The organism is uncultured Bradyrhizobium sp. (assembly GCF_964252615.1).
Taxonomy (GTDB): domain Bacteria; phylum Pseudomonadota; class Alphaproteobacteria; order Rhizobiales; family Xanthobacteraceae; genus Bradyrhizobium.
On record NZ_CAXUNQ010000032.1, the window covers coordinates 1 to 54,337 of the forward strand.

General features: G+C 62.3%; 47 protein-coding genes and 1 pseudogene. 21 read left to right on the forward strand and 27 right to left on the reverse strand.

Annotated elements, in window-relative coordinates; genetic code table 11:
• Positions 1 to 287: 287 nt before the first annotated feature.
• The 3 genes from ACFE72_RS15885 to ACFE72_RS15895 all read left to right on the forward strand — a co-directional run bounded on the left by ACFE72_RS15885 (position 288) and on the right by ACFE72_RS15895 (position 2,445).
• A complete protein-coding gene (locus ACFE72_RS15885; RefSeq protein ID WP_375414074.1) occupies positions 288 to 1,523 on the forward strand; it encodes an ABC transporter substrate-binding protein in 1,236 nt (411 codons plus the stop codon).
• Between the two features lie 164 nt (positions 1,524 to 1,687).
• On the forward strand, positions 1,688 to 1,915 hold the full coding sequence (locus ACFE72_RS15890; RefSeq protein ID WP_375414075.1) for a hypothetical protein: 228 nt from the start codon (positions 1,688 to 1,690) through the stop codon (positions 1,913 to 1,915).
• 215 nt (positions 1,916 to 2,130) lie between these two features.
• Positions 2,131 to 2,445, forward strand: coding sequence for a hypothetical protein (locus ACFE72_RS15895; protein ID WP_375414076.1), 315 nt, complete (start codon positions 2,131 to 2,133; stop codon positions 2,443 to 2,445).
• Positions 2,446 to 2,505: 60 nt separating this feature from the next.
• On the opposite strand, the gene ACFE72_RS15900 is transcribed toward ACFE72_RS15895, so the two are convergent.
• Positions 2,506 to 3,147: a DUF2147 domain-containing protein gene (locus ACFE72_RS15900; RefSeq protein WP_375414077.1), complete on the reverse strand. Its 642-nt coding sequence runs from the start codon at positions 3,145 to 3,147 to the stop codon at positions 2,506 to 2,508.
• A 171-nt stretch (positions 3,148 to 3,318) separates the two neighbouring features.
• On the opposite strand from ACFE72_RS15900, the gene ACFE72_RS15905 reads away from it, so the two are divergent.
• Both ACFE72_RS15905 and ACFE72_RS15910 read left to right on the forward strand, forming a co-directional pair.
• On the forward strand, positions 3,319 to 4,317 hold the full coding sequence (locus tag ACFE72_RS15905; protein ID WP_375414078.1) for a Bug family tripartite tricarboxylate transporter substrate binding protein: 999 nt from the start codon (positions 3,319 to 3,321) through the stop codon (positions 4,315 to 4,317).
• A gap of 154 nt (positions 4,318 to 4,471) precedes the next feature.
• Positions 4,472 to 5,557 carry a Gfo/Idh/MocA family protein gene (locus ACFE72_RS15910; protein ID WP_375414079.1) on the forward strand — a complete coding sequence of 362 codons (1,086 nt, stop codon included), beginning with the start codon at positions 4,472 to 4,474 and terminating at the stop codon, positions 5,555 to 5,557.
• A 184-nt stretch (positions 5,558 to 5,741) separates the two neighbouring features.
• On the opposite strand, the gene ACFE72_RS15915 is transcribed toward ACFE72_RS15910, so the two are convergent.
• The 3 genes from ACFE72_RS15915 to ACFE72_RS15925 form a co-directional block, all read right to left on the reverse strand.
• On the reverse strand, positions 5,742 to 5,972 hold the full coding sequence (locus ACFE72_RS15915) for a hypothetical protein (protein ID WP_375414080.1): 231 nt from the start codon (positions 5,970 to 5,972) through the stop codon (positions 5,742 to 5,744).
• Positions 5,973 to 5,974: 2 nt separating this feature from the next.
• The gene (locus ACFE72_RS15920; RefSeq protein WP_375414081.1) at positions 5,975 to 6,199 is read right to left on the reverse strand and encodes a hypothetical protein; all 225 of its coding nucleotides are present in this window, start codon (positions 6,197 to 6,199) and stop codon (positions 5,975 to 5,977) included.
• A gap of 246 nt (positions 6,200 to 6,445) precedes the next feature.
• A complete protein-coding gene (locus ACFE72_RS15925; protein ID WP_375414082.1) occupies positions 6,446 to 6,799 on the reverse strand; it encodes a hypothetical protein in 354 nt (117 codons plus the stop codon).
• Between the two features lie 250 nt (positions 6,800 to 7,049).
• Between ACFE72_RS15925 and ACFE72_RS15930 the strand changes: the two genes are divergently transcribed.
• Positions 7,050 to 7,226, forward strand: a complete 177-nt coding sequence (locus ACFE72_RS15930; RefSeq protein ID WP_375414083.1) for a hypothetical protein — start codon at positions 7,050 to 7,052, stop codon at positions 7,224 to 7,226.
• A 181-nt stretch (positions 7,227 to 7,407) separates the two neighbouring features.
• Here the strand turns inward: ACFE72_RS15930 and ACFE72_RS15935 are convergent, their stop codons facing one another.
• The gene (locus ACFE72_RS15935; protein WP_375414084.1) at positions 7,408 to 8,436 is read right to left on the reverse strand and encodes an NAD(P)/FAD-dependent oxidoreductase; all 1,029 of its coding nucleotides are present in this window, start codon (positions 8,434 to 8,436) and stop codon (positions 7,408 to 7,410) included.
• 202 nt (positions 8,437 to 8,638) lie between these two features.
• Here ACFE72_RS15935 and ACFE72_RS15940 point away from each other — a divergent pair, with 202 nt between their 5' ends.
• Positions 8,639 to 9,094 (forward strand): acyl-CoA thioesterase, encoded by a 456-nt coding sequence (locus tag ACFE72_RS15940; RefSeq protein WP_375414085.1) that lies wholly within the window; start codon positions 8,639 to 8,641, stop codon positions 9,092 to 9,094.
• A gap of 9 nt (positions 9,095 to 9,103) precedes the next feature.
• Here the strand turns inward: ACFE72_RS15940 and ACFE72_RS15945 are convergent, their stop codons facing one another.
• Together ACFE72_RS15945 and ACFE72_RS15950 are read right to left on the reverse strand one after the other, a co-directional pair.
• Positions 9,104 to 9,424 carry a 2Fe-2S iron-sulfur cluster-binding protein gene (locus ACFE72_RS15945; protein ID WP_375414086.1) on the reverse strand — a complete coding sequence of 107 codons (321 nt, stop codon included), beginning with the start codon at positions 9,422 to 9,424 and terminating at the stop codon, positions 9,104 to 9,106.
• A 69-nt stretch (positions 9,425 to 9,493) separates the two neighbouring features.
• Positions 9,494 to 9,871 (reverse strand): Hpt domain-containing protein, encoded by a 378-nt coding sequence (locus ACFE72_RS15950; protein ID WP_375414087.1) that lies wholly within the window; start codon positions 9,869 to 9,871, stop codon positions 9,494 to 9,496.
• 386 nt (positions 9,872 to 10,257) lie between these two features.
• On the opposite strand from ACFE72_RS15950, the gene ACFE72_RS15955 reads away from it, so the two are divergent.
• Complete coding sequence (locus tag ACFE72_RS15955; protein WP_375414088.1) at positions 10,258 to 16,353, forward strand: negative regulator of septation ring formation; 6,096 nt, start codon at positions 10,258 to 10,260, stop codon at positions 16,351 to 16,353.
• Between the two features lie 115 nt (positions 16,354 to 16,468).
• Here the strand turns inward: ACFE72_RS15955 and ACFE72_RS15960 are convergent, their stop codons facing one another.
• Genes ACFE72_RS15960 through ACFE72_RS15970 form a run of 3 tightly spaced genes read right to left on the reverse strand, consistent with a single transcriptional unit; the run spans position 16,469 to position 19,289 of the window.
• Positions 16,469 to 17,368, reverse strand: a complete 900-nt coding sequence (locus tag ACFE72_RS15960) for an MlaD family protein (RefSeq protein ID WP_375414089.1) — start codon at positions 17,366 to 17,368, stop codon at positions 16,469 to 16,471.
• Between the two features lie 14 nt (positions 17,369 to 17,382).
• The gene (locus ACFE72_RS15965; RefSeq protein ID WP_375414090.1) at positions 17,383 to 18,153 is read right to left on the reverse strand and encodes an ABC transporter ATP-binding protein; all 771 of its coding nucleotides are present in this window, start codon (positions 18,151 to 18,153) and stop codon (positions 17,383 to 17,385) included.
• Between the two features lie 2 nt (positions 18,154 to 18,155).
• Positions 18,156 to 19,289, reverse strand: coding sequence for an MlaE family lipid ABC transporter permease subunit (locus tag ACFE72_RS15970; RefSeq protein ID WP_375414119.1), 1,134 nt, complete (start codon positions 19,287 to 19,289; stop codon positions 18,156 to 18,158).
• 132 nt (positions 19,290 to 19,421) lie between these two features.
• Between ACFE72_RS15970 and dgcA the strand changes: the two genes are divergently transcribed.
• The gene (dgcA, locus tag ACFE72_RS15975) at positions 19,422 to 20,417 is read left to right on the forward strand and encodes an N-acetyl-D-Glu racemase DgcA (RefSeq protein ID WP_375414091.1); all 996 of its coding nucleotides are present in this window, start codon (positions 19,422 to 19,424) and stop codon (positions 20,415 to 20,417) included.
• Here the strand turns inward: dgcA and ACFE72_RS15980 are convergent.
• Positions 20,387 to 21,586, reverse strand: a complete 1,200-nt coding sequence (locus ACFE72_RS15980; RefSeq protein WP_375414092.1) for an MFS transporter — start codon at positions 21,584 to 21,586, stop codon at positions 20,387 to 20,389. The genes dgcA and ACFE72_RS15980 overlap by 31 nt on opposite strands.
• A 75-nt stretch (positions 21,587 to 21,661) precedes the next feature.
• Here ACFE72_RS15980 and ACFE72_RS15985 point away from each other — a divergent pair, with 75 nt between their 5' ends.
• Positions 21,662 to 22,669 (forward strand): hypothetical protein, encoded by a 1,008-nt coding sequence (locus ACFE72_RS15985; protein WP_375414093.1) that lies wholly within the window; start codon positions 21,662 to 21,664, stop codon positions 22,667 to 22,669.
• Between the two features lie 8 nt (positions 22,670 to 22,677).
• Here the strand turns inward: ACFE72_RS15985 and ACFE72_RS15990 are convergent, their stop codons facing one another.
• Together ACFE72_RS15990 and thiD are read right to left on the reverse strand one after the other, a co-directional pair.
• Positions 22,678 to 23,667 (reverse strand): threonine/serine dehydratase, encoded by a 990-nt coding sequence (locus tag ACFE72_RS15990; protein WP_375414094.1) that lies wholly within the window; start codon positions 23,665 to 23,667, stop codon positions 22,678 to 22,680.
• A gap of 80 nt (positions 23,668 to 23,747) precedes the next feature.
• Positions 23,748 to 24,548 carry a bifunctional hydroxymethylpyrimidine kinase/phosphomethylpyrimidine kinase gene (thiD, locus tag ACFE72_RS15995; RefSeq protein WP_375414095.1) on the reverse strand — a complete coding sequence of 267 codons (801 nt, stop codon included), beginning with the start codon at positions 24,546 to 24,548 and terminating at the stop codon, positions 23,748 to 23,750.
• 120 nt (positions 24,549 to 24,668) lie between these two features.
• Here thiD and ACFE72_RS16000 point away from each other — a divergent pair, with 120 nt between their 5' ends.
• Positions 24,669 to 24,914 carry an Lrp/AsnC ligand binding domain-containing protein gene (locus tag ACFE72_RS16000; RefSeq protein WP_375414096.1) on the forward strand — a complete coding sequence of 82 codons (246 nt, stop codon included), beginning with the start codon at positions 24,669 to 24,671 and terminating at the stop codon, positions 24,912 to 24,914.
• 19 nt (positions 24,915 to 24,933) lie between these two features.
• Here the strand turns inward: ACFE72_RS16000 and ACFE72_RS16005 are convergent, their stop codons facing one another.
• The gene (locus ACFE72_RS16005) at positions 24,934 to 25,911 is read right to left on the reverse strand and encodes a DMT family transporter (RefSeq protein ID WP_375414097.1); all 978 of its coding nucleotides are present in this window, start codon (positions 25,909 to 25,911) and stop codon (positions 24,934 to 24,936) included.
• A gap of 195 nt (positions 25,912 to 26,106) precedes the next feature.
• Positions 26,107 to 27,027 (reverse strand): c-type cytochrome, encoded by a 921-nt coding sequence (locus ACFE72_RS16010; RefSeq protein WP_375414098.1) that lies wholly within the window; start codon positions 27,025 to 27,027, stop codon positions 26,107 to 26,109.
• Positions 27,028 to 27,180: 153 nt separating this feature from the next.
• On the opposite strand from ACFE72_RS16010, the gene ACFE72_RS16015 reads away from it, so the two are divergent.
• Complete coding sequence (locus ACFE72_RS16015) at positions 27,181 to 27,603, forward strand: CHRD domain-containing protein (RefSeq protein WP_375414099.1); 423 nt, start codon at positions 27,181 to 27,183, stop codon at positions 27,601 to 27,603.
• 207 nt (positions 27,604 to 27,810) lie between these two features.
• Here the strand turns inward: ACFE72_RS16015 and ACFE72_RS16020 are convergent, their stop codons facing one another.
• The 7 genes from ACFE72_RS16020 to ACFE72_RS16050 all read right to left on the reverse strand — a co-directional run bounded on the left by ACFE72_RS16020 (position 27,811) and on the right by ACFE72_RS16050 (position 37,131).
• On the reverse strand, positions 27,811 to 28,260 hold the full coding sequence (locus ACFE72_RS16020; RefSeq protein WP_375414120.1) for a c-type cytochrome: 450 nt from the start codon (positions 28,258 to 28,260) through the stop codon (positions 27,811 to 27,813).
• A gap of 120 nt (positions 28,261 to 28,380) precedes the next feature.
• A complete protein-coding gene (locus ACFE72_RS16025; protein ID WP_375414100.1) occupies positions 28,381 to 30,687 on the reverse strand; it encodes a xanthine dehydrogenase family protein molybdopterin-binding subunit in 2,307 nt (768 codons plus the stop codon).
• A 67-nt stretch (positions 30,688 to 30,754) separates the two neighbouring features.
• Positions 30,755 to 32,281: a murein biosynthesis integral membrane protein MurJ gene (gene murJ, locus ACFE72_RS16030; RefSeq protein WP_375414101.1), complete on the reverse strand. Its 1,527-nt coding sequence runs from the start codon at positions 32,279 to 32,281 to the stop codon at positions 30,755 to 30,757.
• Between the two features lie 49 nt (positions 32,282 to 32,330).
• Positions 32,331 to 33,479 (reverse strand): DegT/DnrJ/EryC1/StrS family aminotransferase, encoded by a 1,149-nt coding sequence (locus ACFE72_RS16035; protein WP_375414102.1) that lies wholly within the window; start codon positions 33,477 to 33,479, stop codon positions 32,331 to 32,333.
• 48 nt (positions 33,480 to 33,527) lie between these two features.
• On the reverse strand, positions 33,528 to 34,529 hold the full coding sequence (locus ACFE72_RS16040) for a Gfo/Idh/MocA family oxidoreductase (RefSeq protein WP_375414103.1): 1,002 nt from the start codon (positions 34,527 to 34,529) through the stop codon (positions 33,528 to 33,530).
• Between the two features lie 174 nt (positions 34,530 to 34,703).
• Positions 34,704 to 36,119 (reverse strand): mannose-1-phosphate guanylyltransferase/mannose-6-phosphate isomerase, encoded by a 1,416-nt coding sequence (locus ACFE72_RS16045; protein WP_375414104.1) that lies wholly within the window; start codon positions 36,117 to 36,119, stop codon positions 34,704 to 34,706.
• A gap of 19 nt (positions 36,120 to 36,138) precedes the next feature.
• The gene (locus ACFE72_RS16050) at positions 36,139 to 37,131 is read right to left on the reverse strand and encodes an NAD-dependent epimerase (RefSeq protein ID WP_375414105.1); all 993 of its coding nucleotides are present in this window, start codon (positions 37,129 to 37,131) and stop codon (positions 36,139 to 36,141) included.
• Between the two features lie 196 nt (positions 37,132 to 37,327).
• Between ACFE72_RS16050 and ACFE72_RS16055 the strand changes: the two genes are divergently transcribed.
• Together ACFE72_RS16055 and ACFE72_RS16060 are read left to right on the forward strand one after the other, a co-directional pair.
• On the forward strand, positions 37,328 to 38,287 hold the full coding sequence (locus tag ACFE72_RS16055; RefSeq protein ID WP_375414106.1) for a lysylphosphatidylglycerol synthase transmembrane domain-containing protein: 960 nt from the start codon (positions 37,328 to 37,330) through the stop codon (positions 38,285 to 38,287).
• Positions 38,288 to 38,512: 225 nt separating this feature from the next.
• Positions 38,513 to 39,265: a glycosyltransferase family 2 protein gene (locus ACFE72_RS16060; protein ID WP_375414107.1), complete on the forward strand. Its 753-nt coding sequence runs from the start codon at positions 38,513 to 38,515 to the stop codon at positions 39,263 to 39,265.
• On the opposite strand, the gene ACFE72_RS16065 is transcribed toward ACFE72_RS16060, so the two are convergent.
• The 4 genes and pseudogenes from ACFE72_RS16065 to rfaD form a co-directional block, all read right to left on the reverse strand.
• Complete coding sequence (locus ACFE72_RS16065) at positions 39,225 to 41,222, reverse strand: SDR family NAD(P)-dependent oxidoreductase (RefSeq protein WP_375414108.1); 1,998 nt, start codon at positions 41,220 to 41,222, stop codon at positions 39,225 to 39,227. The two genes, ACFE72_RS16060 and ACFE72_RS16065, sit on opposite strands and share 41 nt — an antisense overlap.
• A gap of 130 nt (positions 41,223 to 41,352) precedes the next feature.
• Positions 41,353 to 42,588, reverse strand: a pseudogene (locus tag ACFE72_RS16070) (O-antigen ligase family protein); the annotation flags it as partial.
• An 11-nt stretch (positions 42,589 to 42,599) separates the two neighbouring features.
• Positions 42,600 to 44,072: a D-glycero-beta-D-manno-heptose-7-phosphate kinase gene (gene rfaE1, locus ACFE72_RS16075; protein ID WP_375414109.1), complete on the reverse strand. Its 1,473-nt coding sequence runs from the start codon at positions 44,070 to 44,072 to the stop codon at positions 42,600 to 42,602.
• Positions 44,073 to 44,097: 25 nt separating this feature from the next.
• Positions 44,098 to 45,078, reverse strand: coding sequence for an ADP-glyceromanno-heptose 6-epimerase (gene rfaD / locus ACFE72_RS16080; protein ID WP_375414110.1), 981 nt, complete (start codon positions 45,076 to 45,078; stop codon positions 44,098 to 44,100).
• A 176-nt stretch (positions 45,079 to 45,254) separates the two neighbouring features.
• Between rfaD and waaF the strand changes: the two genes are divergently transcribed.
• The 3 genes from waaF (at position 45,255) to ACFE72_RS16095 (ending at position 47,539) form a co-directional block, all read left to right on the forward strand.
• The gene (gene waaF, locus ACFE72_RS16085; protein WP_375414111.1) at positions 45,255 to 46,325 is read left to right on the forward strand and encodes a lipopolysaccharide heptosyltransferase II; all 1,071 of its coding nucleotides are present in this window, start codon (positions 45,255 to 45,257) and stop codon (positions 46,323 to 46,325) included.
• 78 nt (positions 46,326 to 46,403) lie between these two features.
• Positions 46,404 to 47,006: a D-sedoheptulose 7-phosphate isomerase gene (locus ACFE72_RS16090; protein WP_375414112.1), complete on the forward strand. Its 603-nt coding sequence runs from the start codon at positions 46,404 to 46,406 to the stop codon at positions 47,004 to 47,006.
• On the forward strand, positions 47,003 to 47,539 hold the full coding sequence (locus ACFE72_RS16095; protein WP_375414113.1) for an HAD family hydrolase: 537 nt from the start codon (positions 47,003 to 47,005) through the stop codon (positions 47,537 to 47,539). Before ACFE72_RS16090 ends, ACFE72_RS16095 begins: the two co-directional genes overlap by 4 nt.
• Here the strand turns inward: ACFE72_RS16095 and ACFE72_RS16100 are convergent.
• Complete coding sequence (locus tag ACFE72_RS16100; protein ID WP_375414114.1) at positions 47,521 to 48,567, reverse strand: glycosyltransferase family 4 protein; 1,047 nt, start codon at positions 48,565 to 48,567, stop codon at positions 47,521 to 47,523. The two genes, ACFE72_RS16095 and ACFE72_RS16100, sit on opposite strands and share 19 nt — an antisense overlap.
• Before the next feature lie 132 nt (positions 48,568 to 48,699).
• On the opposite strand from ACFE72_RS16100, the gene galE reads away from it, so the two are divergent.
• The 4 genes from galE to ACFE72_RS16120 all read left to right on the forward strand — a co-directional run bounded on the left by galE (position 48,700) and on the right by ACFE72_RS16120 (position 54,098).
• The gene (gene galE, locus ACFE72_RS16105; protein WP_375414115.1) at positions 48,700 to 49,713 is read left to right on the forward strand and encodes a UDP-glucose 4-epimerase GalE; all 1,014 of its coding nucleotides are present in this window, start codon (positions 48,700 to 48,702) and stop codon (positions 49,711 to 49,713) included.
• A gap of 101 nt (positions 49,714 to 49,814) precedes the next feature.
• The gene (locus ACFE72_RS16110; RefSeq protein ID WP_375414116.1) at positions 49,815 to 51,623 is read left to right on the forward strand and encodes an ABC transporter ATP-binding protein; all 1,809 of its coding nucleotides are present in this window, start codon (positions 49,815 to 49,817) and stop codon (positions 51,621 to 51,623) included.
• 141 nt (positions 51,624 to 51,764) lie between these two features.
• Complete coding sequence (locus ACFE72_RS16115) at positions 51,765 to 52,466, forward strand: fumarylacetoacetate hydrolase family protein (protein ID WP_375414117.1); 702 nt, start codon at positions 51,765 to 51,767, stop codon at positions 52,464 to 52,466.
• A gap of 285 nt (positions 52,467 to 52,751) precedes the next feature.
• A complete protein-coding gene (locus tag ACFE72_RS16120; RefSeq protein WP_375414118.1) occupies positions 52,752 to 54,098 on the forward strand; it encodes a methyl-accepting chemotaxis protein in 1,347 nt (448 codons plus the stop codon).
• The last annotated feature ends 239 nt before the right edge of the window (positions 54,099 to 54,337 follow it).

The following is a 54,337-nucleotide window of genomic DNA, read 5'->3' on the forward strand; positions in this document are numbered from 1 at the left end:
GGGTTTCGGTTGTTGCGGCTGCAAGGAACCGGGGTCCCGGTTCTGCGAAGCGGCATGAAGAATGCCGCATCGCGCCCGGGACACGGGGGAGGTCGTCATGGCCGGGCTTGTCCCGGCAATCCATCCTGCTTCGCAAAAGTCTTTCGAAGAGCGATGGATGCGCGGGTCAAGCCCGCGCATGACGAGGATCGGACGGAGCGCATTGACCCGCGCTGCAGCCCGCCTACACTCGTTCCGCCCCGCCGCCAACGCGCCGCGGACAATGAAAAACAACAGGGAGAAAACCAGTGACCAATATCCCCGCAAGACAGCTATGTCTCGCAACCGCGCTCGCGGCGTGCCTCGCCGCCCCCGCATCTGCGCAATCAGGCGATCCCATAAAAATCGGCGTGATCGCCGAAGTACAGTCGATCGCCGGGGCCGCGACGCCGGGCGGCGCGCAGATCGCCGCCGACGAGATCAACGCCAGGGGCGGCGTGATGGGCCGCAAGATCGAGATCGTATCCTACGACAACAGGAGTTCGTCGGCGGATTCGGTCCGCGCCTTCCAGCGTGCCGTCAGCGACGACAAGGTGTCTGCGGTGATCGCGAGCTACATCAGCGAGGTGGTGCTGGCGCTGGAACCGTGGGCGGCGCGGCTGAAGATGCCGCTGATCACCCCGGGCGCGGCCTCGAACGAGATCACGAAAGCCATTCATAACGACTATGACAAGAACAAATACACGTTCCACGGCTACCTCACCTCGGCCGCCCAGGCTCAGCTCGTCTGCGACGCCGCAAAAGAGCTGCTGGTCGACGAACTGAAGTTCAAGACGGTGGCGATCATGAGCGAGGATGCGGCCTGGACCAAGCCGCTCGACATCGGCTACGAGGCCTGCCTGCCCAAGGCCGGGCTGAAGGTGGTCGAACATATCCGCTTCTCGCCCGATACCACCGACTTTACCCCGATCTTCAACAACATCGAGGGCAAGAAGCCCGACGCCATCGTTACCGGCATTTCCCATGTCGGCGTACAGCCGACGGTGCAGTGGAAGAACCAGCAGGTCCCGATCCCGATGTTCGGCATCAGCGCGCAGGCGCTCAGTCCGACCTTCTGGGCCGACACCAATGGCGCCGCCGACGGCATCCCCTCGCTCGCCGTCGCCACTCCCGACGTCGCGGTGACGCCGAAGACAAAACCGTTCGCGCAAGCCTTCAAGGCGAAGTTCGGCATCGCGCCGGCCTATACCGGCTATACCGCCTATGACGAAGTCTATATCATCGCGGACGCGATCCGGCGCGCCGGTTCGACCGATCCGGACAAGATGGTCGCCGAACTGGAGAAAACCGATTACGAAGGCACCATCGGCCGCATCTCGTTCTACGGCCGCGATGACGAGTTCACCCACGGCATCAAATCCGGCCCCGGCGCGGTGACCGGCCTCGTGTTCCAGTGGCAGAACGGCAGGCAGATCGCGGTATGGCCCAAGGCCATCGCCGAGGGCAGGATGAAGTTTCCGGATTTCGTGAAGCTGTCGCAATAGGCTGTGTCCCGGACGCGATGCGGCGCGTCACGTCCGGCCACATCAACGTCGCCGCGCAGCCGGGCTGGCGGAGGATTCGCGCATGGCATCCCCACGCAGACTCGGATTCCTCCCCGCCCTGCCCTATATTAGCTCCGTCGTCAGTTGTTCGGAGTTACGGCATCATGATGCGCCCGCGCGATCTTGCGGACAGGATGGCGCGCCGGCGCGGGCCGGACGATGGTTTCGTACGCGAAACCTTTACGCTGCCGCGGCCCGCCGCGCGCGCCAAGGCGCGGGAATTTCTCGATAGCTATCCGGCCGCGGGCTATATGAGCAAGGTCGAGAGCTGGCGCGAACTGCCGGGCGACCGGATCGAATTCACCATGCGGCGCTTGAGAAGCGCAGACTGACGTTTCGTTTGCGCGCCACTGCGAAGCGACCTTGCGGCGAAACAATCTATCCGTACCCCGCTCTGGATTGCTTCGCTCCGCGCGCGATGACGGCGGCGTCAATGCCCGTTCATCTAAATGAAATTTTCGCAAGACGCACGGTTCCTGCGGGTTTCCTCGCAACCAACGAAAAACAGCCGCGTTGTAGCATTGTGTGAATTCCAGGAGGACGACCTATGAAGAAAACTGCAATCGCTTTGGCAACCGTTGCGGCGCTCGGCGCCGCCGCTGTTGCTGCGCCGACCCAGGCCGAAGCTCGCGGCTGGGGCCGTGGCTGGGGCCCAGGTATCGGTCTTGGCTTAGCCGCCGGCGTCGTCGGCGCCGGCCTCGCGGCCAGCACCTATCCGGCTTACGCCTATGGACCGGGATATGGTTACTACGGACCGGGCTACGGTTACTACGCACCGCGTTATTACCGGCCCGCCTACGCCTATTACGGCGGACCCGGTTACTATCGGCACCGGCATTGGCGGCACCGGCATTACTGGTAAATGAAGAAAGGCCCGGACCCAGCGCCGGGCCTTTTTTTATCCTCGCGGTTCCGTGCGCTGCTAATGGGCCGGCGCCGGCGCCGCAACGGGCATCGCGCTCTTCTTCGCAGCGACCGGTGGCTTCACCGCAACCGGAGGCTTCACCGCCGCCGCCTGGGCCGGAAGGTATTTTGCAATCACGGCCGGATCGAGCGTGGCGAGTTCGGTGTCAGGCAGCCGGTGCCATACCTCGTCCTTGCCGAACAGCGAGATGCCCATATAACCGCGCATCGTGAGCGTCTGCCCGTCGGGGCTGAGTGTCATCTTCGCCTTGTAGATTTTTCCGTCGCGTGGATCGAGCACATTGCCGTTCTCGTATTTCAATCCGTCGCGCTTCATGTCGCGGATGAAGGATAGCCCGAGCCAGGGCTGGTTCTTGCGATCGTCGGTGCACCTGGTGCAGAGCACGTTCGGATCGTCGCCCGGCTTCAGAAACATTTTCGCGATCGCGCCCTCGAAGATACCGTCGTGATCGACCAGCAGAAACCAGCCATCCGGCTTGCCGTCCTCGATCTTCTGCCACAGCCCCGCAGCAGAGGGGCCGGTCTGCACGGCGGTCTGCGCGCCGGCGGGCTGGTGAAATGCGGCAGCCATCAGCACAGCGACGGCCGCGGCCAATGCCAGCCCGACGCGGCGTGCGAACTCAATTCGAGCGATACGCATGACGTTGATCCAAATCCTTATTCCCGACACGGCGGGCTCATACGCAGCCCACACTATGTCGATTTTGCGGGAGGGGAAATAGGGGGGCCGTTCCCCCGTCACCCCCCACCTGTTATGATCAGATCGATAAAGGTGTCATAATCCTCTGAACCGATTTGGGCGGAACCGACCATGTCATCGCAGCGAACCGGACACCTCTTCGCCGCGCTCGCCAGCGCGTTGCTGCTGCCGCTCGGCGCGACGGCCTTCGCCGGGGACGCCGACAGCTATCCGACGCGGCCGGTCATGATGATCGTGCCATTCGCGCCCGGAGGCGCCTCCGATTTCGTGGCCCGCACCATCCAGGGCCGCGTCAGCGAGATCCTTGGCCAGCAGATCGTGGTCGACAACCGGTCCGGCGCTGCGGGTATCATCGGTACCGAAGTCGCAGCGCGCGCGGCGCCGGACGGCTATACCACCTTTCTCGGCAACATCGGGACGCTGTCGATCAACCCGGGCGTCTATTCCAACATGCGCATCAGGCCGGATCAGGATCTGGCTCCCATTACAATGTGCGCCGACACTCCGAGTATCCTGATCGCGCGGCTGGACTTCCCGGCCGGCAGCGTCAGGGAGTTGGTCGCCTATGTGAAAGCGAACCAGGGCAGGGTTTCCTTCGCCACGCCCGGCAGCAGCACGCTGAACCGGCTGGAGATGGAAGTGTTCAAGAAGGATGCCGGACTCGACATGGTGCATGTGCCCTACAAAGGCGGCGCGGGTCCGGCGGTGCAGGACATTCTCGGCGGCCATGTCGACCTGATGTTCACCACCATCTCGTCGGCGATGGAGTTCGTGAAGGGCGGAAAGGTCAAGGCGCTTGCGGTCACGACCCGCGAGCGGATGCCTGAACTGCCGGATATCCCGACCATGCATGAACTCGGATGGACCAACCTTGTAACCTCGTCCTGGCAGGGCGTGCTGGTGCCGTCGGGCACGCGGCGCGAAATCGTCGACAAGCTGCACGCCGCGATCGTCAAGGTGCTGGCGGAGCCCGCGATCCAGGCGCGCATGCGCAACGTCGGTGCGATTGCAGTGGCCAGCACGTCGCCGGAGGAGTTCAAGGCTTACATGGATGCCGAGACCGCGAAGTGGACCAAGGTGATCCGGGAGAACGGGCTGCATCCGGATTGACGTGGCCCTGCGCCGGACGCAGTGCATCCCTGCGTCATTGCCGGACTTGCCCCGGCAATCGATCCTGCTTCGCAAAGACCTCGCGAAGAGCGATGGATACGCGGGTCAAGCCCGCGTATGACACGCTTGAGCGAATGGATAAGGAACCCCCAGCGTGCAACAGGTCGAAGTCGCGGTGATTGGAACCGGCTGGTGCGGAGGCATACGGGCGGAGACGCTGGCGCGATCCTCCATCGTCGACAGACTGCACGTCTGCGAAATCCGGCCCGATCGCCTCGCCGAGGTGAGCAAGCTGACCAGCGCCGCTACCGCGACGCTCGACTATCAGGATATCGTCAACAACGACCGCATCAAGGTGGTCTACATCTCGACCACGCCGGAATCCACCCACTATCCCATCGCGCGCGATTGCCTGAAGGCGGGCAAGCACGTGCTGTTGGAAAAACCGATCGCGCTCGAACTGTTCGAAGCCGACGAACTGATCGAGATCGCGCGGCGCGGCAATCTCAAATTCACCATCGGCTACTCGCAGCGTTTCAATACCCGCCTCGCCTACGCCAAGAAAAAGATTGCCGACGGCACGCTCGGAAAACCGGTGTCGGTGATGGTGAGCCGGCATCTGTCGCGCGGGCTCGGCAAGAAGATCGCAAGCCGCGGCTGGCTGTCGCCGGCGGCGATGGAATCGACCCACGATCTCGATTTCGTGTACTGGCTGCTGGAGCCGGCAAAACCCGTCCGCGTCTATTCGCAGGGCGCGTATGGCACCATGAAGGACGTCAACGGCTCCTATGACATCATGTGGAGCACGGTGACCATGGACAACGGCGTGCTGGTCTCGATCGGCGGCGGCTGGAATCTGCCGCCGAGCTATCCGAATTACTGCGCCACGACCATCGAGATCACCGGCACTGAAGGCTCGCTGTTCCTGGACGATACGCAGCGCTCCAACTGGCTCAACACCGTCAAGGACGGCACGCAGTATCCGATGTCGACCATGCCGGGCGAATGGGTCGATCACGTCTTTGCCGGGCAGATGGCGCCGGAGACCATGCACTTCCTCGAATGCGTCCTGCGCGACCAGCCGCCGATGGTGTCGCCGCAAAGCGCGCGGGCCGTGATGGAAACCTATCTCGCCGCGGACCTGTCGGCGGAATCCGGCGAGCCGGTCGGCCTTCCGCTCAACAACGCGGCGCTGTCGGCGGTGCAGGAGCTTTACAGGAAATTCCGCACCCCGGTGTAGCCCGGGGGGCTATCGCAGCCATGATGCAGCTCGTCCAGCCCTGCACGATGCCGCTGTCAATCGCTTCTCGGAGCGGGCGCGCCTCGTCGGCCATGGCGCCGGGTTTGGACGGCGCTGTTCTGCGTGCCGCGGAATCGACCGCGCTGGCAGCGGATGCTGCGCCGCGTTTGCGACACCAGGCTCGCTACAGCTTGTCGTCGTTCTTCAAACTGCCGCCAATCGAGTGCGGCTTGTTCCAGAAGAATTCCCGATTCCCGGTGGCCGCCTCGGCATACTGGTCGATCGACAGCAGGATGGCGCAGACGTGGTGATAGCACCAGCCTTCATGCACCCCGATGCGCCTGGCTTCGGCCAGCGCCTTGAGAAAAGGCGGATGGTCGTCCTTGTCGCTGTACCACCGCACAGGTTCGCGCATCGTCATCTCCGTCCGTTGCAAGCTCTGCCCCGGGCAGGCGGCAGCTTTTTTTTAAGCCGGTCACGCTCGATGCAAAGCCCGTCGATTCGATCGAGCATCCGTTGCAGCAGGGATTCGGCCGCAGCCGCGGAAATCCCGGCCCGCTGTAGCTGCAGGATTTCCTTGCGCTGCCGCCCGACCGCGCCGCGCAGGCGCTCGATTTCGCTGCGAATGATTTCAATCTGCATCAGGGTCTTGCTCCGCCGGCGCCGCCTCGACCTGCCGCGGGCAAGCTAGAACAAACAGAGAACGAAAGGCAACCAGCCAAAGATAGATGCCGATGGGGAGAGCTACCCAGCCTTGAAATGCTCTTATGACGCCAGTCCGGCGCTACCACGGCAGTTGCGTGCTCACCGGCCCCTCTAATCGCGCGAGCAATGATGGTCTAGCCAGCCACAAGGCGCATGGTCCTCATTGCCGGAATTTCGTACCAATCAGGTTTTGGCGCCGAACAACCAGCCGCCGACAAATCTCGTCCGCAGTGCGACAAAGCCCGTCCACAGTCTGGCGAACCAGCCCATCATCATGAGTTTGGGCTTAAGCACCCGGAAAAGACGTTCGACAACCAGCAGACTTGCTGCGTAGGCGGCAATGAGCATTGCCGTCCCGGTCAGCCAGTGTCCGCTGCCGGCGACGCACAGCGCCACCACTTTCAACGGTTCAACCAGCAGCAGGGGGACGAGCAGCAGACCGAGAGACAAATACGGGCCTGTCTTCTGCAGCCGGCGGCGACTCCGCGCAAAGAAGGTAGACCTCGCCCTGCGTCGTTTTCGAACAATGACCGGCATCTCTGACCTTGAACACCAGGCTGCCGACCTCAACAGTGCCGTAGCGGTATTGTTCCAGCCGGAAAGCGCAGGCGGCTAGCGGCGCCGAAACCAAAAGGGGCCGCTGTCGAGGCGGCCCTTCGTGGATTTGTCCTGCTGCCTTTGGTTCTCGGTGCGGACCTTCAGGACCGGCGAACGGTCGCGCCTCGAATTCGGAGGGATCATAACGCAGGATCGAACGTTAACCCCGCCAACCCAGGAGCGTTGCGCCATGGCCGACAAAGAGCAATTGAAGCCGGATGATTTTCCGGTGCACACCGAGAAGAACAGGATCGTCAAACCCGACGGCCAGGAGATTGCCGAAGCCAGTACGCCGGCGATCGCCGAAGAGGTCGCAGAGCGGCTGAACACGGAAGAGTACCGCCGCGAAGAAGACCGCTGGGCGTAGCGGCAAGGTTGGTCCCTGCACTCACGTTCTTCCGGGCGATGAGGCTGCGCGCGGAAAAAGCCGCTTGGTGCCGCTCCAGCGTCGCGCCTTGATTTTGCCTGCAGTTCGCCGCAACGAAATCACAAGCGGCGAAAAGCGCGCGGCTGCGGCGGTCAACCACCGCCCTACCCAACCTGCGGCTTCAATTGACGCCGAGTTTCTTCTGCAGGCTCGACGACGATGTCGTGTATTGAAACACCAGACGCTTGTCCGGATAAACGTAGCGATGCGCCTTTTGCGCCATCAGCGCGCCTTCGTGAAAACCGGAAAGGATCAGCTTCAGCTTGCCCGGATAGGTGTTGATGTCTCCGATCGCGAAGATACCCGGCACGTTGGTTTCGAACGCGGAGGTTTCCACCGGCACCAGGTTGTTTTCCAATCGGATGCCCCAATTGGCAACCGGACCGAGCTTCATGGTCAGACCAAAGAACGGCAGCAGCGTATCGCATTCGATTTTGGAGACCGCGTTGTCGTTGCCCTTCATTACCGCGGCGGTAAGCTTTCCGCCGTCGCCTTCGAGTGCGGTGACCTGGCCGATCTTCAAATCCATCTTGCCGTCGCGCACCAGCGCGCGCATCTGCTCGACGCTGTGGGGTGCGGCGCGGAAATCGTCGCGACGATGCAGCAGCGTGACGCGTCTGGCGACCGGATGCAGATTCAGCGTCCAGTCCAGCGCCGAATCGCCGCCGCCGACGATCAGCAGTTCCTTGTCGCGGAATTGCTCCATCTTGCGTACCGCGTAGAATACCGAGGTGCCTTCATAGGCCTCGATGCCCGGCACCGGCGGCCGCTTCGGCTGAAATGATCCGCCGCCGGCGGAGATCACCACCACCCTGCATTCGAAGATTTGGCCGGCATCGGTGGTGACGCGAAAACCGGGATCGCCGATCTTCTCGATGGTTTCCACCATCTCGTTGAGATGGAAAGTCGGATTGAACGGCTTGATCTGGTCCATCAGGGCTTCGGTGAGGCCCTGCCCGGTGACGTAGGGAATCCCGGGAATGTCGTAGATCGGCTTTTCCGGATATAGTTCGGCGCACTGGCCGCCGATCTTGTCGAGGATGTCGACCAGATGCGCCTTCATGTCGAGCAGGCCGAGTTCGAACACGGCAAATAGTCCGCAAGGGCCCGCGCCGATAATCAGCACATCGGTTTTGATCGCTTCGCTCATCGTTTGTCGTCGCTGGTTGAAAGGGTGATCGGAAAGCGGCTTTGGCTTGGTCGTCATGCGCGGGCTTGACCCGCACATCCATTGATCTTTCAAGGAGTCTTTGAAGTGGATGGATTGCCGGGTCAAGCCCGGCAATGCCGAAAAACTGATCGTGCCAACCTGCTTTGGCTCTGATAAGGGCACCGTGCCTCGGAGATTAGTCGTGAACACATCAGACCATCCTGATTCAAGTCCGCTTCTGGAAGATTTTCCTTACCGGCTCACGGACAATGTTCGGTTCGCCGATCTCGACCCCAACCAGCACGTCAACAACGCGGTATACGCCACTTATTTCGAGACCGGCCGCGTCACGCTGATGAAGGACCGCAGTTTCGGATTGATGCCACAGGGGCTGGCATGGATCATGGTGCGCCTCGACATCCACTTCCGCGCCGAGCTGAAGTGGCCGGGCACGATCGAGATGGGGCTTGGCGTCTCGAAATTCGGCCGCACCTCGGTGACGTTCGATCAGGTGGTGTTTTCGCAAGGCCGCTGCATGGCATCGTCGCAGTCGGTCTCGGTGCTGATCGATGACGCCACGCGCAGGCCTACAGCGCTGACTGACGAAATCAAGCAAAATTTCGAACGCTGGTGGCGGCGCGGCTTTCGGGACATCTGAGGCTTTCCTTCAAGCCTGCCGCTCCGGCGTCGTCACCACCAGGCCGTCCAGCGCGTCGGTGACCTTGATCTGGCACGACAGCCGCGAATTCGGCCGCACGTCGAAACCGAAATCCAGCATGTCTTCTTCCATCGGCGACGGGGCGCCCACCCGCTCGCGCCAGGCTTCATCAACATAGACGTGACAGGTTGCGCAGGCGCAGGCGCCGCCGCATTCGGCTTCGATGCCGGGAATGGCGTTGCGGATCGCGGCTTCCATCACCGTTGCACCATTGTCGACGTCGACAATGCGGGTTTCGCCGGTGTGGTCGACAAAGTGTATCTTGGCCATGATTGCTCGTGCTGCCGGAATTGGGAATGTTCGGGCTGTCCTATAACGGGTCGACCCGGCCAGCGCCAGTCAGGAACGCGGCCGCATGGCGTCGATTGCGGCGTGGGCCTGGGCAAGCGCCTGCCCGAGCGCGGCCATTGCGTCCGATGGCTCGGTGCCGTTCCCCAAGGCAGATTCGAGCGTCTCGGCCGCCTCTGCGACGCGGAACGCACCAATTGCCCGTGCCGAACCCTTCAGCATATGGGCGAGCGCAGCCGCCTCGGCCGGCAGACCGGCCAGGGCCTCGATCAGGCCGGCGGCCTGGCGCACGAACAGCACCAGCACCTCGCCTTCGAGGCCGGCGTCGCCAAGCGTCATGCGCTTCAGGTGAACGATATCGATCGGACCGTCATCGGGAGCGAGCGGGGGCGATGGCATCCAGTTGATCCGTTCCAGATGAAGCCGCATGGTGCTAGTCCAAATCGCCGGCGCCGGGACCATTCCGGCCCGGAACAGCCTCAGCCAATCACGGAAATGGTTAACGGAACGTTTTAAGCGGAAGCCGCAAGTTTGCCGCGTTTTTCGGCGAAAAGTTCCATAACCGCGAGGCGACGGCGGTTAGTCCGCCTTGGTTCAAAGCCTTGAGCGGGCGCCGTTAACGATGATTAAGATTGTATTAATCGCAACCATTTCATTCGCATCGCCAAGCCAATAGGATGTTTGCGGATGTAGCGGACAAGCCGGGCGGGCCAGTGGTCCCGCTCGCACCGCTCAAAGCATGTGGGACGGTTGAGGCTTGCGGTCCCGATCGCTCGGGCTCACCGGGGATGCGTAAAAGAGGGCTTAGGCTGAACATGGCGAACACCCCAAAGAAGGTCAAGGATCCGACCGAAGTTGCGCTTTCTGCCATTCAGGAAGCCTTGAATATCAGCGACGTACCGGTGGATACCAGCCGATCCTCGGTCCGTGCCGATGCGACACCGACGGAGTCGCCGCCGACACCAGCCTTTGACGACGCTTCTTTTGACTTCCGCAACACCCCCGACCGTCCGTCATTTGAACCGATCGAAGAGCAGCGCCCGCGCCGCGCCGCCAACGACGATCGCGAAACCATCGGCCAGATTCTGCAGGCCATTCAGAACGGCCGCCCTGCCCGCAGCGCCTATACGCTCGCGACCCTGTTTGCCGGCGTCTGGATCCTGGGCGCCGGACTTCTGACCTTCAGCTTCTATCCGTCGTTGCAGGCCTCCATCGGCCAGGGCAGCGCCGGCACGCTGGTACTGGCCGGCCTAGCGGCGTTGTTTTTTGCACCCATACTGTTGTTTTACTTTCTGGCGACCCTGTCCTGGCGCGGCCAGGAACTTCGGATGATCGCGCAATCGATGGCGCAGGTGGCGATCCGTTTCTCCGAGCCCGAGGGTGCCGCTAGCGATTCAATGGTGACGGTGGGTCAGGCGATTCGCCGCGAAGTCGCGGCCATGGGAGACGGCGTCGAACGTGCCATCGCGCGCGCCGGCGAACTCGAAACCCTGGTCGCCAATGAAGTGTCGGCGCTCGAGCGCGCCTATTCCGACAACGAAGTGCGGATTCGCGCGTTGCTGCAGGATATCGCTCACCAGCGCGATAACCTGGTCGGACAGGCCGAACAGGTGCGCAGCGCCATTTCCGGCGTACAAATCGATCTGCGCCATGACATCGCGCTGATCAGCGACGCGATCGCCTCCCGCGTCGACGAAGTCGCAAAGAGCATCACCGGCGCGCTGGAAGAGCGGGGCGCGCACATCACCGGTGCGCTCAGCAACGCCGGCGACAACATGATTCTCGCGCTCGGCGAGCGCGGCGGCGACCTGCTCGACCGTCTAGAAGAAGCCAGCGCCGAAACCACCCGCGCGGTGCTCGACGCCAGCGAGCGTCTCACCACCAGCCTCAATTTCAAGACCGGCCACGTCCACGACGAGTTCGTCGATCTGGCCGACCGCGTCCACGACATGCTGAATGAGCGGATCGACCGCATCACCAGCGAGTTCGAGCAGCGCTCCTCCACCATCATCGATGGTATTTCCGACCGCACCGAGCAGGTTCATGACTCACTGAAGAACTCCAGCGACTCGCTGCTACTGGAACTCGAACTGCGCAGCGGCGATCTGGTGAACAAGATCGACGACGCCGGCAACCGCCTCGCCACACGCATTATGACAAGCGGCGACAAGGCCAGCGACGCGCTCGATGTGACCGTGAACTCGCTCGTCGCGAAAGTCGTCAGCCAGACCGAAAACGCCCACGATTCGCTCAGCTTGCAGATGAGCGCCTTCGACGAATTGGTGAAGGACCAGGGCGCGGAACTCGTGGAAAAATTCGCACGCGACAGCGGCACGCTCGGCGCGCTGATCACCCGCCATATCTCGGAATTCGACCGCACCGTCAAGACGTTTGGCGGCGAAATCGTCGATCGAATGGGTCAGCGTACCCAGGACATCGCGGAAAGCCTGAAAACATACGTCGACACGTTCGACACCCGACTGACCTCGAATAGCGGCCAGATCACCGCCGCGCTCGACCAGCGGCTGGTGCAGTTCGAGACGACGCTCGGTTCCCGTGTGACCAATCTCGACGCGTCACTCGATACCCGGATCAAATCGTTCAACGAAACCGTCGACGGCCGCCTTAAGACGCTCGACACCACCTTCGATGCGCGGACGAGATCGCTGACCGAAACCATCGATACCCGGCTCAACACGCTGGCATCGTCACTTACCACGGGTGCCACGCAGGCCGTCGAATCGATCGACTCGCGCCTTACGCATTTGACCTCCGCGCTGACCGACGGCGCGGTACAGGCGATCCACTCGATCGACTCGCGGCTCTCCCACCTCACCTCGTCGCTAACCGATGGAACCGCCCAGGCGATCGACGCGATCGACCGGCGCATCGGCCATGTGACGGAAACAATCGACGGCCGCAGCGTGCATCTGGCGGACACGATTACAGCGCGGTTCGAGGAAATTCATCACGGCGTCGAAAGCCGTGCCGGCGCGGTGGCGAGCGACATCGACATGCGCATCTCGCAGTTCGAAGACCTTCTCGGCTCCCGCGTCGAGGCCGTGGCCGGTCGAATCGAGAGTAGCGGACGTCAAGCGAGCGAGGGGCTCGTGGCGCGCGCAGAGGAACTGTCGCTCGGCATCAAGTCCCATGTCGAGGATGCGGAACGTTCGCTCACACATCTCGTGTTCAATACCAGCGAGACCATCCAGACCGGCGCCCGCGCGGCGCAGCAGTCGATGCTGTCGGTTTCCACCGATGTGAGCGCGCAGCTCAGGCTGACCTCGGCGGAAGTCGAAAGCGCACTGACCGCGGTCGGCACCAACGCCGCAGCTTCGGTGCTGAACAGCGCCCGCGATGCACATACCACGTTGATCACGGCATCGGCCGATGCGTCGAACCAGATCAAGTCGTTGTCCGCCGAAGTCGAACGCACGTTGTCCGCAGCAGGCTCCGCGACGGCGGATTCGCTTCTGAACGGCGCCCGCGAGGCTCAGAGCACGCTGGTGGCGACGTCGACGGAAGTCGCCAGGCAGGTCCATTCGCTGTCGTCCGATGTCGAGCGCACGCTATCCCTGGCCGGCTCCGCAACCGCGACTTCGCTGCTCAGCGGCGCTCGTGAAGCGCAGAATACGCTAGTGGCGACGTCGACGGAGATCACAAACCACATTCAGTCGCTGTCCTCCGACATCGAACGAACGCTGTCCGCGGCTGGCGCAGCTACGGCAGAGTCGGTCCTGACCAGCGCCAGCACAGCGCAAAACACGCTGGTTACCACGTCAACGGAAATTGTCGGTCAGATCCAGTCTCTGTCCTCCGATATCGAACGAACGCTGTCGACGGCTGGCGCAGCCACGGCGGAGTCGGTTATTACCAGCGCCCGTGCGGCGCAGAGCACGATGATGACGACGTCGACGGAAGTCGTCGGGCAGATTCAATCGCTGTCCTCCGATGTGGAACGGACGCTATCTGCGGCCGGCGCCGCTACGGCCGAGTCGGTCCTTACCAGCGCCCGCGCAGCGCAAAGCGCGCTGGTAACCACGTCAACGGAAGTTGCAGGCCAAATTCAATCGCTGTCCTCCGATATCGAACGAACGCTAACCGCCGCCGGCGCCGCAACCGCGGATTCGGTCGTTACCGGCGCACGTTCAGCGCAAAGCACGCTGCTGGCAACGTCAACGGAAGTTGCCGGCCAGATTCAATCCCTGTCATCCGAGATCGAACGCACCCTATCTGCCGCCGGTGCGGCCACGGCGGAGTCGGTCCTTACCGGTGCGCGCGCCGCGCAGACCACGCTGGTAGCTGCCTCGTCGGATGCGTCCAATCATGTCAAATCGCTGGCAAGCGACGTCGAACGCAGTCTTTCCGTCGCCGGTTCAGCGGCAGCCGAATCCATCCTCAATAGCGCGCGCGACGCGCAAAACAGGCTGGTGACCGCGTCTTCGGATGCAGCAAGCCACGTCAAGTCGCTGGCGAGCGACATCGAACGCAGCTTGTCCGCGGCCGGTACGACGACCGCCGAGTCCATTCTTACCAGCGCGCGCGACGCCCAGCAGACGCTGGTGGCGGCCTCTTCCGATGCAACCAGCCAAGTCAAGGCGCTGGCTGCCGATGTTGAACAAACCCTGACTGCCGCCGGGATGGCGACCGCCGAATCGATCCGAAGCGGCGCCCGCGACGTTCAAACCACGCTGGTCACCGCGTCCGCGGATGCAGCCGGTCACGTCAAATCGCTTACGGAAGACGTTGAGCGCACGTTGACGGCGCTCGGTGCGGATACCGCCGCCTCCATTCTGAACAGCGCCCGCGAAGCCCAGGCGTCGTTTGCGGCCACGTCTGTCGAAGCGGTCAGTCAGATCAAGTCGGTCTCCGCCGACATCGAGCGCTCGCTCACTGCGGCCGCCGCGAACACGACCGACAACATTCAAACCAGCGCTCTCAATGCGCAGAACTCGCTGGTCGCCGCGTCGAACGAAGTCAGCGCGAAGATGAAAACGACTTCGTCCGATATTGAGCGTTCGGTTTTTGCCGCCACCGGCAGCTTCAGTTCGACCATGACCGGCAAGACTGAGGAAGTCGTCACTTACGTGCAGCAGCAGACCGATCGCCTCGCGCAGATCGTCGACAACAAACGCGGGTCCCTCGTCGAGGCCCTCAGCTCCAGAACCAACCAGCTCACCGTCGACATTGATCGCGTTACAACCGACGCCCTTAAATCGATCGAAACCCGCGGACAGGCCTTCTCGCAATCGATGATCACCAACGGAGGCGACGTCGCGCGCACGATCACCAGCGCCGGCGATCTGGCGACCGGCGCAATCAGCAAATCGCTGAAGGATCTCGAGCAAGCTTCCCGGTCCGCCATCGATCAGTCGCGTCAGGTGTCGATCGCGGCGGTGACCGAAATGCAGGAAACCAGCAAGATCCTGCGCACCGATACGGTCGCCCTGTTCGAACGGCTGCGCGAGGGCAACATCCTGCTGCAGGAAGTGCTTACCGGCGCCCATGACAATCTCAACTCGCTGGAGCGGGCTCTGGTCACGCGCGTCGCGGACTTCGTCTCGGCCATGAACGATGTGACCTCGCGCAACGGCGTCGCCACCCAGACGCTTGATGACCAGTTGTCGGTCTTCAATGTCAAGACCTCGAAGGCGCTGGAAGACCTCGGCTCCCTGTCGAAACAGTTCGAAACCCACGGAAGCGCGCTGGCCAAGGCCGCGGCTTTGGTCGAGCAGAGCAACCGCAGCACTACCGCATCTGTCGGCGAACGCAAGGCGGCGCTGGAAGCCCTGGTCACGACGATCGATATGCGGACCACCGACCTCGATCAGCGTCTGACCCGGTTCACGGGCTTGCTCGACGAATCGCTGGCGGCGGCCGAAGAGCGCGCCCGCGATATCGCGCGCGTAGTTGCGGAAACCGCCGGTGCGGGCTCAGCCGCGATCAGCCGGCAGTTTGAGGCGGTTCGTGACGCGGCTGAAGAGGAACGCCGCCTCACCTCCGAGGCGATGCACCAGATCTACCAGCAGGGCACGGAGGAAGCCGATGCCATGTTCAAGCAGTCCGCGGACAAGTTTGCGGCGGTGGTGGAGGGTATGAAGCAGATGGCTTCCGAAATGCACGCCGAACTCGAAGCCACCCGCGGCGAACTTCGCCGCGGCGTATTCGAGATGCCGCAGGAAGCGGCCGAAAGTACCGCGCAGATGCGCAAGGTCATTGTCGACCAGATCGAAGCGCTGGCCGAATTGAACCGGATCGTCGCGCGTCACGGCCGTGGGCTCGACGTCGTCGGGGCCGGGCGCGGCAGTTCGCAGCACGAGGAAGAGCCGATGCTGGCAACCGCCGGCGGACGCAACGAGCCCCCATCGCGGTCCGGGCCGCGAAGCGCGTCGAATTTGCCGCCACCGGATCTCGGCATGCCGTCGTCGCGCCGCACCGAGGCGCCTCCGGTCAGCCCAGCAAGCTCCGACCAGGGGCAGGACGGATGGCTCTCCGATCTGCTCAATCGCGCCGACACCGGCGGCAACGACCGCGATATTCCCCGCGGCCGCAGCACCCAGCAGGTGGCGGGTGGAAATCCTCTGGAATCGCTGTCGCTCGATATCGGCCGGTTGATGGATCGCAACCTCGCAGGCGAGATGTGGGATCGCTATCAGCGCGGCGAGAGCAAGGCATTCAGCAAGCGCCTGTATACTCCGTCCGGCCAGAAAGCCTTCGATGAAGTCAGCCGCAAATACCGCTCCGACCGCAACTTCAAGCAGACGGTCGACCGCTACATCCAGGAGTTCGAGCGGCTGCTCGATGAAGTTGCGCGCGACGAGCGCGGAACCGCGGCGCTGCGCGGCCATCTTATCTCGGAAACCGGGCTGGTCTACACCCTGCTCGCCCACGCCGCAGGGCGGCTGGGATAGACTGATCGCGTTGCGATATTCGTGACAGTCCCGGCTCTGCGGAGCGGCATCGGCGATGCTTCGCATCGCCTTGAATGCCGCCCGCGTCCGGGACACGAATTCCGCTGTAGCTTGGCTACTGCCGCTTCTGGGCCGCCGGCGGTCTTTCCGGCACCGTCGGCTTGGGCGCCTCCGCTGGCGTGCTGCTGCTGCCTGCGCCGAACAGCAGGCGGGTCGGGTTCTTGTCCAGATTGTTCACGGCGCGGCTAATATCGCCGAGGGTGCGTCGTCCGTCAGCCATCAGCGCACCGGAGCGCTTGTCGAAGTCATCGGCCAGTTCGCGGATCGATTTCACCGCCTGGAAAAGTTCACCGCCGTCCTTGCCGCCGGCCAGCGTGTTCAGCCCAATCATCAAATTGTCGGTCTTGGCCATCACCCCGGCGGCTTTCCCCATCACGCCATCGACCTTGAGCATGATGTTGTCGATCTTGTCGGCGTTGCGGGCCAGTGACGAGGTGAACGTCTCGAGATTCAGCAGCGAGTTCTTGACGGCTTCCTGATTGTCGGCCACCACCCTGTTGATGTTCTGCAAGGTGGCGCGGATCGATTCCGTCACGTCCTGCAGCGCCCTTGGATCGGCGGTCAGTGTCGGAACGCCGTCCTCATCGAGCGGAACCGGCGGCGCGGCCACCTCGCCGCCCTTCAGCGATATGGCCGCGACCCCGGTCAAGCCCTGAAATTCGAGGCCCACCAGCGTATCCTTGCGGATCGGGGCGTTGTTCTCGACCATCGCCAGTGCGACAACCCGCCGCGGGTTGTCCAACTTCACGGAGATCACCTCTCCGACCCGAATGCCGTTGAAATTGACGCTGCCGCCGTTCCGCAAGCCGGCCGCCGGTCCCTCGAAAACGATGCGCATCGGGCTGCGTTGCTTGGTGGTATGCAGGCTTTGAAACCACAGCACGAAGCCGAACGCCGCCACGATCACCGCAAGCGTGAACGATCCGATCAGGACGAAATTCGCCCGCGTTTCCATCAGTTCAGCTCCACTCAGACCACGACAGCGCGGGCGCGCTTGCCGTGGAAATATTGCTGCAACCAGGGATGCTGCGAAGCCTTCATGTCGTCAATCGTTCCTGCTGCAATGATCTTGCCGTTTCCTAAAACGGCGATGCGGTCACACGCGGTATAAAGGCTGTCCAGATCGTGGGTTACCATGAAAACGGTCAGGCCCAAAGTACGCTGCAGGGTCCGCACCAGTTCGTCGAAGTCGCCGGCTCCAATTGGATCGAGGCCTGAGGTCGGCTCATCGAGGAACACCAGTTCCGGATCGAGCGCCAGCGCACGCGCCAGCGCGACACGCTTGATCATGCCGCCGGAAAGTTCCGACGGAAAACGGTCGGCCACTTCCGGTTTAAGCCCGACCATGCCGAGCTTGGCGATGGTGATCTCATCGAGCAGGCGCTGCGAGAGATTGAGATATTCGCGCACTGGAAACTGGATATTCTGCCGCACGCTCAGGGAGGAAAACAGAGCGCCCTGCTGGAACAGGATGCCCCACCGCCGCTCGACGCCCCGCCGCGCTTCGGCATCCGCAGCGTCGAGATCGATCCCGAACACCTCGATGCGCCCGCTGACCTTGGGTATCAGCCCGATGATGGTGCGCGTAAGCACCGATTTGCCGGCGCCGGAGGGGCCGACGAAGCCAAGTATTTCGCCGCGTCTGACATCGAGATTAAGCCGATCGAGCACCTTGGTGGCGCCGAACTGCACTGAAATATCGCGAACTCGGATAATGGGATCGGAGACGTCGATCGACATCGCTACATTCCGATCGATGCGAAGAAGATCGCGAACACGCCGTCCATTACGATCACCAGGAATATTCCCTTCACTACCGACGACGTGGTGTGTTGTCCGAGCGACTCGGCGCTGCCTTCAACCGCCAACCCCTCGACGCAGGCGACGATCCCGATCACCGCCGCCATCACCGGCGCCTTGATCATGCCGACCGTAAAGTGATCGATCGAGATCGCATCGCGCAGGCGAAGCAGGAACGCCTCCGGATCGACGCCGCCGTAGAGCCACGCCACCAGCCCGCCGCCATACAGGGCCGCGACCGCGCCCAGAAAGGCCAGGATCGGCAGCGCAATGACCAGCGCCAGCATCCTCGGCAGAATCAAGACCTCGATCGGATCGAAACCCATGGTGCGCAGCGCGTCGATCTCCTCGCGCATCTTCATCGAACCGAGTTCGGCGGTATAGGCGCTGCCGGACCGGCCCGCCACCATGATCGCCACCAGCAGGACGCCGATTTCGCGCAGCACCAGCACGCCCAGCATGTCCACGACAAAGACGTCGGCGCCGAATTTGCGGAAATGAAAGATGCCTTGTTGCGAAATGATGCATCCGATCAGGAAGGTGATCAGCACCACGATCGGTACCGCGCGCCAGCACACCTGCTCGAGATGATGGACAGTCGAGGTAAGGCGGAATCCGGATGGATGAAGAAAAACCCGCCCCCCTGCAGCAAGCACGGCCCCCAGCATGGCAATCAGGCCGACCAGGGCTTCGCCGACTCCGAACACGCTGCGGCCGAGTTGGTTCAAGAGGCCGGTGGCCGTCACCGCCACCGCCTCCGGTTCAGGTACGGTTTCGACCCGGCGCACCTCATCCACCAGGCTCGAATAATTCGCCGAAAGGCCGGCAATCTTCGCCTCGATCCCGCCGTCGGTCAGGCTGCGCCGCAGACGTTCGATCAGCCAAGCTCCGAAGGTGTCGAGCTTGGAAACCTGCGACACGTCGATGAAGATATTCGGGCGGCTTCCTGTGAGTTTCTCGGCCTCGCCGACGAGCAGTTCAAGATCCGGCGCGAAGCGGGCGGTCCACGAGCCCGCGGCACACAGCGCAAGGCCGTCACCCTGTGCAATCCGCTCCAGTGTCGGCCCGCCGTTCAATGTCAACTCCTGCGGTTCCCGCGCGACCGAGAGAAAATCCAACCCTCGCCGTTGCCTTGTGGCATACGATCCTAACCAGCCATACTTGGTTGCGCCGGGCAACCCTGCGGTTCAGAAATTGCAGATTTTAAAATGACTTCCAGCAAACCGCCAAAGCTCGCCGCGCGAATCGAACGCTGGCCTATCGCGGGCGCCTTCACCATCAGCCGCGGCGCCAAGACCGAGGCGGTTACGGTACTGGCGGAGGTCAGCCGGGGCAACCATACGGGGCGGGGTGAGTGCGTCCCTTATGCCCGCTATGGCCAGACGCCGGAAGCAACCTTGGCTGCGATCCTTTCGACAGAAAAGGCGTTGCGCGGTGGCCTCGACCGGCAGGCATTGCAGGGCGCCCTTCCGGCGGGCGCAGCGCGTAATGCTCTGGACTGCGCGCTGCTCGACCTGGAAGCCAAGCTCGGCGGCCGGCGGGCCTGGGATTTGCTCGGACGGCCGACGCCGAGAGCCTGCACCACCGCGTTTACGATCTCGCTGGGAACTCCGGAAGCCATGGCGGCGGCAACAGCCAAGGCGTCCAGCCGGCCGCTGCTCAAGATCAAGCTCGGCGGCGATGGTGATGGCGACCGGATCGCAGCCGTCCGCAAGGAAGCTCCGGAATCCGAGCTTATCGTTGATGCCAACGAGGCGTGGACCCCGGCCAATCTCGAGCAGAATCTCGCCGCCTGCGAGGCTGTCGGCGTCACCCTGGTCGAACAGCCGCTCCCCGCCGGACAGGACGGGCTATTGGCGCGCATTCGCAGGCCGGTGGCGGTCTGCGCGGATGAAAGCGTTCACGACCGCGCCTCGCTGGAACGCCTGCGCGAGCGCTACGACGCCATCAATATCAAGCTCGACAAGACCGGTGGCTTGACTGAAGCGCTGGCGATGGCGGAAGCGGCGCAGGCGCTCGGCTTCGAGATCATGGTCGGCTGCATGGTCGCGACCTCGCTTGCGATGGCGCCGGCGATGCTGCTTGCGCACCAGGCCCGCTTCGTCGATCTCGACGGGCCGCTGCTGCTGGCCGGAGATCGCAACGGCGGCCTGCGGTACGATGGCAGCACCGTCTATCCGCCGGACCCCGCACTATGGGGCTGACGCTCCAGCCGGTGACGCGCCAGCGACATTACCACGGCGCTGGCAAATGCCATCGCAGCCATGATGTAGTACACGCCCTGCCCGTGCCGCGCATACACTGCGCCCGACAACATCGACGCGATGCTCGTCACGATTCCGGTGCAAGCGGTCAGGTAACCTTGCCCCCTCGCCATTACGTGGCCCGGCACATGGCGCACCATCAGCCCCATCGTGCCGATTTGAGTGAGCCCGAAAGTCAGTCCGTGTGCGAGTTGAACGACCGCGAGCACCGGCAACGATGGTTCCTGCGCCGTGATCAGCCATCGCACGACGGCGCTAAGCGCCGCGATGGCCACGAGTGTCGCAGGCGACAGTGTGAACCGCGGCGACAGCGCGAACACCACGATCTCGGCAATCACGCCCGCCGCCCACAATCCGGCGATGGTCAGCCCGCCGAGGCCCGAATTCTGCCAGGCAATGGAGGCGAACGTGTAGTAGGCGGCATGACTGCCCTGGATCAGCGCCGCCGCCACGATGATCGCGAGAAAGCCCGGGTGCCGCAGCAATGCAGTCGCGTCCGACGCCGGTGCACAAAGCGCCTTTGGAAGGTCGAGCGGTCGAAGTCCGAGACTGACAAGCGCCCCTAGCCCCGCTACCGCCGCAATAACCCAGATCAGGTGTCTGACTGCGATGACATCGACCAGCAACCCGCATGCAAGGGCTCCCACCACGAACGCCGCCGAGCCCCATAGCCGCAAAGGTCCATAGTCGAGGCCGTACCGCGCAACGCCTTTCAACGCGTAGGCATCCGTGAGCGGTGTCATCGGCGTCCACAGGCAGGCGGTGACCGCATAGGCGAGGAATACCGCCAGCGGTTGATGCAACGTGCCGATGAGCGAGAACCCAAAAGCGCTCGCGAAAGCCGTGGCAATCAGGGCGCCGCGCAGCGACTGGTGCTTTTCGGCGACCCCGGTGACGAACGGCAGGACCGTGAACCGCGTCAGCGATGGCACTGCCGTGATGATCCCGATCCATGACGCGTCGATGCCGATCGACTTCAGCCACACCGGAAAAAACGGCAGATGCGTTCCGACGAGGCCGAACAGCGTAGCGTAAAACAGCGCCAGCCGCGTCGCGAATCGCTTCGGTGCGGTTTGCGATGCAATGGGGATTTGTGATTCGAATGGCATCAATTCAATTGCGATTCGCTTGGGTTCGTGATGATCGTAGCAGCAATGCGCGGTGATTTGCGCGATGGGTTGTACATGGCCGACGAAGCATTCGCCCTATCGCCGATTTCCGCTCGTGCCGCGCAGCCGGGCGAGGCGGACTACGACGCCATCCGCGACGCCTTCATGGAAACGTCGCGTGGCCGCTGGTTTCTCAGCGAATACGCCAAGCGCAACCGCAACGCCGACACCCGCATGGTGCTGGACGCCGTAGCGCGGATCGAAGCGAATATCGCCATTGAAAGCAAAGCGGCGCCGGAAAACGGCTTGACTGAGGCGCTGGCGGTCATCCGGAACGCCGTCGACGAAGCAAGGGCCGCGGCATCGGCAGCGCTTGGGTACGCGGCGGTCGAAGCATCGCTCGCGCCGATCCGCAACGGCGCCCGGGTGATCCGCGAAACCCTGTGCAGATTGCGCGAAATCGGAGCCGATGGCCGGATTTACGATCTAATCGATTTCGAGGCCAGCGCCATCGAAAAGGGTTGCAGCCACCTCGCTTCGAGCGATACCGAAGCCGCATTAGGCGCTGCGTTCGCGCTGATCGATCGGCGGCTGAGGGACCTTTCCGGTGACGACGCGGCACAATCATCGGTTCTCGCACCCCCGGAAACGAAGGCGTTTTCATCGGAGATTGCTAAGGATGAAGCCCCCGTTGCGACGGCAAATCCGGCGCCGTCATCCGGGAGCGCCGACGCTGGCATGGATATGGAAACAGCCGGGCCGCCTGAATACATCGTCGCGTCTGTGCGCGCCGAAACCGCCGCGGCCGGCGTCGAGACCGCACATGACGATGCCGTGCTGGACCTGATTGCGCTGGAGATGGCTGCTCCGGATTTTGATGAACCTGAGCTTGCCGAAACCGAGACCATGGCGACCATACCCGTATCCAGCGCTGTCGCGCAGCAAACCGAGGTGGAACTGGAACCATCGCTGGGCGCTGCACTGATCGCCAGTGGAATTGTGCGACGATCGGAGATACCCGCCGATCCACTGGGGCCGATCCGGCGCATGAGCCAAGCCGAGAAGATCGCATTCTTCTCGTGATCCAGCCGTCAGGCTATCAATCTCGCATATAAATCCGCATCGACGTTGCCGCCCGACAGCACGATCGCAATGGTTTTGCCGCGCGCCTCGACGCGGCCGGCAAGCAATGCGGCCAGACCTACGGCCCCGCCGGGTTCGACGACGAGCTTCAATTCGCGGAATACGAAAGCGACCGCAGCCCCCACTTCAGCGTCCGATGCCGTGACGCCGCGCACCAGCAGCCGCTGGTTTACAGCGAAAGTGATTTCACCGGGAATTGAGGCCATCAGCGCATCGCAGATGGTGCGCCCCTCGGCCTGGTGCGCCTCCCGTCTGCCGACACTCAGCGAGCGCGCATGGTCGTCAAAACCTTCAGGTTCGGCCGACATCACGACCGCCTGCGGATACCGCGACAGCACGGCGGTCGCCACACCGGCGACCAGTCCACCGCCCGATGCCGGCGCGATGACGATATCCGGCGTCAGGCCAAGCGCGGCCATGTCTTCGGCGATCTCACGGCCAACGGTACCCTGGCCGGCAATGACTTGGGGATCGTCATACGGCGGCACTAGCGTCGCGCCATGCTTGCCCGCAATCCTGCGGGCAATTGCCTCGCGGTCCTCGCGGTCGCGGTCGTACAACACGACCTCGGCGCCATAGCCCATGGTGCGCTCGCGCTTGGAGCGCGGCGCGTCGGCCGGCATCACGATGGTCGCCCGCATGTTGAGAATCTGTGCCGCTGCCGCAACGCCTTGCGCATGGTTGCCGGACGAGAACGCCACCACGCCGCCGCCCCGCGCGGCTTGCGGGATCGACGACAACTTATTGAACGCTCCGCGAAATTTGAACGATCCCGTCCGCTGCAGCATTTCGGGTTTGAGGAAAACCTTTGCACCGACGCGTTCGTCAAGCGCCGGCAATGACAGCAACGGCGTTCGCACCGCGAATGGAGCCAGCACGCGCGCGGCAGCGTCGATGTCCGCAGGCGCAACAGGCAACGATGGAGAGGAATTTGTCATGCGCGCTTTGTAGGCGACCTGCAACGCGCGGGCAAGGGAGCCAAAGCAGGCCGGCAGGGAAACGGCCGCCACGACGTGTGCTAATGGAAGTTGTGAAAGTGATGCACCGGTCCGTGGCCGCGCCCGACATCGAGGCGTTCGGCCGCGGCGATCGCGGCAGTCACCCAGGCCTTGGCATTGCGAACCGCGGTTTCTAACCCGTCATTTTTGGCAAAGCCTGCTGCAATCGCCGACGATAATGAGCATCCGGTGCCGTGGGTATTCTTGGTGTCGATGCGTGGCGCCGGCAGCGCTACAACGCCGTTCCTGTCGATGAGATAGTCGATACTTTCGGCGCCCTGCCCGTGTCCGCCCTTGATCAGTACCGCACCGCAGCCCAGCGCCAGCAGACATTTGCCCTGACGTTCGACAGCGGCTTCGCTGGAGGCAATGGCCTCATCGAGCAGTGCTGCCGCTTCCGGGAGATTGGGTGTGATAAGCGAGGCGCGCGGAATGAGTGTAGTTCTCATCGCTTCCACCGCATCGGGCATGAGCAGCCGATCGCCCGACGTTGCAACCATCACCGGATCAAGCACGACGTGCCGTGGCGACCAGCGGTCCAGACCGGCCACGATGGCATCGATCACCGTTCGCTGCCCAACCATGCCGATCTTCACCGCCTTCACGTCGAGATCGCCAAACACGGCGTCGATCTGCGCGGTGACGAAATCGGCGGGCACCTGATGGACGCCGGTGACGCCTTGGGTGTTTTGCGCGGTGAGCGCTGTGATGACGGACGCGCCGTAGACGCCGAAGGCGGCAAATGTCTTGATGTCCGCCTGGATGCCGGCGCCTCCCGATGAATCTGAGCCGGCGATTGTGAGCGCAATCGGAATTGTCATCGTCCTGCTCGCGACCGCCAATTCAAGCCGATATCCCTCCGTAACGCGCCCTGCCATTGGCAGCAAGTTGACTTACACGCTATATTGGGCTTTGGCGCGACGCCTTCCGGAGACGTGAGCATGGTTCCTTTTTTCATCCAATTCAAATGCAAACTCGGCCAGTCCTATGTCGTCGCCAATGCGCTCGCGGAGGCCGAGATCGCCTCGGAGATCTATTCGACGGCCGGCGACTACGATCTGCTCGTGAAGTTCTATGTCGATAACGACACCGACATCGGGCACTTCGTCAATGAAAAGGTCCAGGTGATTCCGGGCATTCAGGACACCCATACCATCATCACCTTCAAGGCTTTCGGAACTGGTTGAGGCTGTCGCTGGACAGCCGCTACGATGCTTTGGCGAGCGCGGTAACAGGCGCATCCGGATCGTCCTCGTCGTCGACCATAGTTGAAATCTGCGATATCGGGGTGTCGCGCAACCGCTTCAATCCGAGCTGGCGCTCGCGCAGAATGACGAATATCCCCGCGGCTGCGACGACTGCGGCACCGCCGATCACGTAGCCGGTCGGCACCTCGCCGAATACCCAGTAGCCGAGCAGGAACGCCCACAACATCGACATATAATCGAATGGCGCCAAAAACGACGCGGGCGCGTAGCGGTAGCTCTCGGTGAACAGCATCTGCCCGAGCCCGCCGGATATGCCGATGCCGATCAGCAGCGCCACTTCGGGTGCCGTCGCAGGCAGCCGCCATCCGAACGGCGCTGTGAGCAGCGACGCCGCTATCACCAGCAGCGTGGTGAAAATCACGATCGAAGAAGACGTTTCCGTTGCGGTCAGCCGCCTGATCTGAATCGTCGCCCCGCCGGAGGAAATTGCGTTGGTCAGCGCAAATGCCAGCCCCAACATCATCGGCGTGGTGAGCGCGGCATGATTGCCGAGATACGGCGACAGCATCAGGATGACGCCGCCAAAACCGACCGCCACCGCCGACCAGCGATAAACGTGCACCTGTTCCTTCAGGACCAGCGCGGCGAAAATCACGGTGATCAGCGGCGCGATGAAGGCAATGGCGGTGACATCGGCGATGGGCAGCCGCGCCAGCGCCGCCAGAGAGCAAAACGTGCCGACAAGACTGAAAAGACCGCGAATGACATGGGCGGTCAGCCGGTTGGTGGTCAGCGATCCGCGCAACTGTCGTCGGTAGCCGAAGAAAATCAAGATGGGAAGCAGCGCAAAAATTCCGCGGAAAAATACCACCTCGCCGACCGGAAACGCTTCGCCGAGATAACGGGCTTGCGCACTCATCAACGCGAACATCATCGAACTGGCAAGTTTGAGCGAGACGGCCTTGATGATGTTCATGAAGACGGAGAATCGTTTTAATAGAAATGCGCCGCACAGAACCACGCCAGGCCGGCAGTGGAAAGTAGCGCTTCAACATGGCTTTCGCCACATCCATGCGACGAAGGGTGTTGATCCCCCGCCCGCGCGGAAACGACCTGCACAGCTTTAGTTGCCCATGCATGCGAGGGGCGGCGCTGGAGCGCGGCTCCCTCGCTACCCCTTTTTCTTGGGCCGCGGCGGACCGTTCACTGGCGGAAGCGATTTCAGATAATCCGCCATGGCAGCACGATCTTCGGCGCCTAGTTGCGAGGTATTGCGGATCACGCGCGCCATCGAACCGCCGGCGGTGTCGCCCTCGGGCGTCAGGCCGGTTTCGAGGAAATACGCGATATCCGTGGTACTCCAGTCCGCGAGGCCCTTTTGGGTGATATTCGGCACCCAGCCTTCGCCCTCGGGATTGGGGCCGCCGGCGAAACGTTGTGCGGCGACAATACCGCCCAGAAAATTGCGCGGACTGTGACACTCGGCACAATGGCCGAGCGCGTTGACCAGGTAGGCGCCGCGATTCCACCGCATCGATTGATTGGAGTCGGGGGTGAATGGCTTGCCGTCCATGAACAGCCATTTCCAGATTCCGACGTTGCGCCGCATATTGAACGGAAACGGTACATCGTGATCACGCGCTTTTCCCGGCACTGGCGGCAGTGTTTTCAACCAGGCGAAAAGATCGCGGACGTCCTCGATCCCGGCGTGCTGGTATGACGTATAGGGGAATGCCGGGAAATAATGCGTTCCGGCGGGCGACGTGCCCTTGATGACCGCGGTGACGAAGTCGGCCTCGGTCCAATTTCCGATCCCGTCCTTCGTATCGGGCGAGATATTCGGCACATAGAAAGTCCCGAACGGCGACGGGATGGCGAGGCCGCCGCCGAGCCTGGTGCGGTCGGGCTGGGCGGGCACCGCGTGGCAGGAAGAACATCCGCCCGCATTGAACGTTGTGAGACCATTAGCCAGATCGGGCGCACGGGTTGGCAACACATCGGCAGGAACGACCGCCGGGATTGTCAGCGTCCAGAAAATGCCAAGGCCGGCGACGCCGGCAATCACCAGGACGTGAAAAAATCGTCGCAGCACGCGCTTATCCGCTATCATAGGGCCGTTCACTTCAAGGCAGTATGGAGAAGAGTTTGGTCAATCGCTTCAACGGAATTTAGCCGCAATTCAGCGAAGTCCGGGAATAAATCCAAAATCGCGTTGTTCTAAATCGTCGTCAACAGGGAGAAAACCATGTCTAAAACCAAAGTCACGCTTGCCACGCTCGCAATCGGCGCAACTTTTGCCTTCGCCGGACCGGCCTTTGCCGACAAGATGAAGGCGACCCTTGACGGCAAGTCCGAAGTGCCGCCCAACAGCAGCGCAGCGACCGGCACGGCGGACATCGACTACGATGCAGCCTCCAAGAAGCTGAGCTGGAAGCTGACTTATTCGGGGCTCTCCGGTCCGGCGACGGCGGCGCATTTCCATGGGCCCGCTGAACCCGGCAAGAACGCCGGCGTCAAGGTCCCGATTACGAACACCGCCAGCGGTTCCGATGGCAGCGCCACGCTGACCGACGAACAGGCGGCCGACCTGGCAGCGGGCAAGTACTACGTCAACGTCCACACAGCAGCCAATCCGGGCGGCGAAATTCGCGGACAAGTGATGAAGTAGGTCTGCGTCGCAGGATTTTTCGGGAAAGGGCGGATACTTGGCGTCCGCCCTTTCGACGTCTGCGACGCATCTCTTCTCAGCTTAAGCAGGTGTCGTCACGAAACCGCGCACATGGCGGATTGTCGCGTAAGCACTTCGCATCTCCATAAAGCCGTTGACCTTTTTTTTGTCTTCGAGACTGCCGGTCGAATTCTGCCGACGACTGTTCTAGCTGTTCTTCACGCGAAACGTCTCGTGGCATCCGCCGCACGATTTCCCGATCGCCGGGAAGGCCGCTTTTAGCGTGTTTAGGTCCTTGACCGAAGCCTTGGCGTCGGTCACCGTCTTGGCGAAGGTCGCAATGCTGGCGGTAAAACCTGCCTTGTCTTCCCAGATCTTGGATGACGGGCTGTAATCGCCTTCCGCCTTCATGCCCTTGATGCTCTCCGGAAACATTGTCGGAAGCTTTTTGGCGGTATCGTCCAGCGTATTCAGCGCCTCGTTAACCGCCGCTTGATCGTACGGCTTTTCACCCTTGTTCATTGGACCCAGAACGCCGCCGAGGCTCTTGCCATTTGCCTTCATGATGGCCTGCGCACTTTTCAGCGCGTCCTGTTGCGCTGCGACCACACCAATTCCCAGCAATAACGCTCCCGCGACGACGACTGTCCGTATCATCAACCGACTCCCCATTCCTTGGTTTTCAAAATCAGTCCGCTGGTTTGCCAAGAGCAGACTTCAGCTATGTCAGTCTAACCCCAGAGCCGGCATTTCATTCCGTGACGAAAAGGCAAAATGTCACAGGCTATGGCGCCGCTGATGCTCGCGGATCGCAATCCAGACCCTTTCTGCGGTTGCGGGCATGTCGATGTGGTCGATTTTATATTCGCGCCACAGCCCGTCGATGATCGCATTGACGACGGCCGGGCAGGAACCGATCGCGCCGGCCTCGCCCGCGCCTTTCACTCCCAGCGGATTGGTCTTGCAGGGGACGTTGCGGGTTTCGAACACGAACGACGGACCATCGGCGGCGCGCGGCAGCGCATAATCCATGAACGTTCCAGTGACCAGTTGGCCATCCTTCGGCTCATAGACCGCCTGCTCCATCAGCGCCTGGCCGATGCCCTGCATCGCGCCGCCGTGAACCTGGCCGGCAAGCAGCAGCGGATTCAGCGTCACACCGAAATCATCGACGATAACGTAGTTGACGATCCGGATCTTGCCGGTGGCGGGGTCGATTTCGACTTCGGCGAGATGGGTACCGTTCGGATAGGTGCCATCGGCGCTGGTAAAGGTTGCGCTGGCGTTAAGTTTCGATGGATCGACACCGGGTCGTTTTGCAAGATCGGCAAACGAGATCGATCGGTCGGTGCCGGCAATCCGCACCGCGCCGTCGCTGATCTCTAAGTCGGCGGTGCTGGTTTCCAAAGCATCGGCGGCAAGCTCCCGCAAATTTGCACCCAGCGCCCGCGTGGCGCGCTCGACGCTGACGCCCCCGGTCGGAATCGAAGCCGACCCGCCGGTGCCGAGGCCGGTTGCGATGCGGTCGGTGTCACCCTGGACGATGTGGACACGCTCGGGCGCGAGCCCGAATTGTTCGGCGACAAGCTGTGCATAGGCGGTCTGATGGCCCTGCCCGCTGGACTGCGTGCCGATCAGGATGGTGACGTCGCCTTTGCGATCGAGGGCCACGTTGGCGGTCTCCTCGCCCATCGTGCCGCAGACTTCGACATAGGTCGCAAGCCCGATGCCGCGCACCAGGCCCTGCTTCTTTGCGGCCTTGGCGCGTTTGGCAAAATCCCTCCAGTTCGCGATTTCCATCGCCCGCTTCATGTGTGCGGTGAAGTCGCCGGAATCGTAAATCTTGCCGGTGGCGGTTTTGTAGGGCATCGCGCGCGGCGCAATGAAATTCCTACGCCGGATCGCATCCGGCGTCATTCCGAGTTTTCGCGCGGCGGCGTCGACCAGCCGCTCGACCACATAAGCCGCCTCGGGACGCCCGGCACCGCGGTAGGCATCGACCGGCACGGTGTTGGTGAACACGGTGCGGACGCGGCAATGGAACGCCTGGATATCGTAAAGTCCCGGCAGCATGCCGGCGCCGCCGTGCGGAATATAAGGACCGAACGTCGACAGATAGGCGCCCATGTCGCCCATCAGGTCGACATCCATGCCGATAAACTTGCCGTCTTCGGCGAGCGCCATCCGCGCTGTGGTGACGTTGTCACGGCCCTGGGCGTCGCCCATAAAATGATCGGCGCGATCGGCCGTCCATTTGACCGTCTTGCGCAGTTTGCGCGCGGCGACCGCAGCCAGCGCGTATTCACGGTAAGGAAATAACTTTGTACCGAAACCTCCGCCGACGTCGGGGCAGATCACCCGCATTTTTTCGACCGGAATCTTCAGGATGTTTTGGCACAGGATATCGCGCAGCCGATGGCTGCCCTGGCTGCCGATGGTCAGCGTGAGATGGTCGCGTTTGACGTTGTATTCGCACACCACCGCGCGCGTTTCCATGAAGTTGGCGATGACGCGCGGGTTGACAATCGAGACCTCGGCGACCGCGTGGGCATTCGCGAATGCAGCCTCAGTCGCCTTTTTGTCGCCGATTGGCACGTCGAACAGCACGTTGCCGGCGTGATCGGGCCAGACCTGCGGGGCGCCTTTCTTGACCGCGTTGAGCACGCCGATCGCCGCCGGCAGCGGCGTCCATTCGACTTCAATGGCCTCGAGCGCGTCGCGGGCCTGGTCGATTCTGTCCGCAACGACGAAGGCTACGCCATCTCCGACATGGCGCACCACGCCATTGGCCAGAATTGCATAGGGCGGGCCGGCAAACGGATCCACCTCCAGATTGAACAGGCAAGGAAGACTGCCAAGATCCTTGATGTCATCGGCGGTGAGGATGGCCGCAATCCCGGGCATCCCGCGGGCGCGGGTAGCGTCAATGGTGAATGTCGCGTGCGCGTGCGGCGAGCGCAGCATCAGTGCATGCAGGGTCGCTGCCGGCGCATGGTCGTCGGTATAACGGCCCTTGCCGCGGATAAGCGCGTCGTCTTCCTTGCGCATTACGCTTTGACCGACGCCGAATTTGATGGGAGCCATTGGTTCTCCAGTTTTCAGTCTTGATTTTCATCATATTGCAGCGGATCGGCTGTTAGCGCAAACGGCTTTAGCTGCGCACAAGGGACCGTAGCCAGCCGCTGCCGAACAGCAGCAGGATTGATCCGGCATAGACGATCGCGCCGACACCGATCAACAGCAACAGGGCGGCCTCGTCGCGGAATGCGCTCATTTGCGCAAATTGCGTGGTCGCGAATCGGGCGGCGAGCCAAAGTGCCGCACTGAGCACGATGCCGGACAGTGCGAATTTGGCCGATGACCGCAGCAGCGTCCGGTCCAGTTCAAGATGTCCTGCCCGCACTGCAAAACCGATCACCAGCAGCAGATTTACCCAGGCACCGACTGCAGTCGCAAGCGCGAGGCCAACCTGCGCCAGCGATCCGACCAGTGCGAGCTTCATCACGACATTGATAGCGACGCCGGTCAGCGCCGCTTTGACGGGTGTCGCAGTATCCTTGCGGGCGTAAAACGTCGCGACCGCGCTGCGGATCAGGACGAACGGAATCAATCCGGTTGCGTAGGCCGCAAGCGTGGCGCCCGCGGCGGCGGCGTCCGCCTTGGAAAAGGCGCCGCGCGCGAACATCGCCCGCATGATGACGTCGGGCACGGTAAGGAAGGCGGCCACGAAAGGCACCGAAAACAACAACGTGAAATCGAAGGCGCGGCGCTGCGACGCCGCCGCGCCGGCCCGGTCGTGGGCCCTGAGTTGCCGCGACATTTCCGGCAGCAACACCGTGCCGATGGCGATGCCGATTACGCCGATCGGCAATTGATTGAGCCGGTCGGCATAATACAGCGCCGATAGCGCGCCCGCCGGCAGAAAGGTCGCGATGATGGTATCGGCGAACAGTGCGACCTGTGTCCCCATCGAGCCGATCGTGGCCGGCCCAAGCGCACGAAAAAAAGCGCGGACATCGTCGTCAAGTTTGAACGAGGTAAATTTTGGCAGGACGCCGCGCCGCGCGGCGTCTCCGGCCAGCAGGAAAAACTCGAGAAACCCCGCAATCAAAACGCCCCACGCTGCGGCGTGTCCGGCGCCCGGAAAGAACGCGGCCAGCGCCAGCGTTGCCATCATCGACAGGTTGAGGAATATCGGCGCCGCGGCCGCACTTGCAAAACGATGCATGACGTTGAGCATGCCGCCGTAAAGCGTAACCAGCGTGACCAGCAGCAGATAAGGAAACGTGATCCGCGTCAGCGAGATCGCAAGTTCGCCGCGAACCGGATCGTCGGAAAATCCCGGCGCCAGGATCGCGATCACCTGCGGCATGAATAGCCATGCCACCAGCAGCAATATGATTTGAATGCTGAACAGCAATGTGAAAACGCGATCGGCAAACAGTTTCGCCGATGTTTGGCTCCGGCCGTGCAGATAGGCATAGGCCGGCACGAACGCCGCATTGAACGCGCCTTCGGCGAAAATCGCGCGGAAGTGGTTAGGCAGCCGCAATGCCACGAAGAAGGCGTCGGCCACGGGTCCCGCGCCGAGGATGGCCGCGAGCATGATATCGCGCGCGAAACCGGTCAGCCGCGAGAGCAGCGTATAGCCGCCGACGGTGAAAATACGTCCGAGCATCAGCCGCTTCTACAGCAAGCCGGTTGCGGCTGTCGAGAAAAGGCAGGCACTATGCGAGCGCGCTGCGAACGGCCTCGATGATCCGCAGCTGCGTTGCCTCGTCGAGATAGGCGTGCATGGGCAGGCTGATGACATCGTTGGACAGCTTTTCGCTGACCGGCAGCCCGCCGTCGGCGACCGGAAAACTTCGATAGGCGGACTGCTGATGCATCGATTTCGGATAATAGATCGCAGTCGGAATGCCCTGCGCCTTCAGCGCGGCGGCAAAGCCGTCGCGATCGCTGCCGTTCGGGAGCCGTATGGTGTATTGCGCCCAGACCGAAGTGCGTCCGCCGGCGACATGCGGCACCGTCACAACATTGCCGAGCCCGTGCGCGTAGCGCTGCGCGACCTGATCGCGCGCGACGATTTCATCTTCGAAGATTTTCAGTTTCTCGATCAGGATCGCCGCCTGCATGGTGTCGAGCCGTCCCGTCAGTCCGAGCCGGACGTTGTCGTATTTGTCCAGGCCCTGGCCGTGGACTCGAACACTGCGCAGCGTCGCGGCGAGTTCGGCATCGTCGGTGAAGATCGCGCCGCCATCGCCGAAGCAGCCGAGCGGCTTGGCGGGAAAAAAACTGGTCGCGGTAACAAGACCGAAGGTGCCGAGCCGCCGGCCCTTATAGCTCGCGCCAAACGCCTGCGCGGCGTCATCGAGTACAAAAAGGTCTTCGTCCTGCGCAACCGCGCCGATGGCGTCGTGATCGGCGCTCTGCCCGAACAGGTCGACGGGAATCACCGCTTTCGGGTTCAGCCCGAGCTTTCTCGCCGTTGCAATGCCGCGCTTCAGCGCGCCCGCATCCATGTTGAACGTCGTTTCATCAACATCGACGAATACCGGGGTCGCGCCGGTCAGTGCCACGGCCTCGCCGGTCGCGCAGAAGGTGAACGAGGGACAGAGCACCGCATCGCCGCGCCCGACGCCTTTGGCCATCAACACCATCAGTAGCGCGTCGGTGCCGCTGGCGCAGGTTACCACATGGCGCGCGCCGCTGAAAGCCGCAAGCTCGGCCTCAAGCTGCGCCACTTCCGGGCCGTTAATGAACTGGCAATGCGCAAGCACCCGCCCAACCGCGTCATCGATCGATTTGCCGAGCCGGCGGCGCTGCGAACCGATATCTATGAACGGCACGGAATCTGGACGAAGATACTGGTTCATGGCGCCTTGCGGGGATTGGGAACTGGACATTAAAACGCGATCGCGCTTTCACCCGACGGCGCGACGCGGCCCCTTGCGGGCGGCGGCGGGCTTCGCCGGGCTTTCCAGGCACTGGATCGCAATTTCAAGGCTGGCCACGCCCTCGTCACCGGTCACTGCGGGCATGCCACCGGTGCGTACCGTATCGAGGAACGCGATCAGTTCGGCGCGGAGCGGCTCGTCGTGCCCGACCGGCAAGTGGCGCATGGAATAGCTGCCATCGGGCTTGAATCCGAAACATTCGGTGACCTGGCGCGTCAGCAGATCGCCCATCACGTATTTGCCGCGAGTCGCGACGGTGACATTGCGCGCCTTGAACGGAGTGAGCCAGTTGGTATTGATGTGCGCGAGCACGCCCGACGCGGTGCGGAACTGCAGCAGTGCGATATCCTCGCGCTCGGCGACCGCGCTGGAGAGCTGCGGCTGCACTTCGACAATATCGGATTCGGTAAACCAGCGGATCAGGTCGATATCATGGACCGCAAGGTCTATCACGACGCCGACGTTCGACATGCGCGGCGGAAACGGGCCGACCCTGGTGATGGCGATCGAGAGAATATCTTCACCCGTGATCGCCGCCTTGATGGCGGCGACGGCCGGATTGAAGCGTTCGACATGGCCAACCATCAAGGTCACGCCGGCGCGGCGGGCGGCCGCAACGATGTCGCGTCCTTCCTTGACGGTCGATGCAATCGGCTTTTCGACAAGGACATGAAGATCCCGACCAATGCACGTCAGCGCGACCTCATGATGAAGATGCGTCGGCGCGGCAATGGTGACCGCTTCGACGTTTTCCGCAAACAGTTCATTGAGACTTGCGAATGTTCGGCAGCCGATCAGTTCGGTCGCGCGGGACCGATGCGCCGGCAACGGATCCACAATCCCGACCAGTTCAATGCCGGGCAAACCGGCCAGCACGCGGGCGTGATTGCTGCCCATGATGCCAGCCCCGATGACGCCGACGCGAAGCCTGCGCTCCACGCCTTTAACCGCCGACCCCTTTGAACTCATTCCGATGAACCCCGCTAAACCGGCGAAGACCGCCTCGACCTCGACCAGCGCATCGGCTCTCTAGCACGTCGTCACAAATGTGGCGAATGCCCGCCAAGCGATCTCAAACACGTTTTGATTCAAAGAATTACACTGTATTGCCGGTTCAGCAGCACCAAACCGGCGAAATGCCGGCTACGAGCGCTGATAATCGTCCTCGAGGCGGATGATATCGTCCTCTCCAAAATAGCTCCCGGTCTGCACCTCGATAAGCTCGAGCAGGATCTTGCCGGGATTTTCCAGCCGGTGGGTTGCGCCGATCGGGATATAAACCGATTCGTTCTCGTGGACGGTCTTGACCAGTTCGTTGACCGTCACCCGCGCCGCGCCGCGCACCACGATCCAGTGCTCGGAACGATGATGATGTTTCTGCAGCGAGAGCCGGCCGCCCGGTTTCACGACGATGCGCTTGACCTGATGCCGATCTCCGGCGTCGATCGATTGATAATTTCCCCACGGTCGGTGCACCTTGAGATGATCCTCCGTCACCCGCGGCGCGACCGCTTTCAATTTCGCTACCAGCCGCTTCAGGCCGTTGGCATCCTTCTGACGCGACACCAGTATGGCGTCCTGCGTCGCCACCACGACCAGATCGTCGACGCCTTCCAGCGCAACCAGCGCCCTGTCGGTCAACACATTGCAGTTGCGCGAATTCTCGAATACGGCAGTACCCTGCGCAGCATTGCCCTGACTGTCTTTTGCCGACAGCTCCCATACCGCATGCCAGGAACCGACATCGGACCACCCGCACGCCACCGGCACGACGGCGGCATGCGTCGTCTTTTCCATTACCGCATAATCGATCGAAATCGCCTCGGCCTTTGCAAACGATTCCGGATCGAGCATTACGAAGCCGAGATCGCGCCCCGCCCTGGTTACGGCGTCACCGACGGCCTGCACGCTGTCCGCATCGATGCTGCGATATTCGTCGAGCAGAACACTGGCACGAAACATGAAATTGCCGCTGTTCCAGAGATAACCGGCTTTGATGTATTCCGCAGCCGTTTCCGGATCCGGCTTTTCGACAAACCTCGCGACCGCGCGGACGTCGCCGGAAACCGGCGCACCGGGACTGATGTAGCCGTATTCGGTGGCCGGACGCTCAGGTTGCACTCCGAACGTCACGATGCGGCCGGCGGCCGCGGCCACCACACCCTGACGGCAGGCGGTGACGAAAGCCGCCGTGTCGCGTACGACGTGATCGGCGGCAAGCGCCAGAACGACGGCGTCGCCGCCGCTGCGGATTTGCGCGAACGCAGCGCCTGCTGCGATCGCCGGACCGGAATCGCGCCGCATCGGCTCCAGCAGAACATCGGCCTTGATCCCGATTTCGGCAAGCTGCTCAAGCACCATAAAACGGTAGGCCGCATTGGTAATGATTACCGGAGGCTCGAACAACGCCGCGTCGGAAACCCGCAACAGCGTGTCCTGAAAGGTCGAACGCGGCCCGAACAGCGGCAGGAATTGTTTTGGATGCACCTCGCGCGACGCTGGCCACAGCCGCGTTCCGGCGCCGCCGCACATGATCAGTGGAATAATTCGCCTGTCCATCCCGCCTCAAACTTCGCTGTCAAACCTTGTAGTAGTCGTAATACCACTTAACAAATTCGTGAACGCCGTCTTCAATCGGCACTTGCGGCGCAAAACCGATGTCGCGCCTCAGATCGCCGGTATCGGCAAAGGTCTCCACGACATCTCCGGGCTGCATCGGCAGCATCTCCGTTGCCGCCTTGCGTCCCAGCGCTTGCTCCAGAAGCGCCACCACGTGCATCAACTCTTCCGGACGATGGTTGCCGACGTTGTAGATGCGCGACGGCGCGCCATTGGCATTCCCCACATTGCCCTGAGGAACTGAATCGATCAGACGCAATATGACATGAGTAACGTCATCGATATAGGTGAAGTCGCGGCGCATCCTGCCATGGTTAAAGAGCTTGATCGGCGTGCCCTCGAGGATCGCCTTCGTGAACAGAAATATCGCCATGTCCGGCCGCCCCCACGGCCCGTAAATGGTGAAAAACCGCAAACCCGTGGCCGGCAGGCGATAGAGGTGGCTGTAGGAATAGGCCATCAATTCGTTCGCCCTCTTGGTGGCGGCATAAAGGCTGACCGGATGATCGGCACGATCATCCACCGAAAACGGCAGCTTCACGTTGGCGCCATAAATCGAGGATGAAGATGCATAGATCAGGTGCCGGCATCCATGGTGCCTGCAGCCCTCCAGTACGTTGACAAAACCTTCGAGATTCGAATCCACATAAGCATGAGGATGATCGATCGAATGGCGTACCCCGGCCTGCGCCGCGAGATGGATCACTTCCGAAAACCGGTATTTTGCAAACAGCTCGCGCGTTGCGTGCCGGTCCGCGAGATCGGCGTGCACGAAACTGAACTTCGAATCGCCGCGCAGCAGACTCAATCGCGCCCGCTTCAAGGTGGGATCGTAATAACCATTGAGGCTATCCAGACCGACAACGGTGCGGCCTTCCGCCAGCAACCGCTGCGCGACGTGAAAGCCGATAAATCCTGCCGCGCCCGTGATCAATGTTGCGTGGTCTGCCATGACATCCCTAACGGCGCAGGTTCCACCCGTCGCTCCGCCCAAGCCTCTTTACCCGCCGTATTGAGGAGGCTGCAATACCCGTTTGCGAGGCTATTGCCAGATCGTTGCCAAGCCCATACCAAGGCGGCCATAGTCCGGCGCGACCGTCGGATCCTCGCCTCCATGGCGTCTCCACAACCCGACGAGTGCGCGTGACATGCGCCGGATTCTGCTTACTACGGTAAAAATACTGATCTCTGCGGCGCTGCTTTATCTGGCGCTGCGTAAGGTCAATCTGTCCGATCTGGCGTCGCGCTTCGGCATCGCAAGTGTGGGCTGGATCTGCCTGGCGATCGTCGTGGTGTTTCTCCAGATTTTTGCCGGCGCGCTGCGCTGGCGCGAGATCAGTGCCGAATGCGGTGCTCCGCTCACGCCGGTACAAGCCATGCGCTTCAATATGATCGGCGCATTTTTCAACCAGACTCTGCCCTCTTCGATCGGCGGCGACGCGGTGCGGCTGTGGCTGCTCGCGCGCAAGGGTGCCGGATGGCGCGCGGCGACCTATTCGGTATTCGTCGAACGGGCCATCGGCCTCATCGCGCTTGCCGTCATCATCGTCGCGACCCTGCCATGGAGCTACCGGCTTGTCGACGACCCGCACGGCCGGTCGGCGCTGCTGCTGCTCGATTTCGCGGCGCTCGCCGGCGGGGTTGGTTTTTTGGTTCTTGGCAGGCTGAATTGGCCCTGGTTGAAACGCTGGTGGGGAACGCATCATCTCTACGCCTGCTCGGGTATCGCAAACCGCGTGATGTTCAGCCGCAGTCATGAACCGAAACTGGCGGTACTTTCGCTGCTGATCCACATTCTCGCCGTGGCCATGGCGTGGTGCGTGGCGCAATCGATCGCCGCGCCGGTGTCGTTCGGCCAGATGTTTCAGCTCATCCCTCCGGTGATGCTGATTACGATGATGCCCATTTCGATCGCCGGGTGGGGTGTGCGTGAAGCGACCATGGGGCTGGCTTTCGGGTATGCCGGGCTGCCGGCGAATGAAGGCGTCAACGTGTCTCTGCTGTTCGGCGCCATGTATTTTATCGTTGGCGGTTTCGGCGGTTTGGTCTGGATTTTCAGCGCCGAGAAAGCTGCGCAGGATTCTGTGGCCATCCACGTGCCTGAGTAACTTTCGCTTTAGAACCGAACGGGATTACGATTGTTTGCGCGGCGCCTGACCTTGAGTACTCGACACGCGACCAAACCTCCATAGTTCGGCATTTTATGCCCCGGAAAACCAAAGCTTGATCCGTTCGCGGTTTTGACAGTCCTGATCCGCAACGGTACAAACCAAAAACATCCGGCGCCCGGCCGACCGTGCAGGTGAGATGCGAGCGTTCTCACGAGACAACAAATGAAGATTAGCGTCATAACAGCTAGCTATAATTCTCAAAAGACCATCGGCTTCACGATCGAATCGTTTCTCCGCCAGAATCATCGCGAAAAAGAGATGTTTGTAATCGATGGGGCGTCAAGCGACGACACCGTCAAGATCGTCGAATCGTTCGGATCCGACCAAATTCGCATTTTCTCCGGGAAAGACAGTAGCGTCTACGAGGCGATGAACAGGGGCTTACTTCTGTTCAGCGGCGATGCGGTGGGATTTCTGAATTCCGACGATACCTTCCACGATCAGAACGTCCTGGGAGACATCGCGGCAGCGATGAACACTGCCGACATCGTTTATGGCGACCTCAACATGGTGACTGATCACTTCACCAAGCATCTCGTGAGATCGTGGCGCGGCGGAATATTCCGGCGTTACTCCTATCAGCTCGGTTGGGGCCCTCCTCATCCCTCGTTCTACATGCGGCGGGAGGTTGCCGAAACGGTGGGAGAATACGACCTGACCTACATCACCTCCGCCGACTACGACTACATGCTGAGGGCTCTGGCCTTGAACAACTTTCGTGTCCGCTATCTGCCGCGTCTGGTTGCAGACTTTCAAATGGGCGGAATCAGCACAAGTGGCTGGGGCGTTTCACTTCGTGGAAATCTCGAATGCCTGCGCTCGCGTCGCAGCCATTTGAAAGCCCCACTCATCGATGCGGCGTTTTTCCTCCGCCTCATCCGGCGCGGTTTCCAGTTTCGAAACCTGGGTTCGTAGCCGCGGAGGTTGGAGTCGCCTCCGCTGTCAAGACCGAGCTAAACTCCGGCACGGCGTCTTTCAAAACAGCTCTGATCGTTGCACGATCGTCTCTTGAGATCGCCTGCTCCAGCAGAACGATCCAGTTTTTCATGGCATGCATCGGCGGTTCGTTGGGTTTGGCAGCCATGATGCCGGCAACCCCAATCTCAACCGTGGGCTCTTCGGTTGCAAACAGGATTTCGTTCAGCCGCTCTCCCGGACGCATCCCCGTAAAGGCGATATCGATATCGTGGCCGGGCTGCAGACCTGAAAGCCGTATCATGCGTTCGGCAAGATCGACGATTTTGACCGGCTGGCCCATGTTGAGCACATAGACCGAAACGTCGGGACGGACCGGCGTCAGCGCGTGCGCAGCCGCTGTGATCACCAGGTCGCAAGCTTCGCGGATCGTCATGAAATACCTCACCATATCGGGATGAGTGACTGTTACCGGTCCGCCGGCCTCGATCTGGGCCTTGAATTTCGGCACCACCGACCCGTTGGAAGCCAGGACGTTGCCGAATCTCACGGAAATCAGACGCATCCGCGGCCTGCCATCCAGTCGAGAGGCCTGATCGTGATCAAGCGCTTGGCAGTACATTTCGGCGAATCGCTTGGTCAGACCCAGCATCGAAACCGGCTCGATCGCCTTATCGGTCGAGATCATGACCATCGCTTCCGCGCCCGAGGCAACCGCAGCATCGGCGACATTGACCGATCCGAAGATGTTGGTCTTGACGCCTTCGCTCCAGTCACGCTCGAGAATGGGCACGTGTTTCAGCGCGGCAGCGTGAAAGACGATGTCCGGCTTGAATTCGACCATCAGCCGCATGATCCGGTCGCGGTCCCTTATATCGGCAATATGACCTTGGACAGCGGCTGCGGTTTTCAGCGCGTCCAACGTTTCAGTGGCGTCGTAGAGAGCCGGCTCGGAATTCTCGATCACCAGCAATCGGGCGGCGCCGAACGTTACGACGCGGTGACAAATCTCCGAACCGATCGATCCGCCACCCCCGGTGACGATAATGGCTTTGTCCTTCACCAGGGCTTCCAGCCGCGCATAATCGATCTTTTCGCACGGGCGCAACAACAGGTCCTCAACCGCAACCGTCGTCAGCCGCGGCGCGTCTCCACTCTCAAGCGAGGGAAGACGACTGACTATCAGGCCTGACCGACGCGCCCGCATCAGAACCGATTCCGGGTGTGCCTCGGGTTCAAACGCGGATGGCGCCATCACCACCCGCGCAATCGGTTTGTTGCGCCTCGCGAAATCCTGGATGACGTCATCAAGATCGTCCAGCCCGCCGAGCACCGGAATATTACGGATCATTTGTCCGCGGTCGGCCGGTGACGGCGACAGCACGCCCACCGGCCACAGACGTTTGACCGCTCCGCTTTCAATGCCGCGCAACAGAATCTCGGCATCTGCGGCGCGACCGATCAGGAGCGCCGGTGAGGCATCCTCGGTCCGGGCATGGCGGCGGACCCGGGTGTAGCGGAAATAGCGATAGGCAAAGCGCAACGCGCTGAGGAAGAATATCTCCAGAAACCAGTAGAGAATGATGGTAATCTTGCCTAGGAAGAATAAGCCCTGAACGTTAGGCGCGACAAATGTGCCGTGAACATTCGGTGCTACAAAAATATAGTCCAGCACCAACAGCGCAACCGTCAGCACGGTTGCCGCGCGCAAAATGTTCAGCGCATCCGGCAATGAGATGAAGCGCCATTTCGTAGTCGTCAAATTGAACGCGTAGCAAACGACCACGCTTAACGCGATAAAGTAGGGCAGGAAGCGCAACAGGACCGGTAGACGGGCCAACAACCAGTCGCCCTCGAATCTCAGGTAAAAGGCTGCGAACAATGCAAGCGTCGTTGCAAGCGCGTCATGCGTTGCGATCAGCAAGTTGCGCATTGTCAGATTCGAGAGACGCATCATTCCGCTGGCCAGCACCGGGTAATATCGATAGGTCGCGTAAAGTTTCGGGGCTGCTGATAGCGTATCTCGCGCCTGCAAGCCAGCCGTGATGGCTCTGAAGCAACTCGCCGCCGCCTCCCCAGCCTTCCGATTGCGTCCTCGACATCGTCCCCCCAGCAATTCCGACCCCGATCACGTACATCCAGCCTTCGTGGAAGTCGAACAGGTGCGAATTGAACAGCGAGGTGAAAACATTCTGCACGACCACCAGCAGCCCGATCCAGGCCATCAGGCCGTCTCTGCGGAACAGCAGCAAATGAGACCACCACATGGCATACAGTACGACGATTCCGACGGCGCCCCATTGGATTGCGACGTTCAGCGTCTGATTATGTGGATTTCCGATCACTTGGCCGGCGGCAAGCATCCGCGGGCCTGTAGCGGCCTGCTCGAAAAGCCCGCGCGTTGATCCGGTACCGTGCCCCATGATCGGCGCCTCGGCAAAGAAGCGCAGCGACTTTTGCCAGAATTCCAGCCGCATTCCTATCGATGTCGGCTGATTCAGTTCCTTGTAGAGCCGATAATCCCGTCCGAAGGTCGCCATCGTCCCGCGCAGCTGCGGCGAGGCCGTCCATGCCAGTCCGGCCAATGCGAGCGCTGCGCACAAAATGATGACGGTACTCCGCCATTTCAGGTGAAGTAACGCGAATACCGCCAGCATGATCGGTATGGTGACCAGCGCCGTTCTCGACACGATGACGAGGGCCATGTTGAAGAAAAAACCTAACGCCAGCACGGCAAGCAATCCGGCCAGCCAGATTCGTTTCTCTCGCAAGAGCATGACGATCGGATACAGCAAAGCCACGGCGCACAAAGCGAATTCCTGGCTTTGGTCAATGTAGTTCTTGACGAAGATGCCGCGGAAAGCATCCGCCTGAGGCTTGAGCGTTACACCTGGATCGAACACCACGATCCACGACATCGCCATCAATAAAGCGCAGGACACCAGAAAGGCTGTGAATACCCAGATCCCGCGCGCCGAGCGCTCGAAATGATAGAACAGCCCCGGCAGCACCAGCAGTTTCGCGGCCGGCCCCACCGCATAGAGACGCGCGGCCCACGATGCGTCGGACCACAAGGTGCCGACGGCCGCGAGCGCGAAAAGCGCGATTGGCAGAAAGCACATCGGGCGCTTCAACGATCGGAAGTAAATCCGGTAGTCGAGAATCCACGCCGCCGTCGCAAGCCAGCAAAGCGCGAAAATAGCGACCAGCGAGGTCGACCAGGGAAGCGCGAACGCGGTCAATATCGCGAAGATATCGGCCGCCGCCGCCCACGCTGCCGAATCGCGCCAGAGCCGCAGCATCGCCTTTACCGGCGAAGCCATCGTGCCGGCGTTCACGCCTTGCCCCCGCGCGCGCGTTGCACCAGAGAGGTGGTGCTAAAGCCTTCGAGAATATCGATCAGCATGATTTCGCCGCCGCAGGCCTCCACCGCCTCATGACCGACGACCTGATCGCGGGTGTAGTCGCCGCCTTTCACCAATACGCTTGGCTTGATCCGGGTGATCAGATCGAGCGGCGTGTCCTCCCCGAAGACAACGACAAGATCGACCGCTTCCAGCGCCGCCAGTACTTCGGCTCGCGCTCGCTCGTCCTGCACCGGGCGATCCTCGCCCTTGAGGCGCTTCACCGAAGCGTCGCTGTTGAGGCCGACGATCAGCCGGTCGCAGGCACCGCGCGCGGCGGTCAAAACCTTGACGTGACCCGGGTGCAGAATGTCGAAGCAGCCGTTGGTGAAGCCGACGCGCAGGCCCTGCCTGCGCCAATCCGCAAGATGCGTATCGAGTTCGCTTGAGGTCAAAACGATCTTTTCCTCCGCTGCCAGGAAAGCGTGCGGCAGGATTTTTCGCCGCAATTCCGTAAGCGTGACGACAGCGGTGCCTTTCTTGCTGACGGCGACCGCCGCCGCCGCATTCGCGACGCGCAACATAGTTTCCCAGTCGGCACCTGCCGCGAGCGCCACAGCGACCACCGCGGCGGCCGTATCGCCGGCTCCCGAGACGTCGCGCACTTTGACCGGATGTCCCGGCACATGAATGGACCCGCCATTGCGCGGCACCAGAGTCATGCCCTGCTCGCTTAGCGTCACCAGCATGGCCTCGCAGTCCGCGAGCACCATCGCTTCCTGCGCCGCGACAGTGATTTCCGTTTCGGTTTCGGCACGGCTGCGCGTTGCTTCCGCGAACTCGCGGCGATTGGGAGTGAGCAGCGTCGCGCCGCGGTAGACGGCAAAATTGGCGATCTTGGGATCGACGATGACACGCTTGCCGAGTTTCCGCGCGCCGTCGATGACATTGCGGATCACCCGCGCGCTCAACACACCCTTGGCATAATCGGACAGCAGCACGATATCGGCGCGTTGCAACAGCGGCAGGATGGCGTCGATCAGTTTCTGCTCGATATCCGCTGAAGCCGGCGACGCCTTTTCCCAGTCTGCGCGCAGCATATGGGTCGAGAAGTGCTCGGACACGAAGCGCACCTTTCGCGTAGTCGGCCGCGTCGAATCGGAAACCAGCACGTGCTCGATCAGCTGTTCCTGCGCCAGTAGAGCTTTCAAGATCTTGCCTGCGTCGTCTTCGCCGATCAGCCCGACGAAGATGCAGCGTGCGCCCAGCGACACGATATTGCGGGCGACGTTACCAGCGCCGCCGATATTGGTCTCGGACCGCTGCACGGCGATCACCGGCGCCGGAGCTTCCGGCGAAATGCGCGATACCTCGCCGTAGACGAATTCGTCGAGCATAAGGTCGCCGACACAAAGCACGGTCTGGCCGACCATCGCGTTAGACAGTGCATCAAAATCAAACATCAGAACCTGTTTACGTGTTGCACGCTCAGCGGAAACGATCGGGCCGATCGAGGTAACCCTTGACGTACGTCTCGACCGCATCTTCCAGCGCCGTGAAGCCGCCGTTATAGCCGGCGCGCCGCAGCCGATCGACTTCGCTTTGGGTGAAGTACTGATAGCTGCCGCGGATCGCCTCGGGCATATCGATATATTCGATATTCGGCCCGATACCGAGCGCGGCATAGGCCGCCTGCATCAAATCTTTGAAGCTGCGCGCATTGCCGGTTCCGACGTTGAAGAGGCCGCTGACCGACGGGGTGGCCAGCAGCCACATTATCACCCGCACCACATCGTCGACATAGATGAAGTCGCGCCGCTGATCGCCGTCGGCAATGCCCTTGCGGTACGACTTGAACAATTGCACCGGCCGGCCCGCCTTGACCTCGTCGAAGCGCCGCGCCAGCACGCTCATCATCGCGCCCTTGTGATATTCGTTGGGACCGAACACGTTGAAGAATTTCAGGCCGGCCCATTGCGGGGGAAGCTTCTCGCCGTCCGCCGCGCGCTGGGCAATAGCCAGGTCGAACAGGTGCTTGCTCCAGCCATACAAGTTCATCGGCCGCAGCATCCTCAACACATCGACGGCGGTATCGTCGCGAAATCCCTGGGTACCGTCGCCATAGGTCGCCGCCGACGACGCGTAAATCAACGGCGTCGCATTGGCGGTGCACCAGTCGAGCAACCGTACCGAGAAGCGAAAATTGGTTTCGATCACCAGGTCGCCGTCGCTTGCCGTCGTGTCCGAAATGGCGCCGAGATGGACCACGGCGTCGAGCCGGCGTCCCTTCAGCCAGTCCGGCAGCCCAGCCGGCGGCACGATATCGGCGAGTTGCCGCTTGGCAAGATTGCGCCATTTGCCCTCATGCCCGAGCACGTCGCAGACTGCCACATCGGTGCGGCCCGCGTCGTTCAACGCGGCCACCACGTTCGATCCGATAAAACCGGCGCCCCCGGTCACCAGCAGCATGACATGCCCGCCCCGATTAAGTGTCCTCAGCTTTGCCCCAGTCCCGCCCGACAGGCAACTTGGAGACCCGCGCTTGGTGAAGAGCGGCGTGCGTTCTGCGGCGTGCGGGGCCGCCTTTACGTTCTGGCGAGGAGCAGATACCGAAAGCCGGTTGCGGCAGCAAACCGGCTCAAAGTATGAATACTACTTCATTGTATCGGGGCTCCTTGGAAGATGCCAGCGACACTCGTCCGATTCTGATCGTGCCCTACATGTGGATTGGCGACTTCGTGCGCGGCCATACCGTCGTGAGGGTGCTCAAGCAGCGTTGGCCGAATCGCCCGGTCGACCTGCTTACGACCTCGCTGTGCGCGCCGCTGGTGGATTACATGCCCGGTGTCCGCGCCGGCGTCGTCTGGGACCTGCCGCGCAGCCGGCTGGCGCTGGCCAAGCAGCGCGGTTTGGCGGCGCGGTTGCGCGAGCGGAACTATGGCACGGCGCTGGTCCTTCCCGGTACCTGGAAATCGGCCCTTGCTCCGGCATTCGCCGGCATTCCGGAGCGGGTGGGATTTTTCGGCGAAGCCCGCTTCGGCCTGCTCAACCGGTTGCGCTGGGGCGAGAGAACGTTGCCCCGTTTTATCGACAAGAACGCCTCGCTGGCGCTCCCGGATGGCGCCCCAATTCCGGCGGAATGGCCGGTACCGCAGTTGCAGGTCACAGCCGAGGACATCGTGCGCTGGCGGCAGGCCAACAGCCTGGGCAGTAGCCCCGCCGTTGCGTTGGCGCCCGGGTCGGTCGGCGCTTCCAAGCGCTGGACCTATTATGCCGAGGCGGCACGAATGCTGGCCAGGCAAGGCCTTGATGTCTGGGTGGTCGGCGGCCCCGGTGAAATGGCGCTGGCGGCGGAGATGGTGGCGGCGGGGGGAGCCGGCGTGCGTAATCTCACCAGCAATGATTTGCGCAACGGCATTCTGGCCATGGCGGCAGCCGGCGTCGCGATTTCAAACGATTCCGGTCTGATGCATATCGCCGCCGCCGTCGGTACGCCGACCATGGGCATTTTCGGCCCTACCAGTCCTTACCTCTGGGCGCCCCTGAATGGGCTCGCAGCGACGGTTCAGACCAGTACGCCGCCGCCCTGTGAACCGTGTCAGCGGACCATTTGCACGATGAACGATCACGCCTGCATGCGCACGATTCCGGCATCCGACGTGGTTGCCACCGCGACGCAGTTGCTGGCCGGCGCGGGACCCCATGTTGGCCATTAACACCGCCGCGGGGTCCCGCTTGCGCCACTGCGGCGCGGTCATTACCAAAGGCGCAGCCTGCAATCTCCATGGTGCGTTTTGAGCCCGGATTCAAGAGACCCGATCGTTACTCATCTGGACAATTCGGCCGCAGCGCTTGATCGCGCCTGCCATGACGAAGCGTTGCTCGATGCGGCGCGCAATATCGCCGCGGCAATCGTCGCCAGCCTGCGATCCGGCAACAAGCTCCTGATCATCGGCAATGGCGGCAGCGCCGCCGACGCCCAGCATATCGCCGCCGAGATCGTCGGCCGCTACAAGCAGGATCGTCGCGGCTATGCGGCGATAGCGCTGACCACCGATACCTCGGCGCTAACCTCGATCGCCAATGATTACGGTTTTGCGGAAGTGTTCGCCCGGCAGGTCGAAGCCCTGGCTAGGCGCGGCGACGTGCTGCTGGCGTTGTCCACCTCCGGCTCATCGCCGAATATTCTGGCCGCGCTTCGCCTCGCGCGCGAGCGCGGGCTTGTCACCGTCGGTTTCACCGGCACCAAAGGCGAAAGTCTGCGCGCGTTGTGCGACCATCTGTTGGTTTCGCCCAGCGACGATACGCCATTGGTCCAGCAGATCCATCTCGCCGTCGCGCATGGAATCTGCGACGAGATCGAACAAACCATGATGCGTGAGACTGTGGAAAAATGAGCGGCATCGACGCTGTCGCGCCAAAACCCGCCGCCTTTCTCGACCGCGACGGAGTGCTCAATTACGACGACGGCTTCATGGGTAGCCAGGACCGGATCCGCTGGATGCCGAATGCGGCGAAGGCGGTCCGCCGTCTCAATGACGCCGGATATTTTGTCTTCCTGTTCACCAATCAGTCCGGCGTTGCGCGCGGCTTCTTCACCGAAGATCATCTGCGCGTGCTGCACGACTGGATGCGCGTCGAGCTCGCCGCGCAAGGCGCCCACATCGACGACATCCGATATTGTCCGCATCATCCCGGCGGATCGGTCGCGGGCTATCTGCAAGACCACCATTGGCGCAAGCCCAGCCCCGGCATGATACTCGATCTGATGGACCACTGGCCGGTGCGACGCGACGGCAGTTTTGTCATTGGAGATCGACAAACCGACATCGAGGCGGCGGACGCTGCGGGCTTACCCGGGTTCTTATTCGCCGGGGGCGATCTCGATGCGTTCGTCGCGGACGTAGTGGCTCAGACAAGCGCGCGGTAAACGTCCCCGATCCTGGTTGCTTCGGCATCCAGGCTGAATTGCGCAATCACGCGCGCCCGTGCCTGTGCGCCCATCGACGCCGCTGAGTCGGGATCGTCCAGCAACGGCTCCAGTGCTGTTACCAGCGCATCGACGCTGCCCGGCGCCGTCAGCACGCCGGTTACGCCGTCCTCGACCACCAGTTCGGCGGCACCGGCGCGCGACGCCACCAGCGCCGCGCCCGACGACATCGCTTCGAGCAGCGTCAGCCCAAAGCCTTCATTGCGCGAGGTGAAGGCGTAGATCGTTAGGCGCCGGTACCAGCGCGGCAGCTCCTCGATCGGCAGTTCGCCCGTGATAATCACGCGCGATCGCAGGCCAGCTGTTTCGATCCGCGTTTTCAGGTCGTTGGCGAACGCGGCCTGATCGGCGGTAATCGCGCCGACGATCAGCGCGCAGAAATCCGGATAACGCGGCAGCACCCGGCACATCGCATCGACGAACACGTCGGTCCCCTTCTGCGCGCGCACGCGGCCGAAGCAGCCGATCGCAGCGCGTCCCGGCAATCCCGCTTCGGCGAATGCCGCGGCACGGTCGACAGACGGTGCATAGCGGTCGGTATCGACGCCGTGCGGAATGACCGTGGCCTCGCGCTTCAGATACGACGCCGAAACGTCGCTAGTGGCGATCACGGCATCCATCCGGCTAATCAGCCACCGCGTGATCCAGCTATGGTGCCGCTGCGCCGCAGAGGTGAACACCAGTTTCAGTGGCCAGCCCAGCGCCTTCAGCAACGCGCCGACGATCATCTCGTTGTTGCGCCGCGCATGCCAGATCAACGGCGCGCGGCGTCGCCATAATTTCAAAAGATCCGGGATGCTCAGGCGCGCGACATCCTCCGGGGCATCGGAACCGAACCATGCCGCGCGAAACAGTTTGGCCAGCTTCGGCGCTACCATGCGATTGGTCGCGGTCACGCCGGAATAGCGCCTGTGCAGATTTGGCACGATCAGTTGCAACTCGCGCAGGATCACGGCGTCGATGGCCACCTAATACTCCGTTTTTGCCTAAGTCCCTATACGCAACATTAAGCATAGGGGCCAGTTGCCGCGAGCCGAAACTCCCCCTTCACCCTGGGCCGGATAGCTTTGCCTTCTGTATCTCGAGGGATGGGTGATCTCATGACCGTGCTTGTCACCGGCGGCGCCGGTTATATCGGAAGTCACATGGTTCTGGCGCTGGCGGAAGCCGGCGAAAGCGTCGTCGTGATCGACAATTTGTCCACCGGGTTTTCCACATCGCTGCCCGAGGGGGTGCCGTTGTTCATCGGCGATGCCGCGGACGAAAATCTGGTCGAAGGCGTGATCGCGGCGCACGGCGTCGAGAGCATCGTCCATTTTGCGGGTTCCGTGGTGGTGCCGGATTCGATGCGCGATCCCCTTGGTTACTACCGCAACAACACCATGACCACGCGCAGCCTGCTCAACGCCGCGGTGAAATGCGGCGTCAATCGCTTCATCTTCTCCTCCACTGCGGCGGTGTATGGCAATCCGAAGCAGATGCCCGTCACCGAGGATACGCCGACGCGGCCGTTGTCGCCCTACGGATCGTCCAAGCTGATGAGCGAGATCATGCTGCATGACGTCGCTGCCGCCCACGACATGAAATACGTCGCGCTGCGCTACTTCAATGTTGCAGGCGCCGACCCTCACGCGCGGATCGGCCTCTCCACCGCCGGCGCCACGCATCTCTTGAAGATCGCCGTCGAAGCCGCCACCGGCCAGCGCGCCAAGATCGACGTTTATGGCACCGACTATCCGACACCGGACGGAAGCTGCGTTCGGGATTTCATTCACGTCAGCGATCTCGCCCAGGCGCATTGCGCGGCGCTGTCCTATCTGCGCGGCGGCGGGATGTCGACGACGCTCAATTGCGGCTACGGCCGCGGTTACTCGGTGCTGGAAACCATCGAAGCCGTGCGTCGCGTGTCGGGGCGCAATTTCGCGGTGCAGACCGCGCCGCGCCGGCCGGGCGACATCATGACCATGATCGCCGACACCGGCCGCATTGCGGCCACGCTGGACTGGACGCCGCGATACGCCGATCTCGAAACCATCGCCGCCCACGCGCTGGCCTGGGAAGAGAAGTTGTTCCACGACCGCCACGGTGCCGAACGGCAGGCCGTTTCAGCCTGATCCGGTCGATTGCAAGCCCGATTTTGGCTTGAAAATCGCTTTCATAGCGGGCAACCCTGACGCGCCGGCGGATATCCGCCCGCGCCGTCGATGGGATGCGGATGACCGAACTTCCTCGCAGGATTACCGACGACCCTTACGGCGCCGCGATCCTGATTAGACGTCTCGTAATGGAACAGGGCGCGGCCTATTGGCGGCGCTATCTGGCGGCGTTCGCGCTGATGGCGGTTTCGGCGGCCGCGACCGCGGGCTCGGCCTATCTGCTCGGCGAAGTCATCAACCAGGCCTATGTCGACAAGAATGTGCGCGGCATCGCCGTCCTGTCGCTGGTCACCATCGTGGTCTTTACGCTCAAGGGCGCGGCGACCTACGGCCATTCCGTCATACTGTCCCAGATCAGCAACGCCATTCTGGCCAATAACCAGCGTCGGCTATTCTCCAAGCTGATGAGCGAAAGCGTCGCCTTCTTCTCGGCGCGCCATTCGTCCGAATTTCTGGCGCGACTCACGGCCGGTGCGAACGCCGTCACCCAGGTTCTCAGCCTCTTGATCAACGCGGTGGGACGCGACCTGCTGTCGCTGATCGCGCTGGTCTGCGTGATGCTGATGCAGGATCCGTACATGGCGCTGCTCGGATTTTTGGTGGCGCCGCCGGCGATGCTCGTGCTGCGCAAGCTGGTGAAACGCATCAAGGGTCTTGCGCACAACCAGTTCGCCGGCACCGCCGATATCATGGAGACCATGCAGGAATCGCTGCAGGGTATCCGCACCGTCAAGGCGTTCACGCTGGAACAGACCATGCGCGAGCGCATCAACGCCAGCATTGCCGCCGTCGAGCGCAACGCCAACAAGATGGCGCGGGTCTCCAACCGCGCCAGCCCGTTGATGGAGACGCTCGGCGGCTTTGCGATTGCGGCAGGGTTGATGTATGGCGGCTATCGCGTCGTCGCGATGGGCGCGACGCCGGGACAGTTCTTTTCGTTCCTGACCGCGTTCCTGCTCGCCTATGAGCCCGCCAAGCGGCTGGCCCGCCTTAACATCGAACTGAACTCGAGCCTGATCGGCGCGCGCAAGCTGCTGGAGATCGTCGATAGCCCGGCCACCGAACCCGACGACGACGACAAGCCGGCGCTAAGGCTGACCGACGCGCGGGTCGAATTCCGCGGCGTGACCTTCGCGTACCGTTCCAACGAGCCGGTGCTCAACCGCATGAGTTTTATCGCCGAACCCGGCAAGGTCACTGCATTGGTAGGGCCGTCCGGCGGCGGCAAGTCGACGGTGCTGGCGCTGCTGCTGCGGCTCTATGAGGTGACCGACGGCGATGTCCTGATCGACGGTCAGGCGATTGCCGCCGTATCGCGCCGCTCGCTGCGGCAGCAGACCGCCTATGTCGGACAGGATGTCTACCTGTTTCGGGACACCATCCGCGAGAACATCGCATTCGGCAGGGTCGGTGCCACCGAAGCCGAGATTGTTTCCGCGGCGAAGGCGGCATGCGCGCATGATTTCATCATGAACTTCCCGCTCGGCTACGACACGCCGGTAGGCGAGCACGGCACCCAGTTGTCCGGCGGACAGCGCCAGCGCGTCGCCATTGCCCGCGCGCTGGTCAAAAACGCGCCGGTCATCCTGCTCGATGAGGCCACCGCGGCGCTGGACTCCGAATCCGAAAAGCAGGTGCAGGAAGCGATCGAGCACCTCTGCCAGAACCGCACCACCATCGTCATCGCCCACCGCCTGCACACCATCATGCACGCCGATGCCATCCTGGTGGTCGAGGGCGGCGAGATCGTCGAGCGCGGCCGCCATGACGACCTGCTGCGTCGCGGCGGCCGTTATGCGTCATTCTTCCGCCTGCAGCACCGTGATGCCGGGCCATTGACGCTGGCGCCGATCAGCGCAACGGCTTAAGGTTTGATCGGACCTCTATTTTGTTCCATCGTCTTGCGAGCGAAGCGACGCAATCCGGCCCGCCCGCGCCAACAGAAAACCGGATTGCTTCGTCGCAAGAGCTCCTCGCAATGACGGGGGGTTGTATCCACCGAAGAGAGTATGATGACCGAAACTTTCGTGATTCCCGGCCCTCCGCAAGCTGCAATCGCCGTCGCCGGCGACTCAAATTCCTTTCCGGTCCGCCGCATCTGGTGCGTCGGCCGCAATTATATCGAGCATATCCGCGAGATGGGCAACGACGAGCGGGCGCCGCCGTTCTTCTTTGCCAAGCATGCCGACATGGTCGAGGCGGATGGCGCCACCATCCCCTACCCGCCGCTGACCAAGGACCTGCATCACGAGGTCGAACTGGTCGTCGCGATGAAGAGCGGCGGGCTCAACATTCCGGCCGACAAGGCGCTCGACCACGTCTGGGGCTACGGCGTCGGCATCGACCTCACCCGCCGCGACCTGCAGCAGGCCTCGCGCAAGAAGGAGCGGCCGTGGGAGGTCGGCAAATCGTTCGATCATTCCGCGCCCTGCGGCGCATTGCAGCCGGCCTCCAAGATCGGTCATCCGGCCAAAGGCCGGATCTGGCTCGCGGTCAACGGCACCGAACGGCAGAAGGGCGATCTCACCGAATTGATCTGGAGCGTGCCCGAGATCATCTGGCAACTGTCGCAGCAGGTCTCGATCGGCGCCGGCGACATCATCATGACCGGCACGCCCGCGGGCGTTGCGGCGTTGTCGCCCGGCGACAAGATCGAGTGCGGCGTCGATGGGATCGGGACGCTGAAGGTGAGCATCGGCAAGCCGGAGTGACCTCTCTTTAACCTCTGCCCGCTCTTTGCGGATGTCGAAGCCGAAGCGTAGCGGCGGCTTCGGGCGAACGGCCGCGCACTGCACGCCCGTCGTCAGCATTCGCGGGCCAGAAAGCGCAGCCGGAGGCTCCGCGATCGTCTCCACCGCAGCGCCCCGCCCTCACCGCCCGCCATGCTCGCGACCTCTCCCTGCCGAGGGCGGAGAGGGTTAAGGAAATTCGCAATCCGTTAACCATACTTCCATTAAATGAGCGGACTGCCACGCCTTGCGCCGGAGCCGCCGCTTATGACCTTCGACTGGAATGCCGTCCGCCTCGATTTGCTTCAGATCGACGAGCCGATGCGGACAGCTTTACGCGAGATGCGGCCGTTTTTCGCCAAAGCCCTGCCCGGCATCCTGGCGCGGTTCTACGACAAGATCCGGCATGCCGATCCGGGCTGCGGCGTCTTCAAGGACGGGGTGATGCAGGAATCCATCCGCCTGCAACTGCATCACTGGGACCTGATCGCCTCCGGCAATTTCGGCGCCGACTTTGCCGGTTCGGCGGCGCGGTTCTGCGAACTCCATCATCGCGCCGGCGTGGCGCCGCAATGGTATGTCGGCTGCCGTCAGATGTTCGTCGTCGATCAACTGATGAAAGCGGTGGAGTTCGAGGTCGAGATACCGCGCTTCGGACGCGCCGCGCAAGCCGCGCGCGACAAGAAGGCGGCGATGCTCAACGCCATTGCCAAGGCCGGCATGATGGACATGGAAACCACCGTCGCCACTTATTTCGGCTCCAACCGCCAGCTTCGCAAGGACGCGATTGCCGACGCCAGCAACCGCTTCCGCGCCATCATCACCTCGCTGTCGTCGGCATCGAGCGAGCTGGAAGGCACCGCGCGCGCCCTCAGCGATAATGCCGGCAATACCACGCGGCTTGCCACCGTGGTCGCCAACGCTTCGGAAGACGCCTCCAACAACGTGCAATCGGTCGCCTCCGCCACCGAAGAGCTGGCGATTTCGGTGCGCGAGATCTCCCAGCAGGTTCAGGAATCCAACTCCATCGCCGCCAGCGCGGTGCGGCAGGCCGATGAAACCGATTCCCGCATCAACGCGCTGTCGCAGGCCGCCAACCGGATCGGCGACGTCATCAAGCTGATCACCTCGGTTGCCGAACAGACCAACCTTCTGGCGCTCAACGCCACCATCGAGGCCGCGCGCGCCGGCGAGGCCGGACGCGGATTCGCGGTGGTCGCGCAGGAAGTCAAGGCGCTGGCGGCCCAGACCGCGAAGGCGACCGATGAGATCGGCATCCAGATCGCGGGCATGCAGACCGCAACCCAGGAAGCGGTCGGCTCCATCAAGATGATCTCCTCGACCATCGGCAAGATTTCCGAAATCACCACCGCGATCTCGGCGGCGATCGAGGAACAGGGCGCGGCGACGCAGGAAATCTCCGGCAACATCCAGCGCACCGCGGCCGGCACCTCGCAGGTCGCCGGCACCATCGCCGAAGTCAGCCACGGCGCCAACCAGACCGGGGCGGCGTCGAGCCAGCTGTTGTCGTCGGCGAAGCAGTTATCGGAATCGACCACCAGCCTGCAGGTCGAGATCGACGGATTCTTGAAGTCGATCGCGGCGGCGGCGTAGCAGCGCAGCGCAAGAGCTCCGCGCCCGCGTTGCGCCCGGGACACCGGAGGCCGTCATTGCCGGGCTCGACCCGGCAATCCATCCTGCTTCGCAAAAGGCTTTCGAAGAATGATGGATACGCGGGTCGAGCTCGCGGTTGACGCAGCGTGTGGTGCGGCGTGTTGCAATATCGCGCTCCACGGGACGCGTTCCCCGGACGCAGCGCAGCGCGCAGCCCTTGCGGAGCGGTGCGCTGCAGA

Coding starts and splice junctions, on each gene's coding strand:
- waaF (WP_375414111.1), top strand. CDS start 45,255: ATGAATACTACTTCATTGTATCGGGGCTCCTTGGAAGATGCCAGCGAC.
- ACFE72_RS16045 (WP_375414104.1), bottom strand. CDS start 36,119: ATGGACAGGCGAATTATTCCACTGATCATGTGCGGCGGCGCCGGAACG.
- ACFE72_RS15980 (WP_375414092.1), bottom strand. CDS start 21,586: ATGCCATTCGAATCACAAATCCCCATTGCATCGCAAACCGCACCGAAG.
- ACFE72_RS15925 (WP_375414082.1), bottom strand. CDS start 6,799: ATGCCGGTCATTGTTCGAAAACGACGCAGGGCGAGGTCTACCTTCTTT.
- ACFE72_RS16020 (WP_375414120.1), bottom strand. CDS start 28,260: ATGATACGGACAGTCGTCGTCGCGGGAGCGTTATTGCTGGGAATTGGT.
- ACFE72_RS16025 (WP_375414100.1), bottom strand. CDS start 30,687: ATGGCTCCCATCAAATTCGGCGTCGGTCAAAGCGTAATGCGCAAGGAA.
- ACFE72_RS15900 (WP_375414077.1), bottom strand. CDS start 3,147: ATGCGTATCGCTCGAATTGAGTTCGCACGCCGCGTCGGGCTGGCATTG.
- ACFE72_RS15915 (WP_375414080.1), bottom strand. CDS start 5,972: ATGCGCGAACCTGTGCGGTGGTACAGCGACAAGGACGACCATCCGCCT.
- ACFE72_RS16115 (WP_375414117.1), top strand. CDS start 51,765: ATGATGACCGAAACTTTCGTGATTCCCGGCCCTCCGCAAGCTGCAATC.
- ACFE72_RS16120 (WP_375414118.1), top strand. CDS start 52,752: ATGACCTTCGACTGGAATGCCGTCCGCCTCGATTTGCTTCAGATCGAC.
- ACFE72_RS15935 (WP_375414084.1), bottom strand. CDS start 8,436: ATGAGCGAAGCGATCAAAACCGATGTGCTGATTATCGGCGCGGGCCCT.
- rfaD (WP_375414110.1), bottom strand. CDS start 45,078: ATGCTGCTGGTGACCGGGGGCGCCGGTTTTATCGGATCGAACGTGGTG.
- ACFE72_RS15920 (WP_375414081.1), bottom strand. CDS start 6,199: ATGCAGATTGAAATCATTCGCAGCGAAATCGAGCGCCTGCGCGGCGCG.
- ACFE72_RS16015 (WP_375414099.1), top strand. CDS start 27,181: ATGTCTAAAACCAAAGTCACGCTTGCCACGCTCGCAATCGGCGCAACT.
- dgcA (WP_375414091.1), top strand. CDS start 19,422: ATGACTTCCAGCAAACCGCCAAAGCTCGCCGCGCGAATCGAACGCTGG.
- ACFE72_RS15990 (WP_375414094.1), bottom strand. CDS start 23,667: ATGACAAATTCCTCTCCATCGTTGCCTGTTGCGCCTGCGGACATCGAC.
- ACFE72_RS16005 (WP_375414097.1), bottom strand. CDS start 25,911: ATGAACATCATCAAGGCCGTCTCGCTCAAACTTGCCAGTTCGATGATG.
- ACFE72_RS16035 (WP_375414102.1), bottom strand. CDS start 33,479: ATGAACCAGTATCTTCGTCCAGATTCCGTGCCGTTCATAGATATCGGT.
- ACFE72_RS15955 (WP_375414088.1), top strand. CDS start 10,258: ATGGCGAACACCCCAAAGAAGGTCAAGGATCCGACCGAAGTTGCGCTT.
- ACFE72_RS15960 (WP_375414089.1), bottom strand. CDS start 17,368: ATGGAAACGCGGGCGAATTTCGTCCTGATCGGATCGTTCACGCTTGCG.
- ACFE72_RS15890 (WP_375414075.1), top strand. CDS start 1,688: ATGATGCGCCCGCGCGATCTTGCGGACAGGATGGCGCGCCGGCGCGGG.
- ACFE72_RS16040 (WP_375414103.1), bottom strand. CDS start 34,529: ATGAGTTCAAAGGGGTCGGCGGTTAAAGGCGTGGAGCGCAGGCTTCGC.
- galE (WP_375414115.1), top strand. CDS start 48,700: ATGACCGTGCTTGTCACCGGCGGCGCCGGTTATATCGGAAGTCACATG.
- ACFE72_RS16110 (WP_375414116.1), top strand. CDS start 49,815: ATGACCGAACTTCCTCGCAGGATTACCGACGACCCTTACGGCGCCGCG.
- ACFE72_RS16050 (WP_375414105.1), bottom strand. CDS start 37,131: ATGGCAGACCACGCAACATTGATCACGGGCGCGGCAGGATTTATCGGC.
- ACFE72_RS16095 (WP_375414113.1), top strand. CDS start 47,003: ATGAGCGGCATCGACGCTGTCGCGCCAAAACCCGCCGCCTTTCTCGAC.
- ACFE72_RS15965 (WP_375414090.1), bottom strand. CDS start 18,153: ATGTCGATCGACGTCTCCGATCCCATTATCCGAGTTCGCGATATTTCA.
- ACFE72_RS15985 (WP_375414093.1), top strand. CDS start 21,662: ATGGCCGACGAAGCATTCGCCCTATCGCCGATTTCCGCTCGTGCCGCG.
- ACFE72_RS16065 (WP_375414108.1), bottom strand. CDS start 41,222: ATGATGCGTCTCTCGAATCTGACAATGCGCAACTTGCTGATCGCAACG.
- ACFE72_RS15950 (WP_375414087.1), bottom strand. CDS start 9,871: ATGCGGCTTCATCTGGAACGGATCAACTGGATGCCATCGCCCCCGCTC.
- rfaE1 (WP_375414109.1), bottom strand. CDS start 44,072: ATGTTTGATTTTGATGCACTGTCTAACGCGATGGTCGGCCAGACCGTG.
- ACFE72_RS16060 (WP_375414107.1), top strand. CDS start 38,513: ATGAAGATTAGCGTCATAACAGCTAGCTATAATTCTCAAAAGACCATC.
- thiD (WP_375414095.1), bottom strand. CDS start 24,548: ATGACAATTCCGATTGCGCTCACAATCGCCGGCTCAGATTCATCGGGA.
- murJ (WP_375414101.1), bottom strand. CDS start 32,281: ATGCTCGGACGTATTTTCACCGTCGGCGGCTATACGCTGCTCTCGCGG.
- ACFE72_RS15930 (WP_375414083.1), top strand. CDS start 7,050: ATGGCCGACAAAGAGCAATTGAAGCCGGATGATTTTCCGGTGCACACC.
- ACFE72_RS15945 (WP_375414086.1), bottom strand. CDS start 9,424: ATGGCCAAGATACACTTTGTCGACCACACCGGCGAAACCCGCATTGTC.
- ACFE72_RS16055 (WP_375414106.1), top strand. CDS start 37,328: ATGCGCCGGATTCTGCTTACTACGGTAAAAATACTGATCTCTGCGGCG.
- ACFE72_RS15905 (WP_375414078.1), top strand. CDS start 3,319: ATGTCATCGCAGCGAACCGGACACCTCTTCGCCGCGCTCGCCAGCGCG.
- ACFE72_RS16000 (WP_375414096.1), top strand. CDS start 24,669: ATGGTTCCTTTTTTCATCCAATTCAAATGCAAACTCGGCCAGTCCTAT.
- ACFE72_RS15895 (WP_375414076.1), top strand. CDS start 2,131: ATGAAGAAAACTGCAATCGCTTTGGCAACCGTTGCGGCGCTCGGCGCC.